At 71.4% G+C, this 41167-nt stretch carries 40 protein-coding genes, 1 tRNA gene, 2 pseudogenes and 1 riboswitch (1 of these 44 only partly in view); of the genes and pseudogenes, 20 read left to right on the forward strand and 23 right to left on the reverse strand.

What is annotated here, in order from left to right; translation table 11 throughout:
- Nucleotides 1-271, forward strand: partial view of a hypothetical protein gene (locus ACFVYS_RS09175; RefSeq protein ID WP_389500257.1) — the 3' portion only. 305 nt of this gene lie to the left of the window's left edge; only the last 271 of its 576 coding nucleotides appear in the window; the start codon falls outside the window, past its left edge; it ends in the stop codon at nucleotides 269-271.
- Nucleotides 272-499: 228 nt separating this feature from the next.
- Here ACFVYS_RS09175 and ACFVYS_RS09180 read toward each other — a convergent pair whose 3' ends face one another.
- From ACFVYS_RS09180 to ACFVYS_RS09195, 4 genes are all read right to left on the reverse strand, one after another.
- Nucleotides 500-2074 carry a carboxylesterase/lipase family protein gene (locus ACFVYS_RS09180; RefSeq protein ID WP_389500258.1) on the reverse strand — a complete coding sequence of 525 codons (1575 nt, stop codon included), beginning with the start codon at nucleotides 2072-2074 and terminating at the stop codon, nucleotides 500-502.
- A 115-nt stretch (nucleotides 2075-2189) separates the two neighbouring features.
- A complete protein-coding gene (locus ACFVYS_RS09185; RefSeq protein ID WP_389500260.1) occupies nucleotides 2190-3680 on the reverse strand; it encodes an MFS transporter in 1491 nt (496 codons plus the stop codon).
- Nucleotides 3681-3919: 239 nt separating this feature from the next.
- Nucleotides 3920-4774 carry a metallophosphoesterase family protein gene (locus ACFVYS_RS09190; protein WP_389500262.1) on the reverse strand — a complete coding sequence of 285 codons (855 nt, stop codon included), beginning with the start codon at nucleotides 4772-4774 and terminating at the stop codon, nucleotides 3920-3922.
- 43 nt (nucleotides 4775-4817) lie between these two features.
- Nucleotides 4818-5945 (reverse strand): NADH:flavin oxidoreductase, encoded by a 1128-nt coding sequence (locus ACFVYS_RS09195; RefSeq protein ID WP_389500264.1) that lies wholly within the window; start codon nucleotides 5943-5945, stop codon nucleotides 4818-4820.
- Nucleotides 5946-6126: 181 nt separating this feature from the next.
- Here ACFVYS_RS09195 and ACFVYS_RS09200 point away from each other — a divergent pair, with 181 nt between their 5' ends.
- Nucleotides 6127-6807, forward strand: a complete 681-nt coding sequence (locus tag ACFVYS_RS09200) for a class I SAM-dependent methyltransferase (protein WP_389500265.1) — start codon at nucleotides 6127-6129, stop codon at nucleotides 6805-6807.
- Here ACFVYS_RS09200 and ACFVYS_RS09205 read toward each other — a convergent pair.
- Together ACFVYS_RS09205 and ACFVYS_RS09210 are read right to left on the reverse strand one after the other, a co-directional pair.
- Nucleotides 6792-6968 (reverse strand): hypothetical protein, encoded by a 177-nt coding sequence (locus tag ACFVYS_RS09205; protein ID WP_389500267.1) that lies wholly within the window; start codon nucleotides 6966-6968, stop codon nucleotides 6792-6794. The two genes, ACFVYS_RS09200 and ACFVYS_RS09205, sit on opposite strands and share 16 nt — an antisense overlap.
- A gap of 47 nt (nucleotides 6969-7015) precedes the next feature.
- Nucleotides 7016-7234 (reverse strand): hypothetical protein, encoded by a 219-nt coding sequence (locus ACFVYS_RS09210; protein WP_389500269.1) that lies wholly within the window; start codon nucleotides 7232-7234, stop codon nucleotides 7016-7018.
- Here ACFVYS_RS09210 and ACFVYS_RS09215 point away from each other — a divergent pair.
- The 3 genes and pseudogenes from ACFVYS_RS09215 (at nucleotide 7233) to ACFVYS_RS09225 (ending at nucleotide 9272) form a co-directional block, all read left to right on the forward strand.
- Nucleotides 7233-7428: pseudogene (locus tag ACFVYS_RS09215) on the forward strand (DUF397 domain-containing protein). The gene ACFVYS_RS09210 and the pseudogene ACFVYS_RS09215 overlap by 2 nt on opposite strands.
- Nucleotides 7429-7704: 276 nt before the next feature.
- Nucleotides 7705-8532, forward strand: a complete 828-nt coding sequence (locus ACFVYS_RS09220; protein WP_389500271.1) for a hypothetical protein — start codon at nucleotides 7705-7707, stop codon at nucleotides 8530-8532.
- An 89-nt stretch (nucleotides 8533-8621) separates the two neighbouring features.
- Entirely contained in the window at nucleotides 8622-9272 is a 651-nt protein-coding gene (locus ACFVYS_RS09225) for a Uma2 family endonuclease (RefSeq protein WP_389500272.1), read from the forward strand.
- 78 nt (nucleotides 9273-9350) lie between these two features.
- On the opposite strand, the gene groL is transcribed toward ACFVYS_RS09225, so the two are convergent.
- The 4 genes from groL to thrC form a co-directional block, all read right to left on the reverse strand.
- Complete coding sequence (gene groL, locus ACFVYS_RS09230; protein ID WP_389500274.1) at nucleotides 9351-10973, reverse strand: chaperonin GroEL; 1623 nt, start codon at nucleotides 10971-10973, stop codon at nucleotides 9351-9353.
- A 345-nt stretch (nucleotides 10974-11318) separates the two neighbouring features.
- Nucleotides 11319-11525 carry a cold-shock protein gene (locus ACFVYS_RS09235; RefSeq protein WP_007493268.1) on the reverse strand — a complete coding sequence of 69 codons (207 nt, stop codon included), beginning with the start codon at nucleotides 11523-11525 and terminating at the stop codon, nucleotides 11319-11321.
- A gap of 453 nt (nucleotides 11526-11978) precedes the next feature.
- A complete protein-coding gene (locus tag ACFVYS_RS09240) occupies nucleotides 11979-12254 on the reverse strand; it encodes a MoaD/ThiS family protein (RefSeq protein ID WP_389500276.1) in 276 nt (91 codons plus the stop codon).
- 118 nt (nucleotides 12255-12372) lie between these two features.
- Nucleotides 12373-13671 (reverse strand): threonine synthase, encoded by a 1299-nt coding sequence (gene thrC / locus ACFVYS_RS09245; RefSeq protein WP_389500278.1) that lies wholly within the window; start codon nucleotides 13669-13671, stop codon nucleotides 12373-12375.
- 18 nt (nucleotides 13672-13689) lie between these two features.
- Nucleotides 13690-13855, reverse strand: a riboswitch (SAM riboswitch).
- Nucleotides 13856-14025: 170 nt separating this feature from the next.
- On the opposite strand from thrC, the gene ACFVYS_RS09250 reads away from it, so the two are divergent.
- Both ACFVYS_RS09250 and ACFVYS_RS09255 read left to right on the forward strand, forming a co-directional pair.
- Nucleotides 14026-14970 (forward strand): glucosyl-3-phosphoglycerate synthase, encoded by a 945-nt coding sequence (locus ACFVYS_RS09250; protein WP_389500280.1) that lies wholly within the window; start codon nucleotides 14026-14028, stop codon nucleotides 14968-14970.
- A 116-nt stretch (nucleotides 14971-15086) separates the two neighbouring features.
- Nucleotides 15087-16499 carry a trehalose-6-phosphate synthase gene (locus tag ACFVYS_RS09255; RefSeq protein WP_389500282.1) on the forward strand — a complete coding sequence of 471 codons (1413 nt, stop codon included), beginning with the start codon at nucleotides 15087-15089 and terminating at the stop codon, nucleotides 16497-16499.
- Here ACFVYS_RS09255 and otsB read toward each other — a convergent pair.
- Genes otsB through ACFVYS_RS09270 form a run of 3 tightly spaced genes read right to left on the reverse strand, consistent with a single transcriptional unit; the run spans nucleotide 16487 to nucleotide 18907 of the window.
- Nucleotides 16487-17359 carry a trehalose-phosphatase gene (gene otsB, locus ACFVYS_RS09260; protein WP_389500284.1) on the reverse strand — a complete coding sequence of 291 codons (873 nt, stop codon included), beginning with the start codon at nucleotides 17357-17359 and terminating at the stop codon, nucleotides 16487-16489. The genes ACFVYS_RS09255 and otsB overlap by 13 nt on opposite strands.
- 30 nt (nucleotides 17360-17389) lie before the next feature.
- Nucleotides 17390-17635: a DUF3263 domain-containing protein gene (locus tag ACFVYS_RS09265; RefSeq protein WP_314223738.1), complete on the reverse strand. Its 246-nt coding sequence runs from the start codon at nucleotides 17633-17635 to the stop codon at nucleotides 17390-17392.
- Between the two features lie 51 nt (nucleotides 17636-17686).
- Nucleotides 17687-18907: an ABC transporter substrate-binding protein gene (locus ACFVYS_RS09270; protein WP_389500342.1), complete on the reverse strand. Its 1221-nt coding sequence runs from the start codon at nucleotides 18905-18907 to the stop codon at nucleotides 17687-17689.
- 230 nt (nucleotides 18908-19137) lie between these two features.
- Between ACFVYS_RS09270 and ACFVYS_RS09275 the strand changes: the two genes are divergently transcribed.
- The 3 genes from ACFVYS_RS09275 (at nucleotide 19138) to ACFVYS_RS09285 (ending at nucleotide 22386) form a co-directional block, all read left to right on the forward strand.
- Entirely contained in the window at nucleotides 19138-20079 is a 942-nt protein-coding gene (locus ACFVYS_RS09275) for an ROK family protein (protein ID WP_389500286.1), read from the forward strand.
- On the forward strand, nucleotides 20079-21320 hold the full coding sequence (nagA, locus tag ACFVYS_RS09280; RefSeq protein WP_389500288.1) for an N-acetylglucosamine-6-phosphate deacetylase: 1242 nt from the start codon (nucleotides 20079-20081) through the stop codon (nucleotides 21318-21320). The genes ACFVYS_RS09275 and nagA overlap by 1 nt, the downstream gene beginning before the upstream one ends.
- Before the next feature lie 136 nt (nucleotides 21321-21456).
- Nucleotides 21457-22386, forward strand: a complete 930-nt coding sequence (locus ACFVYS_RS09285) for a 1-phosphofructokinase family hexose kinase (RefSeq protein ID WP_389500290.1) — start codon at nucleotides 21457-21459, stop codon at nucleotides 22384-22386.
- 30 nt (nucleotides 22387-22416) lie between these two features.
- On the opposite strand, the gene ACFVYS_RS09290 is transcribed toward ACFVYS_RS09285, so the two are convergent.
- Together ACFVYS_RS09290 and cdgB are read right to left on the reverse strand one after the other, a co-directional pair.
- Entirely contained in the window at nucleotides 22417-23370 is a 954-nt protein-coding gene (locus tag ACFVYS_RS09290; protein ID WP_389500291.1) for a carbohydrate-binding protein, read from the reverse strand.
- A gap of 120 nt (nucleotides 23371-23490) precedes the next feature.
- Nucleotides 23491-25158 (reverse strand): diguanylate cyclase CdgB, encoded by a 1668-nt coding sequence (gene cdgB / locus ACFVYS_RS09295; protein ID WP_389500293.1) that lies wholly within the window; start codon nucleotides 25156-25158, stop codon nucleotides 23491-23493.
- A gap of 364 nt (nucleotides 25159-25522) precedes the next feature.
- Here cdgB and ACFVYS_RS09300 point away from each other — a divergent pair, with 364 nt between their 5' ends.
- Nucleotides 25523-26113: a flavin reductase family protein gene (locus ACFVYS_RS09300; RefSeq protein WP_389500295.1), complete on the forward strand. Its 591-nt coding sequence runs from the start codon at nucleotides 25523-25525 to the stop codon at nucleotides 26111-26113.
- 49 nt (nucleotides 26114-26162) lie between these two features.
- Entirely contained in the window at nucleotides 26163-26639 is a 477-nt protein-coding gene (locus ACFVYS_RS09305) for a GNAT family N-acetyltransferase (RefSeq protein ID WP_389500296.1), read from the forward strand.
- 49 nt (nucleotides 26640-26688) lie between these two features.
- On the opposite strand, the gene ACFVYS_RS09310 is transcribed toward ACFVYS_RS09305, so the two are convergent.
- A complete protein-coding gene (locus ACFVYS_RS09310) occupies nucleotides 26689-27552 on the reverse strand; it encodes a sigma-70 family RNA polymerase sigma factor (RefSeq protein ID WP_389500298.1) in 864 nt (287 codons plus the stop codon).
- A gap of 127 nt (nucleotides 27553-27679) precedes the next feature.
- Nucleotides 27680-28117, reverse strand: a complete 438-nt coding sequence (gene arfB, locus ACFVYS_RS09315; RefSeq protein WP_362528516.1) for an alternative ribosome rescue aminoacyl-tRNA hydrolase ArfB — start codon at nucleotides 28115-28117, stop codon at nucleotides 27680-27682.
- A gap of 199 nt (nucleotides 28118-28316) precedes the next feature.
- Between arfB and ACFVYS_RS09320 the strand changes: the two genes are divergently transcribed.
- On the forward strand, nucleotides 28317-28892 hold the full coding sequence (locus ACFVYS_RS09320) for a TerD family protein (protein WP_020130301.1): 576 nt from the start codon (nucleotides 28317-28319) through the stop codon (nucleotides 28890-28892).
- A gap of 71 nt (nucleotides 28893-28963) precedes the next feature.
- On the opposite strand, the pseudogene ACFVYS_RS09325 reads toward ACFVYS_RS09320, so the two are convergent.
- Nucleotides 28964-29267, reverse strand: a pseudogene (locus ACFVYS_RS09325) (RNA polymerase subunit sigma-24); the annotation flags it as partial.
- Nucleotides 29268-29343: 76 nt separating this feature from the next.
- Here ACFVYS_RS09325 and ACFVYS_RS09330 point away from each other — a divergent pair.
- A complete protein-coding gene (locus tag ACFVYS_RS09330; protein WP_389500300.1) occupies nucleotides 29344-30318 on the forward strand; it encodes a GNAT family N-acetyltransferase in 975 nt (324 codons plus the stop codon).
- A 4-nt stretch (nucleotides 30319-30322) separates the two neighbouring features.
- Here the strand turns inward: ACFVYS_RS09330 and ACFVYS_RS09335 are convergent, their stop codons facing one another.
- Nucleotides 30323-31750: a M1 family metallopeptidase gene (locus tag ACFVYS_RS09335; RefSeq protein WP_389500302.1), complete on the reverse strand. Its 1428-nt coding sequence runs from the start codon at nucleotides 31748-31750 to the stop codon at nucleotides 30323-30325.
- Between the two features lie 58 nt (nucleotides 31751-31808).
- Between ACFVYS_RS09335 and ACFVYS_RS09340 the strand changes: the two genes are divergently transcribed.
- Nucleotides 31809-32309 carry a hypothetical protein gene (locus ACFVYS_RS09340; RefSeq protein WP_389500344.1) on the forward strand — a complete coding sequence of 167 codons (501 nt, stop codon included), beginning with the start codon at nucleotides 31809-31811 and terminating at the stop codon, nucleotides 32307-32309.
- Here the strand turns inward: ACFVYS_RS09340 and ACFVYS_RS09345 are convergent.
- Nucleotides 32306-33022, reverse strand: a complete 717-nt coding sequence (locus tag ACFVYS_RS09345; RefSeq protein WP_389500304.1) for a pentapeptide repeat-containing protein — start codon at nucleotides 33020-33022, stop codon at nucleotides 32306-32308. The two genes, ACFVYS_RS09340 and ACFVYS_RS09345, sit on opposite strands and share 4 nt — an antisense overlap.
- Before the next feature lie 208 nt (nucleotides 33023-33230).
- Between ACFVYS_RS09345 and ACFVYS_RS09350 the strand changes: the two genes are divergently transcribed.
- Nucleotides 33231-34202, forward strand: coding sequence for a zinc-binding dehydrogenase (locus ACFVYS_RS09350; RefSeq protein WP_389500306.1), 972 nt, complete (start codon nucleotides 33231-33233; stop codon nucleotides 34200-34202).
- Between the two features lie 57 nt (nucleotides 34203-34259).
- The gene (locus ACFVYS_RS09355; RefSeq protein WP_389500308.1) at nucleotides 34260-35756 is read left to right on the forward strand and encodes an MFS transporter; all 1497 of its coding nucleotides are present in this window, start codon (nucleotides 34260-34262) and stop codon (nucleotides 35754-35756) included.
- Nucleotides 35757-35948: 192 nt separating this feature from the next.
- On the opposite strand, the gene ACFVYS_RS09360 is transcribed toward ACFVYS_RS09355, so the two are convergent.
- From ACFVYS_RS09360 to ACFVYS_RS09370, 3 genes are all read right to left on the reverse strand, one after another.
- A complete protein-coding gene (locus ACFVYS_RS09360; RefSeq protein ID WP_389500310.1) occupies nucleotides 35949-37367 on the reverse strand; it encodes an NAD(P)/FAD-dependent oxidoreductase in 1419 nt (472 codons plus the stop codon).
- A 9-nt stretch (nucleotides 37368-37376) separates the two neighbouring features.
- A complete protein-coding gene (locus tag ACFVYS_RS09365) occupies nucleotides 37377-38042 on the reverse strand; it encodes a rhomboid-like protein (RefSeq protein WP_389500312.1) in 666 nt (221 codons plus the stop codon).
- Between the two features lie 81 nt (nucleotides 38043-38123).
- A tRNA-Thr gene (locus ACFVYS_RS09370) sits at nucleotides 38124-38197 on the reverse strand.
- 272 nt (nucleotides 38198-38469) lie between these two features.
- On the opposite strand from ACFVYS_RS09370, the gene ACFVYS_RS09375 reads away from it, so the two are divergent.
- The 3 genes from ACFVYS_RS09375 to ACFVYS_RS09385 all read left to right on the forward strand — a co-directional run bounded on the left by ACFVYS_RS09375 (nucleotide 38470) and on the right by ACFVYS_RS09385 (nucleotide 41072).
- Nucleotides 38470-39558, forward strand: coding sequence for an ABC transporter ATP-binding protein (locus tag ACFVYS_RS09375; RefSeq protein ID WP_020130312.1), 1089 nt, complete (start codon nucleotides 38470-38472; stop codon nucleotides 39556-39558).
- A gap of 210 nt (nucleotides 39559-39768) precedes the next feature.
- On the forward strand, nucleotides 39769-40239 hold the full coding sequence (locus ACFVYS_RS09380; RefSeq protein ID WP_389500314.1) for a hypothetical protein: 471 nt from the start codon (nucleotides 39769-39771) through the stop codon (nucleotides 40237-40239).
- A gap of 101 nt (nucleotides 40240-40340) precedes the next feature.
- Nucleotides 40341-41072: an NDP-sugar synthase gene (locus ACFVYS_RS09385; protein ID WP_389500316.1), complete on the forward strand. Its 732-nt coding sequence runs from the start codon at nucleotides 40341-40343 to the stop codon at nucleotides 41070-41072.
- Nucleotides 41073-41167: the final 95 nt, after the last annotated feature.

Below are 41167 nucleotides of genomic sequence, written 5' to 3' on the forward strand. Positions count from 1 at the left end.
CACCCCCTCCACCTCCCGTTACGGCACCCGCGCCGACCGCCCGCAGCCCCAGCAGCGCTGGCTGGCGGAGCTGTGGACCGGCCAGGAGTGGCAGCTCTGCGGGACACCACGCAGGGACCGCCGCGAGGCCGAGCTCTACATCGCCGCCCTGCGCTGCGGATCCCGGCCCGCGATGGCCTACCGCCTGGTGCACGAGTTCACCGACTACGAGGTGCTGCGCATCTGGGGCACCCCCGTGAAGGTCGACATCGAACCCCTCGGCAACCTCTAGACCTACCTTCAAGGCCTCCAGGACCTCCAGGACCACTACGACCTCCAGGGGCGCTGGTGCGCCGGGGCGGGCGGGCCCGCCGGGGCCGCCCGCCAGGGCCGGCGGGACCGCCAGGGCCGCAAGGGCGCCAGGGCCGGCGGGACCGCCAGGATCCCGGGGCCGCCGAGACCGCCAGGACCCCCGGCAACCCCGGGACCGCCCAGGCCGTCGGAAGCCCCTTCGAGATTCCTAGGGCCTGTCCCCGACGCCTCCGGCGAGGAGCGGCAGCGGCGGGAAGCCGTGGCCCTCCCACAGCCGGCGGGAGGTCTCCTCCGGGTACGGGCGCACCTCCGGCTCCGCGTCCAGCACCTGTACCAGCCGCCGCTCCGGGTCGTAGGCGGGCCAGCCCGGGTCTCCCGTCCGGGCGAAGGACGTCCACGACCGCTGGAACTCCGCCGTCAGGGCCCGGGCCTCGTCCGTCACCTCCACCCCCGCGAACAGCAGGTTTCCGAGATCCGCCGTGTAGGTGCCGAACAGCAGCGGGATGTCCAGGCCGTGGCACGCGCCCAGGGTGCCGCCGGCTCCCGGGGCCGGCCAGGCCAGCTCGTAGACATGGGCCCGGCCACCGCCCGCCACCTGCGCCTCGGCCAGCCGCAGGGAGGGTATGTGGAACAGCCAGTCCGACTGCACCCTCTCGTACAGCTCGCCCGCGTCCGCGTCCGGGAAGGCCGACCGGTAGGCCTGTTCACCCTCCGCTCCCCCGCCCGGGGCGAACAGCCGCAGCACGGCCGTCGCCTGTTCCTCGGTCACCTTGCCCAGCAGGCCGCCCAGGACGAGGAACAGCCGGAACTCCTGCGCGTTGTGTCCGACGATCAGCTCGACGTCCCGAGCGGCGCCCGCCGCCAGCGCCTGCCAGGGGGTCGTCGGCAGGATCTCGCCGTCGACCACCGGAGAGAACGGGGTCACCGTGGGCGCGACCTGCCCCCACCGGTCCACCCGCTGGGCCATCTTCGCGCCCAGCGCCGCACCGGCCTCGGTCAGCGTGCGCGGGTCCACCGTGCCCAGGTCGGCGGCCGTCGGACGCAGGCCCGCCTCCGCGGCGATCGCGCTCGCGAGGTCGCGGGCGAGTTCGTCGGAGAAGTAGGTGCCGGGCACGCTCTGCGCGATGGCCCGCCCGAACAGGCCCCGGGCGCTCGGCATGGCCAGCAGCGCGGCCACCGAACCGGCGCCCGCCGACTCGCCGAAGACGGTCACCCGGCCGGGGTCGCCGCCGAACGCCGTGATGTTGTCCCGCACCCACTCCAGCGCGGCCACCTGGTCCAGCAGCCCCCGGTTGGCGGGCGCACCCTCGATCCGCGCGAACCCCTCTATCCCGACGCGGTAGTTGAAAGTGACGATGACCAGGTCACCGGCGCGGGCGAGGTGCTGCGCGTCGTAGCCGGGGCTGCCGGAGTGACCGAGCTTGTAGGCGCCGCCGTAGATCCACACCATCACCGGCCGGGCGGCCGACGGGTCCGGCTCGGTGTCCGGGGTCCAGACGTTGACCGTCAGCCAGTCGTCGCCGCTCGGGGCGTCCAGGATCCCCGCCCGGCCCTGGATGCCGGCCTCCTGCGGGGGCGGCGGGCCGAAGGCGTAAGCGTCCCGTATCCCGTCCCACGGGCGGGGCGGGCGCGGGGCCTGGAAGCGGGCCTCGCCGACCGGCGGCGCGGCGAAGGGAATGCCCCGGAAGACCGTCAGGTCCTCCTCGCGGCGACCTCGTACGGCGCCGGCGGTGGTGCGGGCGACGAGCCGGTCGGTGGTGTCGGTGGCGTCGGGTGTCGTCATTGATCGCTCCTGAAATGGCGGCTGCTCGTGGAACGGACGGTGATCGGCGAAAGTGCCGAAGGCGGCCGTCACCCCTCGTGTGGGTGACGGCCGCCTCCGGCACGTCAGTTGACGCTCACGCCTTGACCTGGGCGGCCTCCTCGGCGCCCCCCGTGCCTGCCGCGTCCTCCACCACCGAGAGCCCGGCCGGGGCCTTGCGCTTCGGGATGAAGGTGGCGAGCAGGAAGGCGGCCAGGGCCGCGCCGGCTCCGATGGCCATGACGACCTTGAAGCCGTTCTCCGAGGGAAGGGCGTAGCCACCGAAGTCGGTGGTCATCTGAGCGAGGATCACCCCGGCGATGGCGCTGGCGAAGCTGGTGCCCAGGGACCGCATCAAGGTGTTGAGGCTGTTGGCCGCACCCGTCTGGGAGGGGTCCACGGCGCCCATGATCAGGGCCGGGAGCGCGCCGTAGGTGAAGCCGATACCGGCGCCGATGATGCAGGACACCAGGATCAGGTGCCAGACCTCGGACATGAGCAGGATGTTCAGGCCGTAGCCGGAGGCGACGATCAGCGCGCCGATCATCAGGGTGACCTTGGGACCCCTGGCCTTGGTGATCTTGGCGGACACGGCGGACATGACCATCATGACCAGCCCCTGCGGGGCCAGCACCAGACCGACGGTCAGCATCGACCTGCCCAGGCCGTAGCCGGTCTGCTCGGGCAGCTGGAGCAGCTGGGGCAGGACCAGGGACATCGCGAACATCGAGAAGCCGAGGGCGATCGAGGCGAGGTTGGTGAAGAGCACCTGCGGCTTGGCGGTGGTCCGCAGGTCGACCAGCGGCTGCTTCGCCTTGAGTTCCCACCCGCCCCAGGCGGCCAGGATCAGGACGGCAGCGGCACCCAGGCCCAGTGTCGTACCGGAGGTCCAGCCCCAGTCGGCGCCCTTGGACACGGCCAGCAGCAGCGAGACCAGACCGGCCGAGAGACCGAGCGAGCCGACGAGGTCGAAGCGGCCGCCGACGCGGTTCTGCGATTCCGGGACGAAGAGCAGCACGAGCAGGAAGGAGACGACGCCGAGGGCGGCGGAGGTCCAGAAGAGGATGTGCCAGTCCCAGTTGTCCGCGATGAACGCGGCGGTGGGCAGACCGAGCGCGCCGCCGACACCGAGGGAGGCGCTCATCACCGCCGTCGAACCGGCGAGCTTCTCGGCGGACACCGTGTCCCGCAGGATGCTGATGCCCAGCGGCACCACGGCGGCCGACAGGCCCTGGAGCGCACGGCCGACGATCATCGGGACGAGCGAGTCGGCGAGGGCGCAGACCACCGAGCCGGTCACCAGCAGCACGATGCTGGTGAGCAGCATGCGCCGCTTGCCGACCATGTCGCCGAGGCGTCCCACGACCGGGGTGGCGACGGCGGCGGCGAGCAGCGTGGCGGTGACCGCCCAGGCGGTGTCGGAGGCGGGCGCGTCCAGCAGCTTGGGCAGCTCGGGGACGATCGGGATGACCAGCGTCTGCATCAGCGAGACGACGATCCCGGCCAGGGCCAGCACCGCCACCACGGCGTTCGACCTCGGTGGGGCGGATGCTCCCGCCGCAGCGGGTCGGGCAAGGGCGTCGGACATGACAGGGCCTCCGTCGAATGCGCGAGGGATGAACTGCTTGACTCAAGCAAGCTTATATAGATTGATTGAGTTAAGCAAGCTAAATTTCCCGTACTCACGCCACCCAGAGAGAAAGCCGAGGCCAGACGCCGGCCTGACGGAGCCCGAGGGGGGCCGCCGAGAGACCGAGGGCGCCGACGGGAGGTCGCAGGAGGTCGCTGGAGGCCGCTGGAGGCCGGACCGAGAGAAACTCCCCAAGCTCAGCCGTGTCGCGCGATGATCTCCCGGGTCCGCTCCTCGTCCAGCTCGTAGACCGTCTCGTGGGCACGCGGATCCCGTGCGTGCAGGGTGTGGAACATCGGCCCCGTCGCCCCGCCCAGCTCCACCAGGGACGCTGACGCCCCACGCACCGCCCGTTCGGTGCCGGGCGCGGTGGTCAGGTCGATGCGGTTGACGACCCCGGGCGTCACCCACACCGGCACGCCGGCCAGCAGCCCGAAGAGCTGGAGATGGAAGTGCCCGGTGAGCAGCACGCGGACGTCACTCCCCCGGATGACCTCCGCCAGCCCCTCGGGTTCGCGCAGCCCGAAGACCCGCTGGGTCGCCGAGATGTCGAGGCTGATCGGGGGGTGATGGAAGGCGACGACGGTGCCCTGCTCGGCCGGCGTGGTCAACACGTCCCGCAGCCAGTCCAGTTGGCCCGCGCCGAGCCGGCCGTACACCTCCCCCGGAACCAGGGAGTCGAGGGTGACGAGCCGCCACCCGCCCACCGTGCTGACGGCGGCCCGCTCGGCGCCGGGGAAGCCGAGGACCGCGTCCGGATGGCCACTGCCCAGCACCTTCGTGAAGGCGGACCGCTCGTCGTGGTTGCCGGTGGTGTAGAAGACGGGCGCGCCGAGCGAGCGCGCGAAGCCGCCGATCAGCTCCCGCACGGTCGTGTACGCCTCGACCGAGCCGTCGTCGGCGAGGTCGCCGGTGACGACGACCGCGTCCACGTCCCGCAGCCGGCGGAGTTCGCCGAGCAGGAGCCGGAGGGAGTCGGCGGCGTCGACTCGACGGCCGTCGGGCCCGTCGACGCGGCCGATATGGGTGTCCGAGAGATGAAGGATTCTCATCTCCCGGACCATACCCGCGCGTTGACGCTCGGCGAGGTGTCGCTCAGCTGAGGGTGCGCAGCGCGGCGGCGTCGTACGGCTTCAGCTCGTCGAGACGGCCGTCGAGCACCTTGGCCGCCCACTCCGGGTCCTGGAGCAGCGCACGACCGACGGCCACCATGTCGAACTCGTCGCGCTCCAGCCGGTCGAGGAGGTCGTCGATGCCCTTGACCGGGGAGCCCTCGCCCGCGAAGCCCTTGATGAAGTCGCCGTCGAGTCCGACCGAGCCGACCGTGATGGTGGGCTTGCCGGTGAGCTTCTTCGTCCAGCCCGCGAGGTTGAGGTCCGAGCCGTCGAACTCCGGGAGCCAGTAGCGGCGGGTGGAGGCGTGGAAGGCGTCGACACCGGCGGCGGCGAGCGGGGCGAGGATGGCCTCCAGCTCCTCCGGCGTCTCGGCCAGTCGCGCGTCGTACGCCTCCTGCTTCCACTGCGAGTAGCGGAAGATGATCGGGAACTCGGCCGAGACGGTCTCACGCACGGCGGCCACGACCTCGGCGGCGAACTTCGCACGGGCCACGGCGTCGCCACCGTAGGAGTCGGTGCGGCGGTTGGTGCCGGCCCACAGGAACTGGTCCACGAGGTATCCGTGGGCGCCGTGGATCTCCACGCCGTCGAAGCCGATGCGCTCGGCGGCGGCCGCGGCCTCGGCGAACGCGCCGATGACGTCGTCCAGGTCGCGCTGGGTCATCGCCTTGCCGGTGCCCTCGGTACCGTCGACCCGGATACCGGAGGGGCCGACGGCGGGCGCGTCCGCGAACGGCGGCTCACCCTGGTTGCGCACCATCCCGATGTGCCACAGCTGCGGCACGATCGTCCCGCCGCCCGCGTGCACGGCCTCCGCGACCTTCGCCCAGCCCGCGAGCTGCTCCGCGCCGTGGAACCGGGGTACCCGGTCGCTCTGCCCGGCGGACTCGTGGCCGACGTACGTCCCCTCGGTGACGATGAGGCCCACACCGGCGGCGGCCCGACGGCCGTAGTACGACACGACGTCCTCGCCGGGAACGCCGTCCGGGGAGAACATGCGCGTCATCGGCGCCATGGCGATGCGGTTCGGGACGGTGAGTCCGTTGATGGACACCGGGCGGGCGAGAATCTCGGCGGCGCGCGTGGCGGCGGGCGGGGTGATGCTCACGTGGGGGGCTCCTCGGGACGATGGACCGGTGGGTATGTGCACATGCATTGAGTGCCTCTCCCACTCAAACCCTTCGGCCCCCCCGCGCCATTCCGAGGCCCGGGAGACAGCCCCTGTGATCCCGGCCACGCGCCCCGGGCCGCACCTCCCTGCCGCCCGTCCCGGCCGCGAGAATGACGCCATGCCCAAGCCCCCGCCGCTCCCCTCCCTGCTCTCCTCCCCCGAGCTGGAACGGTCCTCCGTGGTCGCCAACAACACCATGAACCGCGAGCGCGGCCTCACCGGCGTGAACAGCTACGCCCGCGAACTGGGCGTCGACCTCCTGGCCCACCTGACGCACCGTCCCGCACCCTCCTGGCTGGACCTGTGCAGCGGCGAGGGCCGCGCCCTGCGCGAAGCCGCGTCCGGCCTGCCCGCCGAGGCGGTCCTCACCGCCGTCGACCTGGTGGGCCCGCTCGCCCCGCGGCCGGCCCCGCCCGCCCTGGAGGAGACGGTCGCCTCCGTCTCCTCCTGGACCCCGGCCCGGACCTACGACCTCATCACCTGCGTCCACGGCCTGCACTACGTCGGCGACCAGCTCGGCCTGCTCGCCCGCGCCGCGTCCTGGCTGACCGAGGACGGCCTGCTGGCCGCGCACTTCGACCCGGAGTCGATACGCCACGCCGACGGAACGACGGCCGCGAAGCCGGCGGTGTCGGCCCTGCGCGCGGCAGGCTACGAGTACAGCCCCCGTCACCACCGCCTCACCCTCCACGGCGGCCGCCCCGTAGACCTCCCCTTCCACTACCTCGGCGCGGACCCGTCCGCCGGCCCCAACTACACGGGCCAGCCCGCGGTCGCCTCCTACTACACCGCGTCCTGACCGACGGCCGCCTCACGGAAGCGGGTGTCACGGTTCAACCGGCGCACCCGCTCCCGCAGCACCTCGGCGGGCGCCGCCTCTTCCACGTCCTCCGGCAGACAGTCCCACTCCCGCCCGCCACCCACCGGCCGCAGCACCACCCGGCCTCCCAGCCGTTCCATGAGCTCCCCGATCCACCCGCTCCGCGCATCCAGGACGTACTCCCCGCTCACTCGCCGGCCCCCGCCCCTCGCAGCGCCGCGGCCAGCCGCGAGGCCACGCCCAGGTTGCAACGACCCAGGTCCACCAAGGCGTGCGGGTCACCGTGCGCGCCCGAGACCGGGTCGATCCGCAGCGACGGCAGGATGATCGCCTCCTCCAGGCAGCAGCGCTTTCGCCTCAGGATTCGTTGGCCCTCGTCGAATCGGTGGCGCGGGATTACGAACATGGAACACAGCCCTGAGTACGGAATGACCTGGCGCAAGTCCAGCTACAGCCGGTGACGGCGGCGACTGCCTGGAGGTCGCCCCCGGCCACCCCACCCTCGTCCCCGTCCGTGACTCCAAGGCCCCCCTCGGCCCGAAGCTCGTGTTCCGGGCCGAGGCGTGGTCCGCGTTCGTGGAGAACCTCAAGGTGGACTGATCCGCACCCGCCCCGAAGCTCAAACGCCCAGCGCCGAGCCCTCTTTGCAAGGAACGGGTCAGGGGTCTCAACCCACCCTCCCACCCGGTGAGTTGACGCGGAGCGACCGACTTGCCACGGAAGGTCACCACGCTCTAGCGTGCGCATAACGAAACAGCCCCCGCCAGGTGCGCCAACACCTGCGGGGGCTTGACCTACAAGATCGAAAGCAGTCGATCCGTGGCTGACGCCAAGCTTAGTGCCGCCTCCCCGCCTGCGCACGTATCCCCGCACCCGATGGCCAATCCGGGTTACGGAAAACGCTCCGCACCGGGCCAACTCCGCCGCACCAATCACGACTTCGCGCACCTCCCGCCCCGCGAGGCGGCCATCGCCGCGTACCTCGACCGTCTCCCCGACGGCACCGACATCTCCGTGAAGACGCTGGCCAAGCAGCTCCCGTACGGACAGTGCGCCCTCCGCACCGCCCTCAACCGCATCCAGCAGGCCGGGCACTTGAGGCGGGGCCGGGAACGCATGGCGACCGCTTCGGGCGAGTCCCGCTGGATCACCCGAACGTGGTTCACCCGTACCGCGCGCGACGACCGCTGGTGGGTGACCTTCACACGAGGTGACGTACCGGAAGACGCGCCGGACCCCGAACGAACCCGGCCCGCCACCCGCTCCCGCGCCCACATCCTGCTCGCCGCCCTCGGCCGCACGGCACCCGCCCTCTCCCTCTCCGCAGCCGACTGCGCGCAGCTCGCCCCGATGGTGGAGGAGTGGTTCGCACGCGGGGCCACCGAAGACACGCTCCTCTCCGCTCTCACCGCCGGCCTGCCGACCCCGGTCCACAGCCCCGCAGCCCTGCTCCGCCGCCGCCTGACGGACAAACTCCCACCGGAGCCGCCCGCCCCACGCCCGCCCCGCCGGATGCTGGAGTGCGCGGAGTGTCGTGTCCCGGGCCGCCCCGAAGCGCTGCCGGGGGGCGTATGCAGCGGCTGCCGGGGTGCACGCGCCCACGCCCACGCCAATGCGCCCCTGCCCGCTGCGGCCATCCACGCCCACGCGACAAAGATCCGTGCGGCGATGTCTCTGCAGCAACAGGAAAGGACACCCGTATGACAGCTCCCACGGTCCGACGAGACCACACCGGGGCACGATGGAAGGAAGGAGGCGACGCCATGACCCCTGACACCGCTGAACGCCCGCAGATGTCCGTCGAGGACTTCGAGGAACTCGTCGACAAGGCTCCGAGGGAGCTACGGAACCGGCTGGAGTTCCTCGGCGGGAGGCTGTGCATCCGGCACGGGCCGCTCGACGTCGACGAATTCGAGGAGCTGGCCGAGGCCGCGCCCGAAACCGTGCGGCTTGAGTACATCAACGGGAAGGTAGTGGTAAAGGCCATGCCGGACGGCAACCACGGCGAGATCTTCATGTGGCTGCTGCGTCAGTGCATGCAACAACGCCCCGAGCTGAACCTCATGCCCGAGCGGGGCGTCAAAGCCGAGGCCTACCGCAAGGGACGCGCCCGGGCGGACGGGTTCCTCGCCCCGGTGGACCACTTCAGGGGTCACGGCGAGTGGTCCGAAACCGACGGCGCCCTCATGGCCGTGGAAATCACCTCTCACGACCGTGACACCGACCAGCGCGACCGTAAGGACAAGCCCGTCGGTTACGCGGAAGCCGACATCCCCGTCTACCTCCTCATCGACCGCGACAACAACACGGTCGTCGTGTACAGCGAGCCCAAAGACGGCCGCTACCAGCAGTCCCCGTCCTACCTTTGGGGCGCCACAGTGCCACTCCCGCCCCCGGTGAGCATCACTCTCGACACCGAAGCGCTCAAGAACTACGCCGACTGAAACGCCCGAAGGCGGCACCCCCCGTTTCCGGGAAGTACCGCCCTCGGTCGAAGGACAGGCGATCAACCGTGAGGTCGATCAGAAGTCCATGTCACCGCCCGGCATGCCGCCGCCGGCCGGCGCGGACGCCTTCTCCGGCTTGTCGGCGATGACGGCCTCGGTGGTGAGGAACAGCGCGGCGATGGAGGCCGCGTTCTGCAGCGCCGAGCGCGTGACCTTCGCCGGGTCGATGATGCCCTCGGCGATCATGTCGACGTACTCGCCGGTCGCGGCGTTGAGGCCGTGACCGATGGGCAGGTTGCGGACCTTCTCGACGACGACGCCACCCTCGAGACCACCGTTGACGGCGATCTGCTTCAGCGGGGCCTCGAGCGCGATGCGCACGGCGTTCGCGCCGGTCGCCTCGTCACCCTCGAGGTCCAGCTTCTCGAAGACGGAGGACGCCTGGATGAGGGCCACGCCACCACCGGCGACGATGCCCTCCTCGACGGCGGCCTTCGCGTTGCGGACGGCGTCCTCGATGCGGTGCTTGCGCTCCTTGAGCTCCACCTCGGTGGCGGCACCGGCCTTGATGACCGCGACACCGCCGGCGAGCTTCGCCAGGCGCTCCTGCAGCTTCTCGCGGTCGTAGTCCGAGTCGCTGTTCTCGATCTCGGCGCGGATCTGGTTGACCCGACCGGCGACCTGGTCCGAGGAGCCGGCACCGTCGACGATGGTGGTCTCGTCCTTGGTGATGACGACCTTGCGGGCCTTGCCGAGCAGGTCGATGGTCGTGTTCTCGAGCTTGAGACCGACCTCCTCGGAGATGACCTCGCCACCGGTGAGGATGGCGATGTCGTTCAGCATCGCCTTGCGGCGGTCGCCGAAGCCCGGGGCCTTGACCGCGACGGACTTGAAGGTGCCGCGGATCTTGTTGACGACCAGCGTCGACAGGGCCTCGCCCTCGACGTCCTCGGCGATGATCAGCAGCGGCTTGCCGCCCTGCATGACCTTCTCGAGGAGCGGGAGCAGGTCCTTGACGTTCGCGATCTTGGAGTTCGCGATCAGGATGTACGGGTCGTCGAGGACGGCCTCCATACGCTCCATGTCGGTGGCGAAGTACGCCGAGATGTAGCCCTTGTCGAAGCGCATGCCCTCGGTGAGCTCCAGCTCCAGACCGAAGGTCTGGGACTCCTCGACGGTGATGACGCCTTCCTTGCCGACCTTGTCCATCGCCTCGGCGATGAGCTCGCCGATCTGGGTGTCGGCGGCGGAGATGGAGGCCGTGGAAGCGATCTGCTCCTTGGTCTCGACATCCTTGGCCTGCTCGAGCAGGGCACCGGAGACGGCCTCGACGGCCTTCTCGATACCGCGCTTGAGGGCCATCGGGTTGGCGCCGGCGGCTACGTTGCGCAGGCCTTCCTTGACCAGGGCCTGGGCAAGGACGGTCGCGGTGGTCGTACCGTCACCGGCGACGTCGTCCGTCTTCTTGGCGACTTCCTTGACCAGCTCGGCGCCGATCTTCTCGTACGGGTCCTCGAGCTCGATCTCCTTGGCGATGGAAACACCATCGTTGGTGATCGTGGGTGCGCCCCACTTCTTCTCGAGGACGACGTTGCGGCCCTTGGGGCCGAGCGTCACCTTCACGGCGTCCGCGAGCTGGTTCATGCCGCGCTCGAGGCCGCGCCGTGCCTCCTCGTCGAACGCGATGATCTTGGCCATGTGAAGTGGTCCTCCCGGACTGGGGTGGATTGCTCCGGACCGCGCTGGCGCCCGCGACGGACGGCTCGCCGGCCTCGTGGTTCCTTGCCCCACCTGGCCTGCGGGCCTCACCGACCCGGTCCTCGTTGTCACTCTCACCTTCAGAGTGCTAACGCCAATGATTAGCACTCGACCCATGAGAGTGCAAGCGCCTCCACCGGACCCGTGCCCTTCCGGACACCCCTCACGGACGTCCCGCCGACGCCTCGCGGACGCCCCCGGACAGACCGAAGGGCTCGCCCCCCGTGGGAGTGCGAGCCCTTCGTCAGTTGTACAGAAGAACGACGCTTTCAGTCGGCGCGTGCTTCAGCCGGTCGCGAGCCGGACCATGTCCGCCTGCGGCCCCTTCTGACCCTGCGAGATCTCGAAATCGACCCGCTGACCCTCTTCCAGGGTGCGGTAGCCGTCCATCTGAATCGCGCTGTAGTGGACGAAAACATCCGCACCACCGTCGACCGCGATGAAGCCGTACCCCTTCTCCGCGTTGAACCATTTGACGGTGCCCTGAGCCATGCCTAACTCCCCTATTACTGGCCCTTGCACGGACCCACACTTCGCGGACCCGGGTCAGACCTCACCCCCCGGTTGGCTTGGGGGCGTGCGCCGGAACGCGTCGACCGCGGCCGAATGTATCTGTCCAACTGCCCTCTGCAACAGGTCACTTGGACGAGAATTCCGGACGGGCGGGATCCGTAATGTGGCGAGAATTCGCCTGAATTAAGGGCAAGTCGGGCCCTACATATGCCGCAAAAGCCACAAAAGAGGCGCACACATTGGCTGCTTCTTGTCGGGCGCGGGGCAGAAATAAAAGGCTCCGGATCCGGTGATCCGGACCGGGTTCCCCAACTGTACCGCGCTCAACCACACTGAATTGCCCCCTCCGCTTCTATCGCGGAGAGGGCAATTCGATGAACGCTCGGTAATCGCTGTTACCGACGGTTACTACCGATGGGTACTGAACTACGGTCAGCCACCCGCGACGGCCGGGATGATCGAGACGCCGGCGCCCTCCGGCGTGGCCGTCTCCAGACCCTGCTCGAAGCGGACGTCGTCGTCGTTCACGTACACGTTGACGAACCGGCGCAGCTTGCCCTGGTCGTCCAGGACCCGGGCGGCGATGCCGGTGTGGTTCTTCTCCAGGTCCGCGATGACCTCACCGAGGGTCGTGCCCTCGGCCTTCACCTCGGCGGCGCCGCCCGTGTAGGTGCGCAGGATGGTGGGGATGCGGACGGTGACGCTCATGACTTTCGACCTCCGGTCAGGCGGAGCGCCCCAGAGGGGCGCGGGGCTGTCTGGATCGTGCGGCTGCCGGCGCGTGGGCGCGACCGGCCCCACGGCCCGCAGACGAACAACAAATCTCTCAGCCGAGACCCGCGTCCCGGAACGACTCCAGGGTCGGGCGAATGGTCGCGGTCAGGCCGGCGTCGGCCACCGCGTCCAGCGTCTTCAGACCGTCGCCCGTGTTCAGCACGACGGTGGTGAGCGTCGGGTCGAGCAGACCGCTCTCGATCAGCTTGCGCGTCACGCCCACCGTCACACCACCGGCGGTCTCCGCGAAGATGCCCTCGGTCCGCGCCAGCAGCTTGATCGCGTCGACGATCTGCTCGTCGTTCACGTCCTCCACCGCGCCGCCGGTGCGCCGCGCGATGTCGAGGACGTACGGACCGTCCGCCGGGTTGCCGATGGCCAGCGACTTGGCGATGGTCTTCGGCTTCTGGGGGCGGACCACGTCGTGCCCGGCCTTGTAGGCCACGGACACCGGGGAGCAGCCCTCGGCCTGCGCGCCGAAGATCTTGTACGGCCTGTCCTCGACCAGCCCGAGGTTGATCAGCTCCTGGAGGCCCTTGTCGATCTTCGTGAGCTGGGAGCCGGAGGCGATCGGCACGACCAGCTGGTCCGGCAGCCGCCAGCCGAGCTGCTCGCAGATCTCGTACGCCAGCGTCTTGGAACCCTCGGCGTAGTACGGCCGCAGGTTGACGTTGACGAAGCCCCAGCCCTCGCCCGCCGAGTCGCCGATGAGCTCGGAGCAGAAGCGGTTGACGTCGTCGTAGTTGCCCTCGATGCCGACGAGTTCGCCGCCGTAGATCGCGGCCATGACGACCTTGCCCTGCTCCAGGTCGTGCGGGATGAACACGCAGGACCGGAAGCCCGCCCGGGCGGCGGCGGCGCCGACGGCACCGGCCAGGTTGCCCGTGGAGGAGCAGGAGAGCGTGGTGAAGCCGAACGCGCGGGCGGCCTCGATGGCCTGGGCGACGACCCGGTCCTTGAAGGAGTGCGTCGGGTTGCCGGAGTCGTCCTTGACGAAGAGCTTGCCGGCGTCGACGCCCAGTTCACGGGCGAGGTTGTCGGCCTGGACGAGCTTGGTCCAACCGGGGTTGATGTTCGGCTTGTCGGCCACGTCCGCGGGGACGGGCAGCAGCGGCGCGTAGCGCCAGATGTTCGCGGGCCCCGCCTCGATGCGCTTGCGGAGCTCCTCCGTGTCGTAGGAGGAGAAGTCGTAGGCGATCTCGAGCGGGCCGAAACACTCCTCGCAGGCGAAGAGCGGGCCGAGGGGCACGCGGTGGCCGCACTCGCGGCAGCTCAACGCGGCGGCCGGACCGAGATCGACAGCAGAGGACGTCGTAGAGTCGGTGGTGCTTGCAACAGTCTGCGCAGCCATGTGAGGCGAGGCCCTTTCTCCTCATCTTCCTCACGACGCATCTCGCCGTGAGACGGATTTGGCACCTTCCCGAGCCGGGAGCCTCGCGAAGCGATCACCACGTGGATCAGTGATCGTTACGAGACCGGCTGGAGGGTTGCCGGGGCTTCATCGGGCCGTATCCCTCTGCCCCTCTGGATGAGCGGTATGAAGTTGTGAACGGGGGGCGACCTCGGACATGCGATGGTCATCCGCGTTGTTCAAGACTGTAACCGAAGGCCAGGACAGTTGAGATAGTCGTCCGAACCGCGAGATGGATCACACGGTCACCTTCCGTGCACCCGGTGTGATCACGACAGTGAGGAGCCGCAGACTGTGCTTCGAGAAACTGAGCGCTGGCTGGCCACCCGCTCCTGGTCCGCGTCCGATCGTCCGCTCCACCGGATCCTGGCCGCGAAGCGCGCCACGAACCAGTCGGTGTCCGTCGTCCTGCCCGCGCTGAACGAGGAGGAGACGGTCGGTGACATCGTCGCGGTCATCCGGCACGACCTCATGCACCAGGTCCCGCTCGTCGACGAGATCGTCGTCGTCGACTCGGGATCGACCGACCGTACGTCCGAGGTGGCCGCGGCGGCCGGCGCGCGGGTCGTCCACCGGGACGACATCCTGCCGCGGATACCGGCCGTGCCCGGCAAGGGTGAGGTCCTGTGGCGCTCCCTGCTGGTCACCACCGGGGACATCGTCTGTTTCATCGACGCGGATCTGAGGGAGTTCTCCTCGGACTTCGTCTCGGGGATCGTCGGCCCGCTGCTCACCGACCCCGGGGTGGATCTGGTCAAGGGCATGTACGACCGTCCGCTGGGCGGCGCGGCCGGCCAGGGCGGCAGGGTCACCGAGCTGATGGCCCGACCGCTGCTGAACATGCACTGGCCGCAGCTGGCCGGGTTCGTGCAGCCGCTCGGCGGCGAGTACGCGGCCCGCCGCGGCCTGCTGGAGCAGCTGCCCTTCCCCGTCGGCTACGGCGTGGAGCTGGGCATGCTGGTGGACGCCCTGCACCTGGTGGGCCTGGACGCCCTCGCCCAGGTCGACATCGGTGTGCGCAAGCACCGTCACCAGGACGGGCAGGCGCTGGGCCGGATGGCGGCGGCGATCTACCGCACCGCCCAGCTCCGGCTGGCCCGCGGGCACCTGATCCGCCCGTCCCTCACCCAGTTCGAACGGAGCACGGACGGCTTCGAGCCGCGCACGTACTCCGTGGACACCGAGGAACGGCCGCCGATGGCGGAGATCGCGGAGTACGCGACCCGCAAGGTCGCGTGACCGCGGGACGGGCCGTATACGGCATGGCGCCGACAGCGGCGACACGGCCGGACACGGCCCGTCCACGCAGCGCGACCGTACGTTTGAGCGTTTCCCGACCGGGCTAGGTTGGGCATATGGCTTCCACGCACGACACTGCCGCCCGGGCCGCCGAGGTGCTGGTCGCGTCCAATCGCGGTCCGGTCTCCTACGAGTTGCGCGAGGACGGCTCGCTGCACGCGAAACGCGGCGGCGGCGGGCTGGTCTCCGGCCTGTCGGCCATCGGACCCGAGGCGGGCGCCCTCTGGGTGTGCTCGGCGCTCTCCGACGGCGACCGGGAGGCGGTCCGGCGCGGCGTCGGCGAGGAGGGCGTGCGCATGCTCGCCGTTCCGGCCGACGTGCACACCGACGCGTACAACGGCATCGCCAACTCCGTGCTGTGGTTCCTCCACCACCTGCTCTACCAGACACCGCTGGAGCCCGCCTTCGACGCGGAGTTCCGCCGCCAGTGGGCATCGTACGAGGCCTACAACCGGGCGTTCGCGGAGGCGCTGGCCGAGGAGGCGGCGGACGGCGCGGCGGTCCTCGTCCAGGACTACCACCTGTGTCTGGTGCCGGGAATGCTGCGTGAGCTGCGCCCCGACCTGCGCATCGGCCACTTCTCGCACACGCCGTGGGCGCCGGTGGACTACTTCGCGCTGCTGCCGGGGGACATCCGCGAGCAGCTGCTGCACGGCATGCTGGGCGCGGACCGCCTGGGCTTCCTCACCCGGCGCTGGGCGGACGCGTTCACCGCGTGCTGTGCGGAGTTCGCCGGCGGTCCCGGCAAGACGCGGATCGGCGTGCACGGTCTCGGCGCGGACGCCGACTTCCTGCGCGAGCGCTCGCACCGGCCGGACGTCGACGAGCGCATGGCGGCGCTGCGCGCGGAGATCGGCGAGGGCCGCAAGACGATCGTCCGCGTCGACCGCACCGAGCTGTCCAAGAACATCGTGCGCGGGCTGCTGGCCTACCGGCAGCTGCTCGACGACCACCCGGAGTGGCGCGAGCGGGTCGTCCACGTGGCCTTCGCCTACCCCTCCCGCCAGGACCTCGCCGTCTACCGCGACTACATGGCCGAGGTGCGGCGCCTGTCCGAGGAGATCAACGACGCCTACGGCACGCCCGGCTGGACCCCGGTCCTGCTCAACCTCAAGGACGACTTCGCCCGCTCCCTCGCCGCCTACCGGCTGGCCGACGTGGCCATGGTGAACCCGATCCGCGACGGCATGAACCTGGTCGCCAAGGAGGTCCCGGTCGTCTCCGACGAGGGCTGCGCGCTGGTCCTGTCCCGGGAGGCGGGGGCCTACTGGGAGCTGGGCGAGGACGCGATCACGGTGAACCCGTACGACATCCTGGAGACCGCCCGCGCCCTGCACGAGGGGCTGACCATGAAGCCGGAGGAGCGGGCCGAGCGCACGAAGCGGCTGTCCGCGGCGGCGACCGCGCTTCCCCCGGCCCGGTGGTTCCTGGACCAGCTGAACGCCCTGCGGGAGATTCAGCCGAGCTGAGCGGCCAGCTCCCGCAGCAGCCGTACGACGCCGGCGGGCCCGTCGACGACGAGGTCCGCGCGCTCCGCGAGTTCGCCGACCTCGGTGCTGCCGCTGCACACCAGCAGCCCGGGTACGCCGTCCGCGCGGAGCTTCTCCACGGCGGCGAAGGCGGGCAGGTCGCCGAGGTCGTCACCGGCGTAGAGGACGGACCGCGCGCCGGTCTCGCGGACGTGTTCCAGCAGGGCGACGCCCTTGTCCGTGCCCGGCGGGCGCAGCTCCAGGACCATCCGGCCGGGTTCGACGATCAGACCGTGCCGGGTGGCGAGGTCGGTGAGCGGGGCCCGCAGCGCTTCGAAGGCGGCCTGCGGGTCGTCGGCGCGGCGGGTGTGGACGGCGACGGCCCGGCCGCCCTTCTCCTCGACCGAGACGCCCGGCCGGTCCCCGGCGGCGGCCAGGACCCGCGGGAGTTCCGCGCGGACGGCGGCCACTCCGGGGTGCGGGTCCGGGGCGCTCAGGGCGCCGGTGCGGGCGTCCCAGCGTTCGGCGCCGTAGTGGCCGAGGACGCAGAGGTGCTCCAGCCCTTCGGCCCCGGCGAATCCGCCGTGCCGTACGGCGACCTCGGCGGGCCGCCCCGTGATGACGGCCACGGCGGCGACCTTCGGCGCGAGGGCGGTGAGCGCGGGGACGGCGTCGGGGTGCGCCCGGGCGTCCTCCGGGTTCTCGACGATCGGGGCGAGGGTGCCGTCGAAGTCGAGCGCGACGAGCGTGGTGGAGGGCCGGCCGAGGATCGCGTCGAGCGCGGCGCGGCCCGCCGGGGTGACCGGAACGGGGACGGAAAGGGGTTCGGGTTCCGAGGAGTGCGTCTCGTGGGTGCCCATACACCGACGATAACCAACGCGCGCCCGCGGCTAGCGCTCCCCCCGCCTCGCCTCCCGCACCCTGCGCAGTCTGTTCACCGTGACCGGGTCGTGGGCCAGGGCGCGGGGGTCGTCGAGGAGGGCGTTGAGGAGTTGGTAGTAGCGGACCGGGGACAGGTCCAGTTCCTCGCGTATCGCCCGTTCCTTCGCGCCGGGGCCGGAGAACCCGCGCCGCTCCAGGGCGAGGATGCCCCGCTCCCCCGCCCCCAGCTCGTCCGCTTCCGCTCGCCTCTCCATGTCCGCACGGTAACGCCCGGCACCGACAGCGGCCCAGCGCCGGCCGGCTCGTCAGCCGGTGCCGGTGTCCAGCGTCGTGGCCGCGGTCTGGAGTTCGCCCAGTACGCCGGCCGGGTCGCCGTTCGCGGTCACGGCCTGGCCGATCCGCTTCTTGATCTCCGCGCTGACCTTCGCCCAGGAGGTCCGTCCGACGGGGTAGGTCTCCGAGAGCGGGAGCTCGTCGAGGAACGGCTTGAGGTCGGCGTCCTCCTTGGCGGCGCTCATGACCTGGGAGGCCGAGTTGGTGACCGGCAGCAGGTCGTACTCGCGGGAGAAGTCCAGCACGTTCTTCTCGCTGTAGACGTAGTCGAGGAAGTCGCCGACCTGCTCGGCGTGTCCGTTCTGCTTGAAGGCGGTCATCCAGTCGGCGACGCCCATGGAGACCTTGGTCGGTCCCGCGACACCGGGCATCGGCACCATGCCGAACTTCACGCCCTTGCTCGCGGCCGCCTTCATCAGCGAGGGGTGCCCGTTGAGCATGCCCACGTCGCCGGCGGCGAAGGCGGCGAACGCGGCGGCCCGGTTCAGCTTGTCCGGCGCGACCGGCCCGGTGAGGCCCTTGCCGACCAGGTCGTCCTTCAGCCAGTCGAAGGTCTCGACGTTCTCGGTGGAGTCGATGCTGTAGGCGCTGACGGTCTGGGTGTAGCCGCCCCCGCCGCTGAGCAGCCACTGAAGGGTCTCGGCCTGTGCCTCCTCGGACCCGAGGGGCAGCGCGTACGGGTACTTCACGCCTTCGTCCTTGAGCGCCTTCGCGTCCTCGGCGAGCTCGGCCCAGGTGGTCGGCGGGGTCAGGCCGGCCTTGGCGAAGAGGGTCTTGTTGTAGAACAGCAGCCGCGTGGAGGAGGCGAACGGCATGCCGTACCGCACCCCCTGCACCTCGCCCGCGTTGGCGAGCTGGGACACGAAGTCGGCCTCGACGGGGATGGAGAGCACATCGCTCACCTTGTAGAGCCGGTCGGCGGCCGCGTAGTCGGCGTACGCGCCGATCTGGGCCATGTCGGGGGCCTTGCCCGCGTCGACCATCGCCTTGACCTTGGCGTCCACGTCGTTCCAGGAGTAGACGGTCACGTCGACGGTGACGCCGGGGTGGTCCTTCTCGTAACCCTCGACGAGCTTGTCCCAGTACTTCTTCGAACTGTTGGCACTGCTGTCGCCGTAGTCGGCGGCGACGAGTCTCAGGGTGACGTCGTCGGAGTCTCCGGAGAGTCCGCAGCCGGTGAGGACCGCGGCCATGCCGAGGGCCGACACCCCCGCGACCGCTCCCGTGATCGTTCCTGACTTCCGTGCCCGCCGCTGCACCGTGACGCTCCCAACTGATTGCTCATACCAATGGACCGTTATCCGGATTAAGGTCTACACCACCTATGTGGACTAGACCTCTTTCGGCCTCCGGGGCGGCACGGTACCCCCACAACCCGCGAGTGGACTAGACCTCTCGCGGGTCCTCGGTCCACACTGTCCCCGTGAGACATGTCATCGCCCTGGACGTGGGCGGCACCGGGATGAAGGCCGCCCTGGTCGGCGCGGACGGCGCACTGCTGCACCGGGCCCGCCGGCCCACCGGCCGTGAGCGCGGACCCGACGCGGTCGTCGCCGGCATCCTCGACTTCGCCGCCGAGCTGCGCGAACACGGCGCCCGGCAGTTCGGCGAGCCCGCGGCCGCGGCGGGCGTGGCCGTGCCCGGCATCGTCGACGAGGCGAACGGCGTCGCCGCCTACGCGGCCAACCTGGGCTGGCGGGACGTCCCGCTGCGCGCACTGCTCGCCGACCGCCTCGGCGCTCCCGTCGCCCTCGGGCACGACGTGCGCACCGGCGGCCTCGCCGAGGGCCGGATCGGCGCGGCCCGGGGCGCGGACCGGTTCCTGTTCGTGGCGCTGGGCACCGGCATCGCGGGCGCGATCGGCGTCGACGGCCGGGTGGAGGCGGGCGCCCACGGCTTCGCGGGCGAGATCGGCCACATCGTCGTACGGCCCGGCGGAACCCCGTGTCCGTGCGGACAGCACGGCTGCCTGGAGCGCTTCGCGTCGGCCGCGGCGGTCAGCGAGGCATGGGCGGCGGCCTGCGGGGACCCGGAGGCGGACGCCGCGGACTGCGCGAAGGCCGTCACGTCCGGCGACCCGAACGCCGTCCGGGTCTGGCAGACGGCCGTGGACGCGCTCGCCGACGGCCTGGTCACCGCCCTCACCCTGCTGGACCCCCGCACGCTCGTCATCGGTGGCGGCCTCGCCGAGGCGGGGGAAACCTTGTTCACGCCACTACGGGACGCGGTCCGCCGGCGGGTGACCTTCCAGAAGCTGCCGGAGATCGTGCCGGCGGCCCTGGGCGACACCGCCGGCTGCCTGGGCGCGGGCCTCCTGGCCTGGGATCTCCTCAACACAACCGACGGTATGGAGGTAACACCCTGATGGCCACCCCCCCAGGGGCGCGGGACGCCACCTCATGCGGCTCCGCCGCGTGGGCGCGACCAGCCACGACGCACCCGCAGCCCGCGACCGGCGCACGGAGGCAGGTGCTCACCGGCGCCAGGGTGGTGCTCCCCACCGGCACAGTGCCCGACGGCCGCGTCACGATCGACGGCACGAAGATCGCCGTGGACGCCCCGCACGCGACCCCGCACGGGGACGTCATCGACGTGACGGGCCACTGGCTGGTCCCCGGCTTCATCGACCTGCACAACCACGGCGGCGGCGGAGCCTCCTTCTCCGGCACGGCCGAGGACGTGCTGAAGGCCATCCACACCCACCGGCGGCACGGCACCACCACCCTCGTCGCCTCCACCGTCACCGACGACATGGACTTCCTGGCCCGTCAGGCCGGCCTGCTGAGCGAACTGGCCGAGCAGGGCGACCTGGCCGGCATCCACTTCGAGGGCCCCTTCATCTCGCCGTGCCGCAAGGGCGCGCACTCCGAGGCGCTGCTGCGCGACCCCGACCCGGCCGAGGTGCGCAAGCTGATCGACGCGGCACGCGGCCGGGCGAGCATGGTCACCCTCGCGACGGAACTCCCGGGCGGCCTGGACTCCGTACGACTGCTCGCCGAGCACGGCGTGATCGCCGCCGTCGGGCACACGGACGCGACGTACGAGCAGACGGTTCAGGCCATCGAGGCCGGAGCCACCGTCGCCACGCACCTCTTCAACGCAATGCCGCCGCTCGGCCACCGCAACCCCGGCCCGATCGCCGCGCTCCTGGAGGACGAGCGGGTGACGGTCGAGCTCATCAACGACGGCACGCACCTGCACCCGGCGGCCCTGGAACTGGCGTTCCGTCACGCGGGCCCGGGCCGGGTGGCGTTCATCACCGACGCGATGGACGCGGCCGGCATCGGCGACGGCCGCTACCTGCTCGGCCCGCTGGAGGTCGAGGTCAGCGAGGGCGTGGCCCGGCTGGTGGAGGGCGGCTCGATCGCGGGCTCCACCCTCACCCAGGACCGCGCCTTCCAGCGGGCGGTGACGATCGACCGGCTGCCGGTCGGGGACGTCGTCGCCGCGCTGTCCGCCAACCCGGCCCGGCTGCTGGGCATCGACGACAGGGTGGGCTCACTGGAGCCCGGCAAGGACGCCGACCTGGTCCTGCTCGACGAGAACTTCGAGCTCAAGGGCGTGATGCGCAAGGGGGATTGGGTGGTGGATCCCCAACTGGCCTGAAACATCCCCCCGCACAGGAACGGCGGCCGACCCGCGCACTGGGCCGGTCGCCGTCTCTTTGGCATGATCAGGCCTCCGGAAGCCGGAGAGTTCCGGAACCGTTCATGTACGCACGCCAGCCGGGGGAGGCCGCCAGGTGATCCTCACCGTCACCCTGAACACCGCTCTCGACCTCACCTACCGCGTGCCCGCGCTGCGGCCGCACGCCTCGCACCGGGTGACCGACGTGCGCGAACGGCCCGGCGGCAAGGGGCTGAACGTCGCCCGGGTGCTGGCCGCCCTCGGCCACGAGGTGACGGTGACCGGCTTCGTGGGCGGCCCCACCGGCCGGGTCGTACAGGAACGACTCACCGCAGCGACCGGGATCGTGGACGCCCTCGTCCCGGTCGCCGGGGCCACCCGCCGCACGGTCGCGGTCGTCGACGCCCGCACCGGCGACACGACCCAGCTGAACGAACCCGGCCCGGTGATCGCGCCGGCCGAATGGTCCGCCTTCCAGGAGGCGTACGAGGGGCTGCTCGCCGGCGCCGAGGCGGTGGCCCTGTGCGGCAGCCTGCCGCCGGGCGTGCCGGTGGGCGCGTACGCGGTCCTGGTGCGGCGGGCACGGGCCGCGGGTGTCCCCGTACTGCTGGACACGAGCGGAGAGCCGTTGCGCCGCGGGGTCGCCGCCCGCCCGGACATCGTCAAGCCGAACGCCACCGAACTGGCCGAACTCACCGGCTCGCACGAGCCGTCGCAGGCCACCCGGGACGCCCGCAGGCGCGGCGCGCACGCCGTCGTGGCCTCGCTGGGCGCCGAAGGCTTCCTCGCGGTCACCCCGGAGGGCCGCTGGCGCGCCGTCCCGCCACGCCGGGTCCACGGCAATCCGACCGGCGCGGGCGACTCGGCGGTCGCCGGCCTGCTGTCGGGCCTGGTGGAACGCCTTCCCTGGCCGGACCGCCTGTCCCGCGCGGTGGCCCTGTCGGCGGCGACCGTGGCGGCCCCGGTGGCGGGCGAGTTCGACCGCGCCGCCTACGAGGAGCTGCTCTGCCGGATCACGGTGGCCGCGGAGATCACCGCGGCCTGAACCCGGCCTGAATCCCGGGAGGCGGCCGGGTCAGTTCTTGACCTGACCGGCCTTCAGGTACAGCTGGTCGAGCAGGACGTTGCACTTGTCGCCGTCCTGGCAGGAGACCGAGATCGTGTTGGTGCCCTTGGTCAGCGTGGGCCAGGAGTAGGTCTTCGTCCAACCCTTGGCGAAGTCGCCGTCCTTGGCGTGGGCGAAGTTGCCCAGGTTGAACTTGGTGCCGAAGGTCTTGCCGTTGACGGTGAGGGTCATCGACTGGTCCTCACCGGCCGCGCTGTAGTGCGCGAAGACGGTGTACGTGCCGTCCGACGGGATGCCGTTGACCGTCCAGGTGACGGAGTTGCCGACCTGGTTGAGGTTGCCGACGTAGACGCCACCGGCCGCCTGCGCGCCCTGCACGTCCGAGGCCAGCGCGGCGCTGCCGCCGAGGTTCAGTGCCTTCGCGTCGGCCTTCGGCAGCTCGGCCTCGTTCGCGCCGTCGTCGGCCGACTCGCTGGGCGAGGCGCTCGCGGGGGCGGAGGCGGAGGCGGACACCTGGTCGCTCGCCTTGTTGTCGTCGGAGCCGTCGTCGCCGTTGGCCATGGCGACCACGATGCCGATCACGACCGCGGCGACCACCGCGACCGCGCCGATCAGCAGGCCCTTGGTGTTGGGGCCGCGGCCGCGGCCGCCGCCGTTCTGCGCGGGCTGGCGGCCGGTGTTGGGGCCGCCGCCTGCGCCGAAGTTCTCGGGCGCGCTGTAGTGCGCGTTCGGCTGGCCGTACGCGCCCTGCTGCTGAGGCATCGTCGGCGGCTGCCCGTACTGCGCGGTCTGCTGCTGTCCGTACTGGCGCTCTCCGACCGCGCGCACTCTGCTGACCGAGTTGGGGTAGCCGTAGCCACCACCGGAGGGCGGCTGCGCGCCGTTGGCCTGGCCGTCGGCGTAGAGGTAGCCGAACGGGTCGTCGTCCTCGGGCGTACTCGCGCCGTTGTTGCCGGACGTCATCCCTTGGTACTCCTCAGCAAGTGCGGGTCGGATGCGATGGTGCGGTCAGACTGGCGAGCCTACCCGCTCCGGATGGCCCAAACAGGTGACTCTGATCGCATCAGCTCGCTGACCTGGTGATCATCCCGCACGCCGGTGCTGTTTGGGACGAGATCGTTTCTCGACGTACATGCGTTCGTCGGCGGACTTCAGCACTTCGTCCGCGGTCATCCCGCAATGTGCCCAGCCGATACCGAAGCTCGCGCCCACCCGCACGGCCCGGCCCTCGGCGCGGATCGGCTGGATGATCTCGTTGCGCAGCCGTACGGCCAGGTCGGCGGCGTCGGCGCGGCCGAGGCCGTCGGCGAGGATCACGAACTCGTCGCCACCGAGCCGGGCGACCGTGTCGCCGTCGCGGACCTGGCGGGAGAGCCGGCGGGCGACCTCGATGAGGACCGCGTCGCCGGCGTTGTGACCGAACCGGTCGTTGATCGACTTGAAGCCGTCGAGGTCGCAGAAGAGGACCGCGAGCCCCTTGGTGCCGTCGTCGCGCCCCTCCTCGGGGGCGGCGGTGTGCACATGGTGGTCGTAACCGTCGAAGGACTCGGTGCCGCCGGGCCGGTAGTCGAAGCCGTGCCCATTGGCGTCGAAGGCGGCGTGGCCGTAGGCCGTGTCCATGGCGTCGACGGCGGCGGGGTGGGTGGACTGGGGGCGCTGACAGAGCCGGGCGGAGAGCCGCGAGCGCAGTTCGGCGGAGTTCGGCAGTCCGGTGAGGGAGTCGTGCGAGGCCCGGTGGGCGAGCTGGAGCTCGCGGCGCTTGCGGTCCTCTATGTCCTCGACGTGGGTGAGGAGGAAGCGGGGCCCGTCGGCCGCGTCGGCGACGACGGAGTTGCGGAGGCTGACCCAGACGTAGGTGCCGTCCCGGCGGCCGAGGCGGAGTTCGGCGCGGCCACCCTCGGCGGAGGTGCGGAGCAGGGTGCCTATGTCCTCGGGGTGGACCAGGTCGGAGAAGGAGTAGCGGCGCATCGCGGAGGCGGGGCGTCCCAGCAGGCGGCACAGGGCGTCGTTGGTCCGCAGTATCCGACCGTGCTGGTCGCCGCCCATCTCGGCTATCGCCATGCCGGAGGGGGCGTACTCGAAGGCCTGCCGGAAGCTTTCCTCACTGGCGCGCAGGGCCTGCTGATCGCGTTCGAGCCGGACCAGTGCCCGCTGCATATTCGCGCGTAGACGCGCGTTGCTAATGGCGATGGCGGCCTGGAAGGCGTACATCTGGAGGGCTTCGCGCCCCCACGCGCCGGGCCGGCGGCCGTTGCGCGGCCGGTCCACGGACAGGACGCCTATCAGCTCACCGCAGGTGCCTCCGCTGCCGGGGGCGGCGGGCATGTACATGGGGGCGAAGAGGCGGTCCGAGGGGTGCCACTCGTCCTCGAAGCGGGGTGCGGGCCCGTCGGTGTACCACTGGGGCACGTCGTCGTCGTCGAGGACCCAGCCCTCGGTGTGGGGTATGAAGATCAGGTCGCCCCAGGTCTCGCCCATGGCGAGGCGCCGGTCCCAGGATTCGCGCGAGCCGACCCGGCCGGTGATCAGGGCCTCGGCGGCGGGGTTGCCTGCGAAGGCGGCGACCACGAGATCGCCGTCGGGGCGCACGAGGTTGACGCACGCCAGCTCGTACCCGAGTGCCGTGACCACGCCGTCGGCGACGGTCTGCAAGGTGTCGGCCAGGCTGCGGGCCGTGTTCATGTCGGCCATGACCTGGTGCAGCTGTCGCAGGGACGCAAGGCGGACGTAAGGCTCCGACTCGGTCTCCATGTGTTTCGCCCTCCCCCCGAGACTTCGCAGCGAATCAAGGGTTGTTCTCGGCGTAACGTCGTTTCCGGTGCTGTGCTGTCGGTGTGTGTCTCCTTGTGACGCCTCCGCCACTGAATCACAGCGCGCTGCCCACTCGGTACACAGGGTCAACAATTATTGCTTCTTGTGACTCAAGTCACAGGTGAAGATGAACATTTGAGTGGAGTTTCCGCGTTTTCCTGTGTGTTTCCTGAACACGGACAGGCACGAACATGCCCGGACGGACACCGGAATCGGGCCCGGGGGAATCGGTCCACAGTCCTACGACCCTACTCGGGCGGAGGTCCGATGCGCCGCGCACCGGACGGACACTAGCGTTTCGGACATGCCCCCAGACGTACTCGAGCCGGCTGCGCTCAAGACCGTGTCCGAGACCCGCTCCAGGCATGCTGAGGGAGTGAGCAACGACGAGTTCCGCGCCGCCATGTCCCGGCTCGCCGACGGCGTGGTCCTGGTGACCGCCCGGGAGCCGTCCCTCGACCCGGACGACCCCGGGGCGCCGGACGGCGAGGACGTCGGCATGACCGCGACGGCGTTCATGTCGGTCTCCCTGGACCCGCCGTTGGTCCTGGTCAGCCTGCGCACCGGCTCCCGGATGGACGACCTCCTCGACGAGCAGCCCCTGTGGGCGGTGTCCGTACTCTCCGAGAGCCAGCGGCACATCGCCGGCCGCTTCGCCATGAAGGGCCGCATCAGCGACCGGCTGCTCTTCGAGGACCTCCCGTACACCCGCGGCGAGGTGGCCGGCGCGCCTCTGGTCGGCGGCGCCCTGGCGACCCTGGAGTGCCGCACCGAGCAGCAGGTCACGGCCGGCGACCACACGCTGGTGATCGGCCGCGTGCTCGCCGCGTCGGTGCCGAGCGCGGACGGCGGTCCACTGATGTATTTCCGGGGCCGTTACCGCCAGTTGGGGTGACACCGAAAATGCCGTGGCCGCCGGACGAGGGCCCGCCTAGGGTGCCCGCATGACGACTTCAGGGCCCCGTCTCGAGATCATCACTCCCTCGAACTTCGAGGCCGCGACCGGCATCCGGGTCCGCCCCGACCAGGAGTTCGCGGTCTCGCCGGTGATGCAGTCGCTCGCGGAGGCCCATGTCCATCGCCCGGGGGTCGCCTGGCCGCGCCTGATCATGGACGGCGACCGGGCCGTCGGCTTTCTGATGGCCTTTCTCGACATCGACTGGAACGGGCGCGGCGACGGCGGCCCGGTCCGCTCCGGACTGTGGCGGCTGAACATCGCCGCCGGTGAACAGGGCCGCGGTTACGGCCGGTTCGCCGTGGAGTCCGTGGCCGCGGAACTGCGCCGCCGGGGCACCGAGGAGATGTACGTCACCTGGCACGAGGGCGAGAACGGTCCCGCGGACTTCTATCTCGGGCTGGGCTTCCGGAAGAACGGCGAGACCAGCGAGGGAGAGACGGTCGGCGTCCTCGCCCTGGGCTAGAGCCCGGCCCCCGGGGCCGGCCGTCCGGTCCCGGGGGCCGCCCTCTGAACTAGAGCAGCGTCACTTCCAGTTCGCTGATGCGGTCGAGGTCGGCCACGACGTCGATCACGGCGATCCGGCCACCACGCACGAAGGTGAAGCTGAGCGTCCGCTCCACCCGGCCCTCGAACAGCACCGCCAGTCCGGTCGCGCCGTCGATGAGGGCGGGCCGGGCGACGGCCCCGACGAAGGCGAAGCTGGACGCGCCCGCCGCGACCGCCGCCGCGCCAGCGACCACGCCGGCCTCCGAGCGGGCCACGACGTCCGGGTCCAGCACGGCGAGCAGCTTGACGAAGTCCCCGTCCCGGGCGGCGGACAGGAAGGCGTCGACGACCTTCCGCTGCCGGGCGAGATCGACGTCCGGCTCCTGCGCGCCCCGCACCCGGCGCCGGGCCCGGCTGGCGAGCTGCCGGGCGGCTTCCGGGGTCCGGTCGACGATGCTCGCGACCTCCTCGTAGGGCACGCCGAACAGGTCGTGCAGCACGAACGCCAGCCGCTCGCCGGGGGTGAGGGTGTCCAGGACGACGATCAGCGCGACGCCCACGGAGTCGGCGAGCAGCGCGTCCTGCGCCGGATCGGCGTCCTCGCACGAGGGGGCCGGTATCCAGTTGTCCAGCGGCTCCTCGGCGCGTGACCGGCGCGAGCGCAGCATGTCCAGGCAGACCCGGCCGACGACGGTCGTCAGCCAGCCCGCCAGGTTGTCGATCTCCTTGCCCGCGCTCTCGCCGTCGCTCCGGCTGAGCCGCACCCACGCCTCCTGCACCGCGTCGTCGGCCTCGGTGGCGGACCCGAGCATGCGGTGCGCGACAGCACGCAGGCGGCTGCGGTGCGCTTCGAAGCGCTCGGCGAGGAAGTCGGCGTCGCCTGTTGCCATCGTTCGTCACATCCCTGGTCGCGATTAACTGTCATGTAACTGACGGATGTCGCGCCCGAGATGTGACACACGCACGCAAGGTGCCGGGGAATTCGATCAGTATCAGTCAGGAACGGGCCCCGTCCGGTCAGCCCCAGTCTCGTCCGTTCCGGCCCCGCTTCGTCTGCGAGCGCTGCTTCTTCTCCCGCAGCCGACGCTCGTTGATCCCGCGCGGGATCCGGGTCGGCCGCCGCGGCTTGGGCGGCGGGGCGGTGGCCTCGGCGAGGAGGGCGGCGAGGCGTACGGCGGCGGTCTCGCGGTTGCGCCACTGGGAGCGGTGCTCGGAGGCGCGGACGGTGACGACGCCGTCGACGAGCCGACCGGCCAGCCGCTCGAGCGCCCGCGCCTTCCACACCTCGGGCAGCGCCTCGGTGCCCGCGACGTCGAAGCGGAGCTCCACCTGCGAGTCACTGGTGTTCACGTGCTGCCCGCCCGGCCCCGAAGACCGCGAGAAACGCCACATGAGCTCGGCCTCGGGAAGCGAGACGGAGCCGCGGACGACATAGGGACCAGACATGCCCACCATGTTCCCGCTCGCGCCGCCCCCACGTCACGCGAATATCCCCGGAACCCGCCGCGCGGTCATCTTGGTAAAGAAAGTAAAGAAACGCGGAGTGGCGGGGAACCTTGAGCACCCTTCGCTGCGTTCATAGGGATAGCTGTAGCTTCGTGCCCGTACGAAGCCCCGTACGAAGCCGTACGCAACGAGGGAAGGACTCCCAACCATGGCTGTAAGCCTGTCCAAGGGTGGCAACGTCTCGCTCACCAAGGAGGCTCCGGGCCTGACCGCCGTCACCGTGGGCCTCGGCTGGGACGTCCGCACCACCACCGGCACGGACTTCGACCTCGACGCCTCGGCGATCGCGGTCAACCCCCAGGGCAAGGTCTACTCCGACGGTCACTTCGTCTTCTTCAACAACAAGCAGACGCCGGACCAGACCATCGTCCACACCGGCGACAACCGCACCGGCGAGGGCGCGGGCGACGACGAGGCGATCAACGTCAACCTGGCCGGTCTCCCGGCCGACATCGACAAGATCGTCTTCCCGGTCTCGATCTACGACGCGGAGAACCGCTCGCAGAACTTCGGCCAGGTCCGCAACGCCTACATCCGCATCGTCAACCAGGCCGGCGGCGCCGAGATCGCCCGCTACGACCTCTCGGAGGACGCGGCCACCGAGACGGCCATGGTCTTCGGCGAGCTCTACCGCAACGGCGCGGAGTGGAAGTTCCGCGCGGTCGGCCAGGGCTACGCCTCGGGCCTCGTGGGCATCGCCCAGGACTTCGGCGTGAGCGTCTGAGTTTCCGGGGTACCGCGCCCACGCGCACGCCTCATCGGAGCCCCCGGCCACCAGGCCGGGGGCTCCGCGGCCTACCGGGCGAGTTCGGCCGGCTCGTCCAGCCGGGTCGGCTTCCGCGGGTTCCTCATCAGATAGACCCGGATGACCAGCCCGTGCTCCACCACGCCACTCACCGCGGTCGGCTCGCCGTCGATCTCGAACCGGCCCGCGGGCGCGCCGTCGAGCCACACGGTCGTCGTCTCGAACGCGGCCGCGACCGGCCGGGGCACGCGCGAGCACCCGCGCCACCGTTTCGGCCCCGTGGCCGGAGCCAGGGCCGCGGCCGCGAAGACCGCCGCCGTCGGCGATCAGCACCACGTCCGGCGCCGGCACCTCAGACACCGCCGGGTCCGCGGCTGCGGCACCCGGTGGGACACATGAGCCCGGGGGTCGTCCGGCTAGCGTGCTCCCCATGCTCCTCAGCCCGCTCCCCCTCACCGCCGACCACGACATCCCCGCGCCCCTGCTCACCGAACTCACCGCGCTCTACGCCTCCCAGCACGCGTTCCACGCCCTCAGCGGTGACTTCCCGGATCCGGACGACATCCGGCCGGAGCAGGTGGCGGCGGCGCTCGCGCGGGAGTTGGCGCACGGGGGTGTGGAGGTGCTGCTCGCCCGCAGTCAGGGGCGGCTGGTCGGGGTCGTGGTCACCCTCGACCGGCATCCCGACCCGGCCGATCCCGATCCGTGGGTCGGGTTGCTGATGGTGGACGCGGCCGTGCAGGGGCAGGGCCACGGCAGGCGGATCGTCCGGCAGGTCGAGGACCGGTTCCGGGAGGCCGGCCACGATGGCCTGCGGCTCGCCGTGCTCGACGCCAACCCCCAGGGGCTCGCCTTCTGGGCCGCCCTCGGGTACCAGGTCATCGGGCATCGGCCCGACCTGCAACTCGGCCGTCCGTGCGCGGTGTTGCGCAAGCCGCTGCGCAGGTCCCGCCGGGCGGCCCGGGTCGCCGTCGTCGATCCGCGGGGCGCCGTCCTCCTCTTCCGCTACCACAACGCCGACGTCGGCGTGCACTGGGCGCTGCCCGGCGGCGGCCTGGAGGAGGGCGAGTCGCCGCGCGAGGGGGCGCTGCGGGAACTGCGCGAGGAGACCGGGTGGGCGGACCTGGAACCGGGACCCCTGCTGTGCACCTGGGAACACGACTTCACCCGCATGGGCATCCTCGTGAGCCAGCACGAGCAGATCTACGTCTCCCCCGGCCCGCGTCGCGAACCCGGCGGGCCCGACCTCGCGGCCTCCCACGCCTCGGACGGCATCCTCGGCTGGCGCTGGTGGACGCGCGAGGAGCTCGCGCGGGAGGCGGAGCCGGTGTGGCCGCCCGGTCTCGCCCGGCTGCTCGACGCGTGGGAGGCGGAGAGCGGCCACCGCCGTCCGGGACCGGAGTGACGGCTCACGGGCGGGCGGGCTTGCCCTCCCCGTACAGCCAGTCCGCCCAGATCTCGTCGAAGTCCTCGTCCGGCGCCTGCTTCTCCACGAACGCCGTGAAGTCGTCGGTGTCGGCGCTGCCGTGCCGGTGGGCGGCGGCCCAGCCCTGGACGATGTCGTAGAAGGTGTCGTCACCGACGGTCCGGCGGATGCGGTGGATCACCATCGCGCCGCGCTGGTAGACGGGAGGGTCGGAGATGTGTGCCGCGCTCGTCGGCTTCGCGGGCGGGAACGCCCACAGGTCCTCGTACTCGTCCTCGCCGTGGTCGTACAACTCCGTGAACGTCTCCTGCGCCGTGGCGCCGCCCTCGTCCTCCGTCCACAGCCACTCGGCGTAGGTCGCCAGGCTCTCGTTGAGCCACATGTCCCGCCAGCTCTTCGGCGTGACGGAGTCGCCGAACCACTGGTGGGCGGTCTCGTGGACGAGGGTCGCGATGTCGGGGGCGCCGGGGTAGACGGGACGGTTCTGGGTCTCCAGGGCGTACTCGACGTCCTCGGGGCGGTCGACGATCGCGCCGGTGGAGGAGAACGGGTAGGGGCCGAAGTTGTACTCCGCCCATTCCATGACCTCGGGGAGCCGGGCGAGCACCGTGCGGCTCGCGGTCACCTGGGACGGGTCCACGGCGACGTACACCGGCAGCCCGCCCCGCGCCGTGGAGCGGGTGACCGTGTAGCGGCCGATCGCGAGGGTCGCCACATAGCTCGCCATCGGTTCGGCCGTGTGCCAGGCGAAGGTCGTGCGACCGTCGTCCGCCGTCCTCGCACTGCGCAACTCGCCGTTGGAGACGGCCGTCAGGCCCTTCGGGACGGTGACGGCGATGTCGTACGAGGCCTTGTCGGAGGGATGATGGTTGCCGGGGAACCAGGCCATGGAGCCCGTCGGCTCACCGAGGGCGAGCACTCCGTCCGCGGTGCGCAGCCAGCCCTCCTTCGAGCCGTCCGGGTCGGTGATCGTCCGCGGGCTGCCGGAGTAGCGGACCCGGACCTCGAAGGTCTCCCCGTCGGCCAGGGCGCCGGGCGGCCGGACGACCAGCTCCTGGCCGTCCCTGCGGAACTCGGCCGTGTCGCCCTCGACGGTCACCTCCTCGACCTTCATGCCCGCGAGATCCAGGTCGAAGGCGGCGAGGTTCTCGGTCGCCCGGGCGGTGACGACGGCGGTACCGGTGAGCCGGTTGCCGTCGGGCGTGTAGGCGAGGGTGAGGCCGTAGTGGGAGACGTCGTAGCCGCCGTTGCCCGCCTTCGGGAAGTACGGATCGCCGACGCCCGGGGCACCCGAGGTGTCCCGGGCGCGGGCGCCCGAGGTGTCCGGCGCCCCTTCGTCGTCGCACGCGGTCAGGGCGAGCAGGAGCGACGCGACGGCCACCGCAGGGACAAGGCGTACGGATCGGGACATGTCAGTGATCTTATGGGGACGGGCGGCCCCGGCGCGGGGGCGTGACACCATCGCCTACGTGCTCGACATCGGCTACGCCCTCTCCAACCGCTTCCCGGACCCGCCGCAGAAGGACTACCGGCGTGCGGACGTCCACAGCCTCCGCCACGACCTGTTCTGCGGCGACGTCTACCTCGCCGACACCAAGGCGGACCGTGAGGTGTCCACAGCCTGGGGATGGGTGCCGGTACTGGACTTCGCGTGGGCGCTGTGCGACATCGTGGAGCTGATCGACCAGGACCCGGCGGGCTCCCGCGCCTCTCGCCCGCAGTACGCGGAACTGGACTTCACCGAGTCCACCGACTGCATGCTGTTCGAGCGCCGCTTCGGCTGGGTGGACATCACGGCCGACTGGATGCCGACGGAGGAGCCCCCGCTCACCTTCTCCCACGCCGAACTCCGCCGCGAGGCCCGCGACTTCCTGCACGACCTCCTCGCCGACCTGACCGACCTGCACGAGGACCTGGCCGAGAACCCGGCGATCTGGACGTTGCAGGCGCGCTTCCCCCGGGTGCGCTAGCCCTCCACCCTGAGCCCCAGCTCGGCGGCCAACACGGGTGCCAGATCAAGCAGTTGGGCGGCGCTGATCACCGCGCCGGACAGCCGGTCCACGCCGCCCGCGAGGCCCAGTTCCACCGCTCCGCGCAGGTCCACGTCCGCCAGGGTCGCCGCGGTGAAGTCGGCGGACTTCAGGGCGCAGTCGACGAACTCGACCCGTTCCAGACGGGCGCCGCCGAAGTCCGGCTCCACCAGGACGCACGACTCGAAGACCACGTCCCGCAGCCGCGCCTGCCGCAGGTTCAGGTAGTCGATCTTGCCGCCGCGGATCACGACCCGTTCCAGGACGGCGCCGTGCAACTGGGTACCGCCCAGGCGGGCGTCGAGCAGCTCCACATCGCGCAGGGTCGCCTCCGCCAGGTCGGTGCCGACGCCCCGGATGCCGGTGAGGACCGAGTCGAGGAAGCGGGTGTGGCGCAGCCGTGTCTCGTCCAGCGCGCAGCCCGTCAGGGCGCAGTCCATGAAGCGGGCGCCCCCGCCGTCCTGCCCGGCGAGGTCCAGCTCGCGGAACTCCACGCCGTCGTAGTCGCCGTCGGGCTCCAGCCCACCGCCCCCGTACGGCTCGAGCGGCGGCAGCCGCATCTCCGGACGCCGCGCACCCTTCACCGCCGCACCGGCCCTGCCGCCGGTGCCGCCGCCGGTCCTGCCGGTTCTCCCGGTCCCAGTCCTCACCATGCCCCCATGCTGCACCCCACCACTGACAATCCCCCTGCCCCCTCCCTCCCCGGGCAGCCGGGAACGCCCTTGACCCCTTGACCTCAAGCAAGGTTCAGGTTGAAAGGTGGGATCAGTCGGGCAACCACCCGTCCCAACCCTCCGCTCCTCACCCACCACCGACGACCCGCGACCCACCACTCACGAGCCACCACCCACGGGGATCACCATGCACGCCATTCGCCTCCACGCCTTCGGTCCCGCCGAGAACCTCCGCCACGAGGCGGTCGCCGACCCGGTGCCCGGCCCCGGCCAGGTCCGTGTCGCCGTCCAGGCCGCGGGCGTCCACCTCCTGGACACCGCCCTGCGCGAGGGCCTCCAGGGCCCCGCCCCCACGCCGACCACCCTCCCCACCATCCCCGGCCGGGAGATCGCCGGCGTCGTCGACGCGGTCGGCGAGGGCACCCCCGACGGCTGGCTCGGCAGGCGCGTCGTCGCCCATCTCGGCTTCGCGCCCGGCGGGTACGCCGAACGCGCGGTCACCGACGTCGACCGCGTGCACGAGATCCCGCCGAACCTGGACCCCGCCCAGGCCGTGGCCATGATCGGCACCGGCCGTACGGCACTGGGGATCCTCCAGTTCGCCGAGCTCGGGCCCGCGTCCGTCGCCCTGGTCCCCGCGGCCGCGGGCGGCATCGGCACGCTCCTCGTGCAGTACGCCAAGAACGCGGGCGCGACCGTCGTCGGGCTGGCCGGAGGGCCGGAGAAGGTGGCCCGGGTCGCGGCGAACGGCGCCGATCTCGCCGTCGACTACACGGACACCGCCTGGCCCGCCAAGGTCCGCGCCCACCTGGGCGGCCGGACCGCCGACGTCGTCTTCGACGGGGTGGGCGGCGACATCGCCCGTGCGGCCGTCGCCCTGCTCGGCCCCGCGGGCAGGCACCTCGTCTTCGGCTGGTCCGCCGAGGGCGTCCGCGACGGCAAGGGCTACTTCGTCGAGGGGGTCTCCCGGCCGGTCCTGGGGCCCGTGATGATCGAGAAGGCGGGGGGCCTGCGGGCCCTGGAGCTCCGCGCCCTCGCCGAGGCGGCCGCCGGCCGGCTGACCCCGGCGGTACAGACGTTCCCGCTCGCCGAGGCCGCCGCCGCCCACCGGGCGCTGGAGATCCGCGGAACGGTCGGGAAAGTCGTCCTGGTGCCGTGACCGGCGGCAACCCTGCCCAGGGATGCGACATAGGAGGATTCATGGTGTTCTGTCGGAATGAGTGTCACCCGGACAGGTGAATCCTCCGCCGACACCGCACCCGATCCCCGCCGCTGGTGGGGCCTGGTGATCATCGCCCTCGCCCAGCTCATGGTCGTCCTGGACGCGACGATCGTGAACATCGCGCTGCCCTCCGCACAGGAGGACCTGGGCATCTCCGACGGCGACCGCCAGTGGGTGATCACCGCCTACACCCTGGCCTTCGGCGGCCTGCTGCTGCTCGGCGGCCGCATCGCCGACCTGGTGGGCCGCAAACGCACGTTCGTCATCGGGCTCATCGGCTTCGCCCTCGCCTCCGCGCTCGGCGGGGCGGCCACCGGCTCGGCCATGCTGTTCGGCGCCCGCGCCCTCCAGGGCGTCTTCGCGGCCGTACTCGCCCCTTCCGCGCTCAGCCTCCTGACGACGACGTTCACCGACCCCAAGGAACGCGGCAAGGCCTTCGGCATCTACGGCGCGCTCGCCGGCAGCGGCGCCGCGATCGGCTTCATCGTCGGCGGCCTGCTCACCGAGTACCTGGACTGGCGCTGGTGCCTGTACGTCAACGTGCCCATCGCCGTCGTCGCCGTGCTCGGCGCCCTCGTGCTGCTCCACGACCGCCCCGGCCACGCGGACGTCCGGCTCGACGTGCCCGGCGCGGTGCTGGGCTGCGGCGGCCTGGTCGCGATCGTCTACGGCTTCAGCGAGGCCGAGCCGCGCGGCTGGACCGACCCGCTGGTGCTGGGGCTCTTCGCGGGCGGGATCGTCCTGCTCACGGTGTTCGTGTGGTGGCAGACGAAGGCGCGGGTGCCGCTGCTGCCCCTGCACATCATCAAGGACCGCAACCGCGCGGGCTGCTTCCTGACCATGGGCCTCGCCATCATCGGGATGTTCGGCCTGTTCCTGTTCATGACCTACTACCTCCAGGTCATCCTCGGCTACTCCCCCCTCAAGACGGGCCTCGCCTTCCTCCCGCTCACCCTGGCGATCATCATCGGCTCCACCCAGATCTCCGCCCGGCTGATGAACCGGGTGCCGCCGCGCATGCTGATGGTCCCCGGCATGCTGCTCGCCTCGGGCGGCATGGTGATCCTGACCCAGATGACGGTGGACTCCTCCTACGCCAGCGAGATCCTGCCCGCCCTGCTCCTGATGGGCCTCGGCATGGGCCTGACCTTCATGCCGGTCTTCTCCACGGCCACCGCCGGGGTCGCCCCGCAGGACGCCGGTGTCACGTCCGCCACCGTCAACACCTCACAGCAGGTGGGCGGCTCCATCGGCACCGCGCTGCTCAACACGATCGCCACCACCAGCAGCACCGCTTACATCTCGGCCCATCTGACCGGCCCCGCGCGCCGGGCCGAGGTCGCCGCGGAGGCCACCGTGCACGGCTACACGGTCGCCATCTGGTGGGCCGCCGGAATCATGCTGCTGGCCGGCCTGGTGGCGGGCCTGATGGTCACCACCGGCCCGCCCAGACACGCCCCGGCGGCGGCCGTACCGGAATCGGTGGGCTGACCGCCCCGCACGACGGCCCCTGCCCCGACCCCTTACGGTTCCCGGCCGCCCTCGCGACCCCGGCCCCGGTCCGCACGTCAGCACACCCACCCGCATGCCCGCACACCCGCCGCACCCGCACCCACACCCGCACCCACACCCACACCCACACCCAACGGTCGCCCCCGCGCGCCGCCCGCCCGGAGCGCCGCGTCAGTGGCGCCCCGCCACCCGGTCCGCGAGCCGCGCCAGCCGTGAGGACCCCGCCGCGTGGCGCTCCGTCTCCCGCCGGTCCGCCGCCCGGTAGGTCGCGTACATGCCCCGCACCCCCAGCCAGCGCAGCGGCTCCGGCTCCCACCTGCGCACCTTGTGGCCGACCCAGGGGAGGTCGGTGAGGTCCGTGCGGCCCTCCTGCCCGGAGTCGAGCCGCACCAGGTCCCGCAGGGTCCGCGCGGCCAGGTTCGCGGTGGCGACACCGGAGCCGACGTAACCGCCCGCCCAGCCGAGGCCCGTGGCCCGGTCCAGCGTGACCGTCGCGCACCAGTCGCGCGGCACGCCCAGCACCCCGGACCAGGCGTGCTCGACCCGCACCCCGGCCAGCGCCGGGAAGAACCCGACCAGGATCTCGCGCAGCGCCCCGGCGGTCTCGAGCTGCGTGCGTCCGTCGTTGTCCGTCCGCGAGCCGAAGCGGTAGGGCACCCCGCGCCCGCCGAGCGCGATCCGGCCGTCCGCCGTGCGCTGGGCGTACATGTAGGCGTGCGCCATGTCGCCGAGCGCCTCCCGCCCCGACCAGCGGACCGCCGCCCACTGCTCGTCGGTGAGCGGCTCGGTGGCGATCATCGAGGAGTTCATCGGCAGCCAGGTCCGCCGCTCACCCTTCAACGCGGCCGTGAACCCCTCCGTGCAGCGCAGCACGTAGGGCGCCCGCACGGTCCCGTACGGCGTCACCGCCCGGCCCGGGAGGATCTCCGTCACCGGGGTCGACTCACGGATCTCCACCCCCAGCGCCTCCACGGCCGCCGCGAGCCCCTTGACCAGCTTCACCGGGTGCACCCGCGCCCCGTGCGGGGTCCAGCTCGACCCCACGGCGCCCGCCACCCGCACCCGCTCGGCCGTCTCCCGGGCGCCGTACAGCTCACGGTCCCGCTCCCCGTAGGACAGCTCGTGCGCGTGGAAGTCCTTCAGTCGCGCCAGCTGCGCGGGGGTCCGGGCCACCTCCAGCACCCCGCCCTGGTGGACACCGGCGTCGAAGCCCTCCTCCGCCACCGCCCGGACGACCTCGTCGACGGTGTCGTTCATCGCCCGCTGGAGCCGTACGGCGGCCTCGTGGCCGTGCAGCTTCGCGTAGCGGTCCCGGCCCGCGATGCCGTTGTACAACCAGCCGCCGTTGCGGCCCGAGGCGCCGTATCCGCAGAACCTCTGCTCCAGGACGGTGATCCGCAGGAAGGGCGCCGCCTTCTTCAGGTAGTACGCCGTCCACAGGCCCGTGTACCCGCCGCCGACGATCACGACGTCGGCGGAGGCGTCACCGGCGAGCGGCTCCCGCACCGCCGGAAGGCCGTCGTCCGCGTACCAGAAGGAGATGCCGCCATTGACGACGCCGTCCACGACACCGCTTGCCGAGCTGCTCATGGCCGGACGTTAACCCGGCGGCACAGGCGCTGTCTCCTTCGGATTCCGTACTCTTTCGCGCCCTGTGACCAGCGGATAACACGCCAGCCCGATGAGCACGGAGACGAAGTGGCCGAGGTCCGTGAACGTCGGTCCGGCGGTCAGCGGGAAGCCGTAGAAGACGAGCACGGCCGCGAGATACCCGTACCGCCAGGGCGGACGGATCCGGTAGACGAGCACCGCCACCACTCCCGACAGCGCGTAACTCACCCCGACGTCCAGGGTGTTGACCGCCGACTGCGGGGCGAGCCCGTCCCGGATCGCCTTCGCCAGCGCCCCCTCGCTGATCAGCGTCGCCAGCACGTGCGCGGCCGCGCACACCGCCAGCCATCGAGCGGTGCCCAGCCACCGCTCGGCCTGGGCGTGGAAGACGGAGTACAGCACCGCGTACGGCAGCCAGTACCCGCCGTCGACCCACATCGCGCTCGCCACCAGCACCCGCACCGGGTGCCGGGAAAGCTCGTGGATGTTGGTGGACCGCTGCCGCAGGAACTCCTGCTCGAACTCCGGCGACATGTGGTGCAGGGCCACCGTCGTGACGAACAGGACGGCCAGCCACACATGGGTGCCGGGCGCGCCGCGGACGTGCGCCCACACCGCCCGCCGGACGCCGGAAACCCCGCAGAGCCGTCTCACCCGGCCCAGTATCGGCGAATCGCCGGTCGCGGGCATCGGAAAGCCCAGGTCGCACAAGAAGCTGACCTGGGCTTTTCAGAGAGCCCCCTGTCGGATTCGAACCGACGACCTGCTCATTACAAGTGAGCTGCTCTGGCCAGCTGAGCTAAGGAGGCATCGCGCACCACCGCGCGCACGCGAGGGCGGCTCCACTGTACACAGCCGCGCTTTCCCCGGGCCACGGACTTCCGGGGTCCGCGCGGCTCTGACCAGCGGGCGGCTCCGCCCCACTCGAAAGTTTCCGCGAAGTTCACATGCCTGCGGGTACTGACAGACGGGGAAACGCCAGGTACCGTCCTGACCCAGTTCGCTCATGTGGACTACACCAACCACCTTCCTACAACGGATCGTCCGGCACGTTCCTGCCGGTAGAAGGGGGCCCTTCACCATGGCCACTGTCACGTTCGACAAGGCGACCCGGATCTACCCGGGTTCCACCAAGCCCGCCGTCGACGCTCTCGAGATCGACATCGCGGACGGCGAGTTCCTCGTCCTGGTCGGCCCGTCCGGCTGCGGCAAGTCCACCTCGCTCCGCATGCTCGCGGGGCTCGAGGACGTCAACGGCGGTGCGATCCGCATCGGCGACCGCGACGTCACGCACCTGCCGCCCAAGGACCGGGACATCGCCATGGTGTTCCAGAACTACGCCCTCTACCCGCACATGTCGGTCGCCGACAACATGGGCTTCGCGCTCAAGATCGCCGGCGTCAACAAGGCGGAGATCCGGCAGAAGGTCGAAGAGGCCGCGAAGATCCTCGACCTCACCGAGTACCTGGACCGCAAGCCGAAGGCCCTCTCGGGTGGTCAGCGCCAGCGTGTCGCGATGGGCCGCGCCATCGTGCGTGAGCCGCAGGTCTTCCTCATGGACGAGCCGCTGTCCAACCTGGACGCCAAGCTCCGCGTCTCGACGCGTACGCAGATCGCCTCGCTGCAGCGCCGCCTCGGCATCACCACCGTCTACGTCACCCACGACCAGGTCGAGGCCCTCACCATGGGCGACCGCGTGGCGGTCCTCAAGGACGGTCTGCTCCAGCAGGTCGACACCCCGCGCAACATGTACGACCGTCCCGCGAACCTCTTCGTGGCCGGCTTCATCGGCTCCCCGGCGATGAACCTCGTCGAGGTGCCGATCGCCGACGGCGGCGTGAAGTTCGGCAACTCGGTGGTCCCGGTCCAGCGTGACGCGCTCGCCGCCGCCACCGACAAGACGGTCACCGTCGGTGTCCGCCCCGAGCACTTCGACGTGGCCGGCGCCGACGCCGACACGGGCCTCGCGGTCGTCGTGAACGTGGTCGAGGAGCTCGGCTCCGACGCCTTCGTCTACGGCACCGCCAAGGTCGGCAGCGAGTCGAAGGACCTCGTGGTCCGCGTCGGCGGCCGTGACGTCCCGGAGAAGGGCAGCACGCTGCACGTCGTCCCGCGCGCGGGCGAGACCCACGTCTTCTCGACGTCGACGGGTGCGCGTCTCTCCGACTGACCCGGTTTGAACCCGGGTGATTCACCCGAGTTGACGAAAAGGGCCCAGCAGCCTGCTGCGGGGCCCTTTTCCCTGCCCGCGAAAATCCCCGGCACAGCGGACATTTCAACCGGGGTCCGTCAACCCCTTACCCAAAAGGGAGCACGGCTTCATCCCCCGTCCGGGTGACTGAATGTCGCCAAATCATTACTGCACGCTACCCTCTCACGCGTGAAGCACTCCGCGAACCACTCCACCACCCAGCGCACGCGCCGCGGCCAGGGCGGCCCAGCCCGCCGTATCGGCCGCTCGCTCGCCCTCGTCCTGCCCGTCGTCATGGTGCTCTCCGGGACCCTCGCGGTCACCCGGGTCAACTGGTCGGGGAACCCCTCGGATTCGGTGCTCACCGCCTCCGACGTCTCCGCCGCACAGCAGTCCTCGCACGAGGCCGCCAAGGCCCCGCAGGACGTGCTGCGCGACCAGTTGCTGACCGAGCTCCAGGAGAAGGATCCGGGCGTCGCCCTGACCCATCTCCAGGCCGCCGTGAACGGCAAGCCGTCGCTGGCGAAGCACTGCTCCTCCATCGCCCGCGCCCTGGGCCGGGCGGCCGTCCGCGTGTACGGCCCCTCGCGCGCACAGTCGTACTCCCGCCCGGTGTGCGACACGGCCTTCGCCTCGGGCGTCCTGGCGGCCCGGGGCTGAGCCACCGGGCCGCCGGGTCGGCCCGCAGCGACCGGGGCGTGCGGTTCCCTCCCGTCGGGGGAGCCGCACGCCCCGCAACAAGCGGCACGTACAGTGCGGGCATGACCGATCCGCACGCCGTGTCCCGCCCCACGCAAGCCGTCATCCTGGCCGGTGGCCAGGGGTCTCGGCTGCGTCCGTACACCGACGACCGGCCCAAGCCGATGGTCGAGATCCCCGGTACGGGGACGCCGATCATCGGCCATCAGCTCGTCTGGCTCGCCGAGGAGGGCGTCACCGACGTCGTCGTGTCCTGCGGCCACCTCGCCGAGGTGCTCCAGGACTGGCTGAAGTCGGCCGACCTGCCCGTCAAGGTCACCACCGTCGTCGAGACCGAGCCCCTGGGCCGCGGCGGCGGGCTGAAGTACGCGGCCGCCCACCTGCCCCACCCCGACCGGCCCTGGTACGCCACCAACGGCGACATCTGGACCCGCTTCTCGCTGCGCGAGATGGCCGACTTCCACACCGAGCGCGACGCCATAGCGACCCTCGCGCTGGCGCGGCCGCGCATTCCGTGGGGTGCGGTGCAGACGGACGGGTTCGGCCACATCACGGACTTCATCGAGGCGCCGCCCACCACCTACGAGATCAACGCGGGCGTCTACGTCTTCTCCCCGGCGTTCGCCGGCCTGCTGCCCGAGCGCGGGGACCACGAGCGGACGACGTTCCCGCACCTCGCCCGCGAGCGGCGACTGGCCGGGTTCCCGCTCCCGCAGGGGGCGTACTGGCGGGCCATCGACACCGCGAAGGACCTCACGGAGGCGGCGAAGGAACTGGCGGCGCTGAGCCGCTGAGCGAGTGGAGCGGCTCAAGCGGTTCGTCGTCGACCGCCGGCCCGGTGGGGGCTGGTCGCGCAGTTCCCCGCGCCCCTGAACGACCGAGGGTGCCG

Source organism: Streptomyces sp. NPDC058295, from assembly GCF_042880655.1.
In the GTDB taxonomy this organism is placed as follows: domain Bacteria; phylum Actinomycetota; class Actinomycetes; order Streptomycetales; family Streptomycetaceae; genus Streptomyces; species Streptomyces coriariae.

Excerpts from the sequence above, each read along its gene's own strand:
- ACFVYS_RS09180 (WP_389500258.1), bottom strand. The coding sequence starts at position 2,074 with ATGACGACACCCGACGCCACCGACACCACCGACCGGCTCGTCGCCCGC.
- ACFVYS_RS09185 (WP_389500260.1), bottom strand. The coding sequence starts at position 3,680 with ATGTCCGACGCCCTTGCCCGACCCGCTGCGGCGGGAGCATCCGCCCCA.
- ACFVYS_RS09190 (WP_389500262.1), bottom strand. The coding sequence starts at position 4,774 with ATGAGAATCCTTCATCTCTCGGACACCCATATCGGCCGCGTCGACGGG.
- ACFVYS_RS09200 (WP_389500265.1), top strand. The coding sequence starts at position 6,127 with ATGCCCAAGCCCCCGCCGCTCCCCTCCCTGCTCTCCTCCCCCGAGCTG.
- ACFVYS_RS09205 (WP_389500267.1), bottom strand. The coding sequence starts at position 6,968 with ATGGAACGGCTGGGAGGCCGGGTGGTGCTGCGGCCGGTGGGTGGCGGG.
- ACFVYS_RS09210 (WP_389500269.1), bottom strand. The coding sequence starts at position 7,234 with ATGTTCGTAATCCCGCGCCACCGATTCGACGAGGGCCAACGAATCCTG.
- ACFVYS_RS09220 (WP_389500271.1), top strand. The coding sequence starts at position 7,705 with ATGGCCAATCCGGGTTACGGAAAACGCTCCGCACCGGGCCAACTCCGC.
- ACFVYS_RS09225 (WP_389500272.1), top strand. The coding sequence starts at position 8,622 with ATGTCCGTCGAGGACTTCGAGGAACTCGTCGACAAGGCTCCGAGGGAG.
- groL (WP_389500274.1), bottom strand. The coding sequence starts at position 10,973 with ATGGCCAAGATCATCGCGTTCGACGAGGAGGCACGGCGCGGCCTCGAG.
- ACFVYS_RS09235 (WP_007493268.1), bottom strand. The coding sequence starts at position 11,525 with ATGGCTCAGGGCACCGTCAAATGGTTCAACGCGGAGAAGGGGTACGGC.
- ACFVYS_RS09240 (WP_389500276.1), bottom strand. The coding sequence starts at position 12,254 with ATGAGCGTCACCGTCCGCATCCCCACCATCCTGCGCACCTACACGGGC.
- thrC (WP_389500278.1), bottom strand. The coding sequence starts at position 13,671 with ATGGCTGCGCAGACTGTTGCAAGCACCACCGACTCTACGACGTCCTCT.
- ACFVYS_RS09255 (WP_389500282.1), top strand. The coding sequence starts at position 15,087 with ATGGCTTCCACGCACGACACTGCCGCCCGGGCCGCCGAGGTGCTGGTC.
- otsB (WP_389500284.1), bottom strand. The coding sequence starts at position 17,359 with ATGGGCACCCACGAGACGCACTCCTCGGAACCCGAACCCCTTTCCGTC.
- ACFVYS_RS09265 (WP_314223738.1), bottom strand. The coding sequence starts at position 17,635 with ATGGAGAGGCGAGCGGAAGCGGACGAGCTGGGGGCGGGGGAGCGGGGC.
- ACFVYS_RS09270 (WP_389500342.1), bottom strand. The coding sequence starts at position 18,907 with ATGGCCGCGGTCCTCACCGGCTGCGGACTCTCCGGAGACTCCGACGAC.
- nagA (WP_389500288.1), top strand. The coding sequence starts at position 20,079 with ATGGCCACCCCCCCAGGGGCGCGGGACGCCACCTCATGCGGCTCCGCC.
- ACFVYS_RS09290 (WP_389500291.1), bottom strand. The coding sequence starts at position 23,370 with ATGACGTCCGGCAACAACGGCGCGAGTACGCCCGAGGACGACGACCCG.
- cdgB (WP_389500293.1), bottom strand. The coding sequence starts at position 25,158 with ATGGAGACCGAGTCGGAGCCTTACGTCCGCCTTGCGTCCCTGCGACAG.
- ACFVYS_RS09300 (WP_389500295.1), top strand. The coding sequence starts at position 25,523 with ATGCCCCCAGACGTACTCGAGCCGGCTGCGCTCAAGACCGTGTCCGAG.
- ACFVYS_RS09305 (WP_389500296.1), top strand. The coding sequence starts at position 26,163 with ATGACGACTTCAGGGCCCCGTCTCGAGATCATCACTCCCTCGAACTTC.
- ACFVYS_RS09310 (WP_389500298.1), bottom strand. The coding sequence starts at position 27,552 with ATGGCAACAGGCGACGCCGACTTCCTCGCCGAGCGCTTCGAAGCGCAC.
- arfB (WP_362528516.1), bottom strand. The coding sequence starts at position 28,117 with ATGGTGGGCATGTCTGGTCCCTATGTCGTCCGCGGCTCCGTCTCGCTT.
- ACFVYS_RS09320 (WP_020130301.1), top strand. The coding sequence starts at position 28,317 with ATGGCTGTAAGCCTGTCCAAGGGTGGCAACGTCTCGCTCACCAAGGAG.
- ACFVYS_RS09330 (WP_389500300.1), top strand. The coding sequence starts at position 29,344 with ATGCTCCTCAGCCCGCTCCCCCTCACCGCCGACCACGACATCCCCGCG.
- ACFVYS_RS09335 (WP_389500302.1), bottom strand. The coding sequence starts at position 31,750 with ATGTCCCGATCCGTACGCCTTGTCCCTGCGGTGGCCGTCGCGTCGCTC.
- ACFVYS_RS09345 (WP_389500304.1), bottom strand. The coding sequence starts at position 33,022 with ATGGTGAGGACTGGGACCGGGAGAACCGGCAGGACCGGCGGCGGCACC.
- ACFVYS_RS09350 (WP_389500306.1), top strand. The coding sequence starts at position 33,231 with ATGCACGCCATTCGCCTCCACGCCTTCGGTCCCGCCGAGAACCTCCGC.
- ACFVYS_RS09355 (WP_389500308.1), top strand. The coding sequence starts at position 34,260 with ATGAGTGTCACCCGGACAGGTGAATCCTCCGCCGACACCGCACCCGAT.
- ACFVYS_RS09360 (WP_389500310.1), bottom strand. The coding sequence starts at position 37,367 with ATGAGCAGCTCGGCAAGCGGTGTCGTGGACGGCGTCGTCAATGGCGGC.
- ACFVYS_RS09375 (WP_020130312.1), top strand. The coding sequence starts at position 38,470 with ATGGCCACTGTCACGTTCGACAAGGCGACCCGGATCTACCCGGGTTCC.
- ACFVYS_RS09385 (WP_389500316.1), top strand. The coding sequence starts at position 40,341 with ATGACCGATCCGCACGCCGTGTCCCGCCCCACGCAAGCCGTCATCCTG.